Here is a 57,489-nt window from a genome sequence, read left to right as displayed (position 1 = left end):
CTCCAGCGCCTTTTGCATGCCGTCAAACGCCATGCGGTCGATCAGCGGGCCCACCAGCGTGCCCTCGGTGCGCGGGTCGCCCACCTGAACGTTGCCGTACACCTTGGCGAGCTGGGGCACCAGCTGGTCGTAAATGCTTTCGTGCACGAACAAGCGGCGCAGCGTGGTGCAGCGCTGGCCTGCCGTGCCCATGGCCGCAAAGGCGATGCCGCGCAGGGCCAGGTCCAGGTCGGCCGAGGGGGCCACGATGGCGGCGTTGTTGCCGCCCAGTTCCAGGATGCCGCGCGCAAAGCGTGCCGCCAGGCGCGGGCCCACGGCGCGGCCCATGGCGGTGGAGCCGGTGGCCGACAGCACGGGCACGCGGGCGTCATCCACCAGCACCTCGCCAATGTCGCGCTGGCCGATGAGCAGCTCCAGCAGGCCCTCGGGCGCATCGCTGCCGAAGCGTGCCAGGGCGCGCTGCGCGATGGCGTGCGTGGCCAGGGCCGTGAGGGGCGTTTTCTCCGACGGCTTCCACACCACCGAATCGCCGCACACCAGCGCCAGCGCGGCGTTCCACGACCACACGGCCACGGGGAAGTTGAAGGCGGAGATGACGCCGCACACGCCCAGCGGATGCCAAGTCTCCATCATGCGGTGGCCGGGGCGCTCGGTGGCAATCGTCAGGCCGTACAGCTGGCGCGACAGGCCCACGGCAAAGTCGCAAATGTCGATCATCTCCTGCACCTCGCCCAGGCCTTCGGACGGGATCTTGCCGGCTTCGATCGTCACCAGGCGTCCCAGGTCGGCCTTGGCGGCGCGCAGCTCTTCGCCCAGCAGGCGCACCAGCTCCCCGCGGCGCGGCGCGGGCACGTTGCGCCACGCCTGGAAGGCCGCATGCGCGCGACCGATGGCGGCCGTGGCATCGGCGGGCGACGCCTGCGCCACCGCGCCGATCGCCTCGCCCGTGATGGGCGAGCGCACCGGCAGACTGCCGCCCGAGTAGGCCGCGCGGGGCACGCCCAGGCGTTGCAGCAGTTGATCGACTTCGCTCACCAAAGAGGTGGCAGGGGAGGCGGCGCTGGGAATGGCGGACATGGCGGAAACCCGTGAAGAGGAGAGGAGAAACCGAAGGAACAGGGCCGGGACGCACCCCGGCAAAACGCCACTATCGGTGAATCCGCCCCGCCCTGCATAGCAAAAAAACGGAACGACTTGATCGCAATTTGGATTGAACCAACGGCACAATGGCATAGCAGCCAGCGCTTGCTCCAAAAGCGCTAGCAGCCCAAAACATCCCAAACTTCCGCCCCGCCATCATTCCCCCACTGCATAACCTGGCATGACCCTGCTGCGCCGAGCCTTCCTGCCGTCCACCGCCGACCTGCTCGCCTTCGAGGCGGCGGCGCGCCACCAGAGCATCTCGCGCGCGGCGGGCGAGTTGCACCTGACGCAAAGCGCCGTGTCGCGCCAGATTCGCCAGCTGGAGGAGCAGCTGGGCACCGCCCTCTTCCACCGCGTGCGCCAGCGTGTGGTGCTGACGGATGCCGGCCGCGTCTACGCCGCCGACGTGCAGGCCGTGCTGCAGCAGCTGTCGGCCTGCACGCAAAAGGCCATGGCGTTTGCCAGCACGGACGGCCTGCTCAACCTGGCCGTGCTGCCCACGCTGGGCACGCGCTGGCTCATCCCGCGCCTGGGCCGCTTCATGGCACTGCACCCGCAGGTCATGGTGAACCTGTCGTCGCGCACCGAGCCGTTCGATTTCACCGGCACGCCGTTTGACGCCGCCATCCACTTCGGCGCCCCGCACTGGGCCGGCGCCGTGTGCGAATACCTCATGCACGAGGAGACCGTGCCCGTGTGCAGCCCCGCCTACCGCGACCGCCACGGCATCCGCACCCCGCAGGACCTGGCGCGCGTGGTGCTGCTGCAGCAAAGCACCCGCCCCACGCAATGGGCCGAATGGTTCGAGCGGGTCGGTGCCCCCACGGCACTGGCGCTGCGCGGCCCCCAGTCCGAACACTTCGCCATGATCGCCCAGGCCGCCGTCTCGCACCTGGGCGCGGCGCTGCTGCCACGCTTCCTGATCGAGCAGGAACTGGAGGCCGGCAGCCTGGTGGAGCTGTCCGACCAGGTGCTGACCAGCACCGACGCGTATTACCTGGTGTACCCGGAGTCGCGGGCGCAGACACCGTTGGTGAAGGCGTTCCGGGACTGGGTGGTTGCCGAGTGCGCGGAGCCCCGGCCCGTGACGGCCCGCAAAAGCAGTCGCTGACGCAGGGGTGCCCGTCGCTGGCCCGCGGCAAGGGCACGCAGCCGCTGGAGCCCACTTCCGGGGCGTGCGCCGTGCGCCGCCCCTGGCACCCTCGTTCCGAAAGCACGGGTGCGGCGGCGCTTGCGCCCCACTCACTGCAGAAGCCCTCGCGGCCGGAATCCGTGCGCCACCCGGCCCGCACCGCCCCTCTTTTAAGCGCCTATTAAGTGGCGCGCACCACACTGGTTGCAGATTCTTGCCGCACCAACGTTCCATGAGCCTGCCATCCGCCAGCTCCCGCCTGCTTTCGCCCGCAGGCGCCTTCGGGGCTTGCAGCCCTCCCGCGCGCCGCCTTGCGAGGGCGCTCTGGCAATTTTCCCGCGCCAACCCGGCCACAGGGGCAGCCGGCGCGGCGGGACACGGCAAAGCCCGTCGTCTGCGTTGCGTCGCTCACCCCACGCGCGGCCATGGCGCCAGAGGTGCTTCGTCTTGAGCCCCGCGATCCGATGGCCCCGCAGTGCGGCGAGCACGGCAGCGGTGGCGCTCCTGTGGCTGGCGCTGCTGGCCTGGGCCCGGCCCCTCATGCTTCCGGACGAAGGGCGCTACGTAGGTGTCGCCTGGGAGATGATGCGCAGCGGGGACTGGCTGACGCCGACGCTGAACGGCCTGCCCTACTTCCACAAGCCGCCCCTGTTCTACTGGATTACCGCTGCGTCGATGTCCCTCTTCGGCGTCGGAGAACTGCCCGCCCGGGCGGCGCCCCTGCTGGGCGCATGGGCAGGTGCGATGGCCGTCTTCCTGTTCCTGCGGCGCTGGTGGGGGACCTCTGCGGCGCAGCTCGCACTGGCGGTGCTGCTGGCCCAGCCCCTTTTCTACATTGGCGGGCAGTTTGCCAACCTCGACATGCTCGTCGCGGGCTGCATCACCGTCACCATTCTGCTGCTGGCGCATGCAGCCTTGGCGTATGAGCGGCAAGAGTCCTTCCGGTGGCCCTTGGCGGCCGGGTATGCGGCGGCCGCCGTGGGGGTGCTGGCCAAAGGGCTGATCGGCTTTGTGCTGCCCGCACTCGTGGTGGGCGCCTGGCTGCTGGTGCGCCGCCGCTGGCGCACGGTGGTTGCGCTGGTCTCCCCGGCCGGGGCCGCGGTTTTTCTGGCCATCACGGCCCCCTGGTTCGTGGCCATGCAAAGCCGTTTCGCCGGCTTCCTGGACTACTTCTTCGTGGTGCAGCATTTTCGGCGCTTCGCCGCCGGGGGATTCAACAACGTGCAGCCGTTGTGGTTCTACCCCGCGGTGGTGGTGGCACTGACCCTGCCCTGGCTGCCCTGGCTCAGGCCGCAACTCGATCGCGCACGCCTGTCCGACCCGCTGCGCGGCGACGTGCGGTGGTTGATGGTGCTGTGGTTCGTGCTGGTGGTTGCCTTTTTCTCGATACCCGCGTCCAAGCTGGTGGGCTACGTGCTGCCCGCGGTGGCACCTCTGGCGGTGCTGCTGGCCGACGGCGTGGAGAGCTGGCGCCAGCGCGACGCACGCACCGGGCGGCTGTGGCGCGTGAGCGCCGCCCTCACGGTGGCATTCAGCACCGGGGTGATCGGCTTCCTGGCCACGCACACCGGCCACTCGGACAAGCCGTTGGGCCTGGCCTTGCGCCACCTCCGCACGGGGGACGAGCCGGTCTACATGCTGGGCAACTACTACTTTGATCTACCCGTCTACGCGGGCCTGCGCGAGCCCGCCTACGTGGTGTTGAACTGGTCAGACCCGGCCATCCAGCAACGCGACAACTGGCGCAAGGAGCTGGCCGATGCCGCAGCCTTTGCCCCCGCAGCGGACGCCCGGCGGCTGATCGACCCGGAGGCGCTCAGCCCGTCGCTGTGCGCATCGCCGGTCAGCTGGTGGGTGGGGCCCAGCGATGCGGGCGCGCAGTTCCCGCTGCTGGGCAACGCATCCGCAGACGCCTCTGTCGTGGCCAGCGCCAACCACACGAACGTGTGGCGCCTGGACCGCAGCCAGGCCATCGTCAGCGGGGCACTGACCTGCCCCGGAATACCCAGTAACGGCTCAGCACCCACGTCATGACGGCCACCAGCAGCAGCACGCCAGCAAGAAGCGCCTGGTATCTGAAGCGCCCCCAGCTCAGTGCCGCGGCGTACAGGGCCTCGTTGACGGCAAAGCCGCTGGCGGACACCAAGGCAAAGCGCGGAGCAGACCGCCCCAGCGGCACCCCATGCCCTCGAAAGGTCAGAAGATGATGGCCGGCAAACGAAACGCCCAAAGCAACCAACCATCCCCCAATGTTGGCCAGCAAGGGACGCAACCCCAGGGCTTCCACCAGCACCACCACCGTCAGCCAGTGCACCCCAGTGGCCATGCAACCTACCGCAATGAACCACAACGGGCGAACAGATCGAGCGGACATGAAGTTTCCCTGTTGAATCAATCGCATCCATCGCACCAGGGTGCGCGGGTATGCCTGTGTGCGGACGATTTTGGCCTGAACGAGGGCATCAATGACGCGGTGCTTCGCCTCATTTCCCTGGGGCGCGTACATGCCACCAGCGCCCTGGTGGGTGCCCCGGCCTGGACATCCGGCGCCCAGCGGCTGCGCAGCCTGGGCGCCGCCGGGGTGGACGCAGGGTTGCATCTGGATTTCACGGAATGTTCTCTGACCATGGCGCCGCGCGGATTGTCGCAGCTGATCCTGCAGAGCTGCATGCACCGCCAAGACCGGCGCGCCATCCGCCAGGAGATTCGCGCACAGCTGAATGCGTTCGAGCAGGCCGTGGGAGCCGCGCCCAGCTTTGTGGATGGGCACCAGCATGTGCACCAGTTCTCCGTGATCCGCGAGGAGTTGCTGGAGGAGCTCGATGAACGGTACAGCGGCCGATCCCCCTGGGTGCGCAACACCCACTGGCGCGCCATTCCTGGCGCCAGCACCGGCTTGTTGGGGTGGCTCAAGGCGGTCACGATCTCGGCCCTCGGAGGCGCCGACATGACCGATGCGGCGCGCCACCATGGCTATCTGCAGAACACGGCACTGCTGGGGATCTATGACTTCCGTGCCAGCGAAGCGCGCTACCTGCAGCTCTTGCAGGCCTGGCTGGCGTCGGCGCAGGACGGTGATTTGCTGATGTGCCACCCGGGACAGGAACCCGCCAGCCACGCCGGCATGGCGCAAGCCCGCAAGACGGAGTACCAGGTGCTGGTGGGCCAACGCTTCGGCCAGCTGATCCAGGAACTGGGCCTGAACCTCGGGCCGATGAGCGGCATTCTGGCCAACATCGCGGCGGCACCACGCGCTGCAGTGGGCGCCCCCTGAAGCCCAGCCCCGTGCGCCGGTACGGCACAACCCCGCTGCCGCCTGCCGCTACCGGCCGCGCTGCGGCGTGTTGAACCCGGAGGCACCGGCGCGCCCGTACCTCAAGGCGCGGCCGGGCCAGCCGCCGCGGGAAACGCCCCTGCGTCCAACTGCGCCGCGGCCTTGAACGCGGGCCTGGCAAAAAGGTAGCCCTGCATCAGCCGGATGCCGCAGCCGTGCACAAAGTCGCGCTCGGCCGCCGTCTCGATGCCTTCGGCAACCAGGGTGATGCCCATGTCTTCACACAGACGCGCCAGGTTGCGCACGATGGCCTGGCGCGGACGGCTCTTGTCGATGTTGCGCACCAGGTCCATGTCGATCTTGATGATGTCGGGCTGGAAGTCCGACAGCAGCTTCAGGCCCGCAAAGCCGGCGCCAAAGTCGTCGATGGCAGTGCGAAAGCCGCAGCGCTGGTACTCGCGCAGGATCTGCGCAAACCAGGGCCCATCTTCCACGCGCTCACCTTCGGTCACCTCGAAGATGATCTGATCGAGCGGGAAGCCATGCACCCGCGCCGCCTCCAGCGTGGTGCGGATGCACAGCTCGGGCTTGTAGATGGCGTTGGGCAAAAAATTGATGGAGACGCTGCCTTCAACGCCCAGCTCCCGCGCGTGTTTGAGCGCCTTCACACGGCAGGCCTGGTCAAAGCGGTAGCGGTTGTGCTCGTTGACCTGCGCGAGCACGCTGTACGCACTTTCGCCGGCCGGGCCGCGCACCAGCGCTTCGTGGGCAAAGATGGCGCGCGTCTCCACATCCACGATGGGCTGGTAGGCAAAGTCAAAGGCAAAGCCCACGCGCTCGGCATTGCCACAGGCGTCGCAGTCATGCCGCGTGCCGGCCAGGGGCACAAAGCCTGCGGGAAACGATGGGTTGACGGGCACGGCAATGGTCATGGGATACCTGCGATCAGATGAGATCAGACGAGACGGGCCGGCGAAAGGCGCCAGCGCCGGGAGTTCGGTCGTGGGGCAGCGCCTGCACGCTACAGCCCGACAACCCGCGCGCGCACCACCGCACTGGCATTCTGCACGGGCGCGGGCGCAACCCCAAGGCGCCGGCCGTGGGCGAAGGTGCCGCGCAGGTCGCGCAGATCACGCAGTGGATGAAAAACGCCGTGACGCTGGACTGGGACAGCGTGAACGCCAACCGCCCGGCCTGGAACGCGCGCTGGAACAAGACCATCGAGCGCTGAGCCCGGCGCGCCGCGCGATGCCGGCGGGCCGTTTGTGACAAATGTCACCGGCGCCGCAACACCCTGCTGCGGCAGGGTGCCGCGAGAACCCTCTTCGAATCCAGAATTCGCCGCACTGGAATACCACCGAAGAAGAGGGACCCACCATGAAACGCTGGATCAAATGGACCACGGGCGGCACGCTGCTGCTGGGCGTGCTCGTTGCCGCCACGGCCGCCAGCGGCCTGTACCTGGCCGAACAGAAGCGCAACCGCACCATCGAGATCAAGCCCCGGCCCGTGGCCTACACCACCGACACGCAGACCGTCGAGCGCGGGCGCTACCTGTACACGTCGCGCGGCTGCACGGACTGCCACGGCGCGCAGGGCACGGGGCGCGAATTCGTCAACGACGGCAAGGGCACGCGCATCGTGGGCCCCAACATCACGCCCGCCGGGGTGGTGGCGCGCTACCAGCCCGAGGACTGGAACAGCGTGATCCGCCATGGCGTCAAGCCCAACGGCCGGCCGGTGCTGGTGATGCCCAGCGAAGACTACAACCGCTTCACCAACGACGACCTCAACGCGCTGGTGTCGTACATCCGCCAGCTGCCGCCCAAGGAGGGCGCCACGGCCGTCGTGGACCTGCCCCATCCGGCCTGGGTGCTGTACGGGCTGGGAGCCATCCAGGATGCGGCCGCGCGCATCGACCACCAGCTGGCGCCGTCGCGCCCTGTGCCCGCCGCAGTGAGCGTGGCCAACGGCCAGTACGTGGCCAACATGTGCATCGGCTGCCATGGCGCGGACCTGTCGGGCGGCAAGATTCCCGGCGGCCCGCCCGACTGGCCGGCGGCTGCGGACATCCGCCCCGGCGGCGCCAGCGCCATGGCCCGCTACCCCACGGCGGCCAGCTTCGTGGCCATGCTGCGCACGGGCAAGCGGCCGGACGGCACCCCCATCCAGGTCATGCCGTTCGAGTCGCTGGGCCAGCTCAGCGATGTGGATGCGCAGGCGCTCTACCTGTTCCTGAACAGTGCCGCCGCCACGGCCAAGCTCAGCCAGTCCGCACCCGCCAGCGGACTGGGCGGCACGGTGCCGCAAAGCGGCAGCGGCGGCAACAGCCGCACCAGCAGTGCCAGCCCTGCGCTGTCGGGCCCTGGCGGCCTGAAGCTGCCCGGCTGACCCGCCCGCGCTGCGATCAGATCGCTCAGGTCGGTCCGGCGATCAGGTCGGGTAGGTGCCCGGCAGGAGGATGGACCGGTCCACGTTGTCGATGTGGGTGTGGCCGCAGAAGGCCATGGTGATGTCCAGTTCTTTCTGGATGATCTGCAGCGCGCGGGCCACGCCCGCCTCGCCGAAGGCGCCCAGGCCGTAGAGGAAGCTGCGGCCGATGAGGGTGCCCCGCGCGCCCAGGGCGCGGGCCTTGAGCACGTCTTGCCCGCTGCGGATGCCGCCGTCCATCCAGACTTCGATGTCGCGGCCCACCGCCTCGGCAATGGCGGGCAGCGCGGCAATGGAGGATGGCGCGCCGTCCAGCTGGCGCCCGCCGTGGTTGCTGACGATGAGGGCGTCCGCACCGCTGTTCACCGCCAGGCGCGCGTCCTCGGCGTCCATGATGCCCTTCAAGATCAGCTTGCCGCCCCAGCGCTTCTTGATCCACTCCACGTCGCCCCAGTTGAGCTGCGGGTCAAACTGCTCGGCCGTCCAGGACGAGAGCGAGGACAGGTCGCCCACGCCCTTCGCGTGGCCCACGATGTTGCCGAAGGTGCGGCGGCGGGTGCCCAGCATGCCCAGGCACCAGTGGGGCTTGGTGGCCAGGTTGATGAGGTTGGCCAGGGTGGGCCTGGGCGGGGTGGACAGGCCGTTCTTGATGTCCTTGTGCCGCTGCCCCAGGATCTGCAGGTCCAGCGTGAGCTGCAGCGCCGAGCAGTTGGCCGCCTTGGCCCGGTCGATCAGGCGCTCGATGAAGTCGCGGTCGCGCATCACGTACAGCTGGAACCAGAACGGGTGGCGGCCGGTGTGCTCGGCCACGTCCTCCAGGGAGCAAATGCTCATGGTGGAGAGGGTGAACGGGATGCCGAAGGCCTTGGCAGCCCGCGCGCCCAGGATTTCGCCGTCGGCATGCTGCATGCCGGTGAGCCCTGTGGGTGCAATGGCCACGGGCATGGCCACCTCCTGCCCCACCAGGGTGGTGCGGGTGCTGCGGCCTTCCATGTTCACGGCCACGCGCTGGCGCAGCTTGATGGACTGGAAGTCCTGGGTGTTGGCGCGGTAGGTCCCCTCGGTGTACGAGCCCGAATCGGCGTAGTCGTAGAACATGCGCGGCACGCGCCGCTTGGCAATGACACGCAGGTCTTCAATGCAGGTGATTTTGGAAAGGTCGGGCACGCGCAGGCTCCAGGCTCGGGGGGTGGGTCACAAAGAACAACAGCGCTGCATGGTAGGTGCAAGCGCGCACGCCGGCCATCAAAAAAATTTTGCGGACCTGCAACAAATTTCCAGCCCCCGGGGCGGCGCGCTTCCACGCAGACACAGGCAGCGCGTGCATCCGCCGGTGGATTTGAGTAAAAAATGCCTCCAGCGCTTATGCAGCAAGCGCGAGCAGCTATTCTTTATATAGCAACCTCGACACCGGGCTCCGCCGCCGCATCCGGCAGCACCGGCACCGGCTCCGCCCCCTCCCCCGCATACAGCATGAAGCGCCGGCGCCCGCTGTGCTTGGCGGCGTACATGGCGCTGTCGGCGTGGCGCGAGAGGGCGTCCAGCGTGTCGCCGTGCTCGGGGTAGAGGGCGATGCCGCCGCTGAGCCCCACACGCACCCACTCACCCGCCAGCTCGAACGGTGCATCGCAGGCCGCAAGAATCTTGCGCGCCACGTTGCAGGCGGGCGCGGAGCCGTCCAGTCCGGGCAGCAGCACCACGAACTCGTCGCCGCCCTGGCGGCACACCGTGTCGGTGGCGCGCACCGCGGCCTTCAGGCGCTGGGCGAACTGGGCCAGCAGGTGGTCACCCACGTCGTGCCCCAGGCTGTCGTTGACGGCCTTGAAGCCATCCAGGTCCAGGTACATGACGGCCAGGCTTTTGCCGTCGCGGCGGGCCTGCGCGATCGCCAGCTGTGCGCGGTCCTGCAGCAGCACGCGGTTGGGCAGGTCGGTCAGGGCGTCGTACTGCGCCAGGTGCGCCATGCGCTCGGCCATGGCCACGGATTCGGTCACGTCGCGCAGCACGGCCACGGCGCCAGTCACCGCGCCGTGGCGGTCGGTGATGGGGCTGGAGGTTTCCTCCACCAGGAACCGCTGCCCGCTGGTGCGGTGCACGACCACGCCGCGCACCGCCTCCACGGCCGCGCCCTGCTCCATGGCCTGGCGCAGTGGGCTGATGTGGCGCGACTCGTCCTCGGGGCTGCGCAGGTGCACGACTTCGTCAACGTTGTGGCCGGCGGCATCGAACGCCTGCCAGCCCGTCAGCCGCTCGGCCACGGGGTTCAGGTAGGTGACCTGCCCGCGCGCGTCGGCGCTGACCACCGCGTCGCCGATGGACTGCAGCGTGAGGCGCATGCGCTCCTTTTCATTGAACTGCTCGTCCTCCAGCCGCTTCCGGTCGGAGATGTCCGTCACCTGCACGAACACGCCCCGCACCTTGCCGGTTTCGTCCGGGTCTGGCAGGTACGACGCCATGGCGTGGCGGGCCACGCCGTGCACGTCGGAAAAGGTGCATTCGAAGACCTGGGGCTCGCCTTGCAGCGCGCGGTCGAGAAAGGGCTTGTTGTGGGCAAACAGGTCGGCGCCCAGCAGGTCGCTCAGGTGCATGCCGGGCATCTTTTCGGCCTGCACGCCAAACCACTCGAAATATGCCTTGTTGGCAAAGCGGTTGCGCAGCCCGTCGTCCCAGTAGCCGATCATGGAAGGCATGTTGTCCAGGATGGTGCGCGTGTTGTGCTCGGCCTCGCGCAGGCGGGCCGAGACCTGCTGGCGCAAGGTCAGTTCGCGCACGAACAGCGCCGCCAGCCCCACGCAGCTGGCCATGAGCAGCAGCGCGAAGGCGCCCAGCCCCCAGGCACTGCGGTACCAGCGGGCCAGAATGCTGTCCGTGGACTGCGACACGTTGAGGATGAGCGGGTAGTTGCCCACGTGCCGGAAGGTGTACAGCCGCTCCGCGCCGTCAACGGCGGCGTTGGCGACCAACATGCCGGAGCCTTCCTGCTGAAAGCGGCGGATGTTGGGCGAATCCGCCAGGCTGCGCCCCACGTCCAGGTCGCCATAGGGGAACCGGCTGATCACCACGCCGTCGCTGCGCAGCAGGTTGATGCCGTGGTAGGGCCCCAGGTCCAGGGCGCCGAAAATTTCGTTGAAGTAGCTCAGCCGGATGGCCGCCACCACCACCCCTGCAAAAGAGCCATCCGGGTGGTAGTAGCCCCGGGCCAGCGGCAGGATGTTGAGGCCGGTGGCCCGCGAAGGCACGGGCTGGCCGATGAACAGGCCCTGGTGGCCGCCCGACTGGAACGCTCGAAAATAGTCGCGGTCGCCCAGGTTGAGCTTGCGCGGCACCGTCGCGGCGGAGTCCAGCACCACGTCGCCCTGGCTGTCCAAAACGAGCACGTCGCCCGCCCCGCGCGCCTGGAAGGAGTTGTCGAACACCACCCGCGCCCGCAGTTCGGCGGGCAGCCCCCAGACTTCGGGCCGGCCGACTTCGCGCGCCACGCCCTCCAGCGACTTGTCCAGCGTGTCCAGCATCCAGCCCAGGCCCTGGTCCAGGGACCGCACCAGCTGGGTATTGGACTGCGCCGCGTAGTTCCACTCGTCGCTGCGAATGGTCCAGATCGAGCGGGCAAACAGCGCGCCAATGCCCAGGGAGACCAGCAAGGCCAGCCAGAACAGGCGGTGGGAGAAAAATTGGCGCACGGGAAGCATGGAAATATCTTGTAACGATTTTAGTGCCCCGGTGGCCTGCTGCGCCGTGCAAGCCTAGGGAGCGCCATCCAACCCCTTTTGCCGGGCGCGGCGCGCGGCCCCGCCGACGGGATAGCAGCCCCCGCCAGGGCGGGAGCGCCCTACCGGGGCGCTGCGGCCGGCGCCGGGCCGGTGGCGCCCGCGCCCCGCACCTCCAGCCGGATCTCGTCCAGCACGCGGCCCCGGGCGTCGGTCAGCTCCACCCGGTGCCGCCCGGGCCAGGGCAGCCAGGCCACGTGCGCGCCACGGCCCAGGAGCTTGCCGTCCATGCGCCAGACTCCGCCATCGCCCGTGGCCGTGAAGTGCAGGCGCTGGCGGGCGGGGGGAATGTCCGGGTCCAGCGCCACGATGGTGCCGGCCGCGGGCGCCGTGATGCGCGCCGCCACCGGCTCTGCCAACTCCCCGCCAGGAGCAGAGCGCTGGCCTGGGCGTGGAGAACGCGGGTCTTTTTTGCCGCCAGCGCCCGTCGGCAAAGCGCTGGAAGCTATTGAATCCATAGCAAACAGGGGCTGCTGCGTGCCCGCCAGAAACCACTCCTGCCGCGCCGCCTCCAGCGGCATCGCCGCGCCCACGCCTGCCGGGCCGCTGGCGGAGGGGCCGAACCGCACCGGCGCCTGCACCAGGCCTTGCGGCGGCCGCGGCGCGCGGCTGGGCTCGCGCGCATGCAGAAAGCCCATCACCGCGGCCCAGATGGGCGCGGCGCCGCTGGTGCCGCTCACGTCGTGCATGGCCGCGCCGCTGGCGTTGCCCACCCACACGCCCACCGTGTAGCGCTCCGACCAGCCCACGGCCCAGTTGTCGCGCATGTCCTTGCTGGTGCCGGTCTTGACGGCCGACCAGAACCGCGTGGCGAGCACGCTGTCGGTGCCAAACGTGCGCGCGCGCGCATTGCCGTCCGACAGGATGTCGCCCACGATGTACGCCGCCCTGGCGTCCAGGCCCTGCGTGAAGCGCGGCGGCTGCGGCGCGTCCGCCAGCGCCACGGGGCTCGCCCGCCCGCCGTTGGCGAGCGTGCCTGCAACAGGGCCCGCCCGCCCGCCGTTGGCGAGCGTGCCTGCAACAGGGCCCGCCCGCCCGCCGTTGGCGAGCGTGCGGTAGGCATTGGTCAGGTGCAGGAGCGGCACCTCGGGGCTGCCCAGGGCCAGGCTGTAGCCAAAGTAGTCCCCGCTTTCACGCAGCGGCAGGCCCACTGCGCCCAGCTGGCGGTGGAACGCATCGGGCGTGACCATGACCAGCGTGCGCACGGCCGGCACGTTGAGCGACGCCGCCAGCGCCGTGCGCACCGACACCCAGCCCTTGAACTGCCGGTCGTAGTTCTGCGGTATGTACAGGCCGCTGGGCGTGGTGATCTGCGCGGGCGAATCCTCCACCAGCGACGCCGCCGTGAGGCGGCGCTCGGCAATGGCCTGCCCGTACAGGAAGGGCTTGAGCGTAGAGCCGGGCTGGCGCAGCGCCAGCACGCCGTCCACCTCGCCGGCCTGGCTGAGCTGGCCGGACGATCCCACCCAGGCCAGCACCGCGCCGGTGGCGTTGTCCAGCACCAGCACGGCACCGTCTTCCACGTTGCGCCCGCGCAGCTCGCGCAGGTGCTGCTGCAGGCTCTGCACCGCAAAGCGCTGCAGCGGCGCGCGCAGCGTGGTGGCCACCCGCTCGGGCACGGGCACGCCCGGGCCAAAGCGCTGGCGCAGCAGGTAGCGCGCAAAGTGCGGGGCCACGCCTTCGCTGGCGTCGAACGCCCGGCGCTGCAGCGCCGCCGTGGTGAACAGGTCCATGGCGTCGCAGTCCACGCCCGCGCGCGGGGTGGAAACCGCCGTTGCGGTGCGGGCCGGCGCAGGGGCCGCCGCCATCTCGCGCAGCACACCGCAGGCCCGCTGCGCCACCAGCGCAGGGCGGGCATTGGGTGCACGCACCAGGGCCGCTGCGACCGCCGCCTCGCGGTCGTCCAGCCCGTGGGCGGCCTTGCCGAACAAGGTGCGGCTCAGGGCGTCGATGCCCACCAGCTCGCCACGGAACGGCACCAGGTTCAAGTAGGCCTCCAGGATCTGGTCCTTGCGCCAGCGCCGGTCCAGCACCTGCGCGGCCACCGTCTGGCCGAGCTTTTGCACCACGGTGCGCCCGCCCGGCCCCTGCCGCCAGTCACCATCGAGCAGGCCCGCCAGCTGCATGGTGAGGGTGCTGGCACCGCGCGTGCGCTGGTTCCACAGATTGCCCCAGGCGGCGGCCGACGCGGCACGCCAGTCCACGCCGCTGTGCTCGTAAAAGCGCTTGTCCTCGCTCAGCACCAGCGCCGTGCGCAGCGCGGGCGACACGTCGGCCAGCGGCACCCACTGCCCGCGCCGCACGGAGGTGTCGGTGCGCAGGCGCTGCAGCACCTCGCCTTCGCGCGAGAGGATCTGGGTCTCGGACGGGCGGAAGTCCTGGCGGACCTCCTCAAAAGCCGGTATGGCCCGCGCTGGCAGAGCGCAAGCAGCTATCAAAAAGAGAGTAGCCCAGACCCTGCCCTGGCTCCACCCGCTGCAAGCCCCGGGGGCCCCACGGGTCCCGCACGCCGGCCGGTCATCCGCCACCGGGGTGCTCCTTTTCAAACCGGGCTTCGGCCTCGGCCAGGTGGCGCAACAGCACGTGCGAGAGGAGGTTCACGCCGATGCCGCCGCACACCAGGGGCAGCACGTACAGGCCGATGGACAGCTCGGAGAGGAACACGGCGTCATCCGCCAGCGATGGCGAGGTCCTGGCCAGGTTGGCCAGCGACTGCAGCAGGTACCCATCCACGCCCGCGATCAGCACCAGCGCCACGCCAAAGCCCAGCACCGCCGCGCGCGACAGGGATCGCGACACCAGCAGCACCGCGTAGATGGCCCCCGGCAAGACCAGCGAAAACACCACCAGCACCCAGAACCGCAGTTCCACAAAAACGCTCAGGCTCATGGTGCATGAGAGTGCGCGGCGCGCCGTCGGTTCACCGCGGCGCCGCGGCCGCGGCACATGGCACGCCCGGCCCTCCCTGCGGGGCGCGGGGCGGGGGGCTGCCTGATGGACGTCACGGGGTTGGGCGGGCAGTTCACAGGGATCGCCGGGCTCGCGCAGCGCGCGGCTAGCGCGCCGGGGCCTCCACCTTCACCCGCGCGTTCGGCGTCTCGCCGAACATCTCGGGCGCGTACATGGCCTCCACGCGGGTCGGGGGCAGCGCGAAGTCGCCCGCGTTGTTCAACCGCACGGTGTATTCCAGGCTGATGGTGCCCTTGGGCAGGAACTGGTAGTAGCTGCGGAAGGACTCGAAGCTGCGCTCCTCGAACGCGGGCCACCCGGCGCCGCCCGCGGGCTTCTCGCCCTGCGTGGCGATGGCGGAGTCGCGCCCCAGGCCGCTGCCCAGGATGGTGGCGCCGCCCGGGATCGGGTCGGTGATGGCCACCCAGGTCATGTCGGCGCTGGCGTTCACCTCCAGCTTCACGCGCAGCACGTCGCCGCGGGTGTACTGCCCGGCGGGCAGTGACTTGTTGGCCTGCTCTACCGGCGTCACCGTCTTGGTCAGGCGGTAGCCGGCCGCAAACGGCGCTTTCAGCTGCACCGCCGCCACCGACTGCAGCGTGAGCCAGGGCTTGCCCGCGCCCTGCTGCGTGACGGTCAGGTTCTCCTTGCCGCCCGACTTGCCCCAGGGCAGGAACATGGCGTTGTTCTTCAGGTTGCCAGGCGCTGCCGGGGCGCCGAACCAGGTGGTCTGGTGCGGGGCGCCGGCGGCGTCGCTGGCCTTCACCCGCTCCACCTTGCTCCAGTCCACGCTCGCGGTGTTGCCGGACATCGTGGCCTTGGTGGTGCCAGCCACCGGCGTGGCCTCGAACTTGGCGCTGAATTTCTCCAGCGCCAGCCCGCCCCACAGGTTGGCCGTGGTGGTGTGCCAGGCACCGGCCTGCTGGCGGCTGATGAAGCCGTTGGCCAGGCGGCCCATGTCGTCCTTCCAGGCCGGGTCGTCCATCACCGCCAGCATCAGGCGCGCCGTGTTCACGTCGCCGTTTTGCATCAGCCACCACCAGTAGTCGTCCTGCTCGGTGCTGAAAATGAGCTTGGTGCCCTGGAACGACAGGCGCGCGCGCAGGATCTGCATCGCCTCGGCCAGGCGCTTGTCGCGCTCGGGCACGTCGGCCACGCGCTTCAAGATGTTCACCCAGTCGATCACCGCGTGCGTGGGCCACTGGTTGGGCGCAATGGTGATGCTGCTGACCATGCGGCCCTGGGCCTTGCCGTAGCGCGACAGCGCCTCCAGGGCGGCGAGCTTGCGCACGTCCAGGTCCTTGCGCGGGCTCCAGAAGTCGCGCTGGATGCGGCCTTCGACAAACGCGATCAGGCCGCGCTCCATCGGCGCACGGGCCTCGTCGGGCAGGGCGAACGCCGGGTTGATGCTGGCCGCCTCGTGCGTGGCCGCCAGCACGTAGGCCGTGAGCGTGTCGCTGCCGCGGTTGGCGTCGCCGTCCCGTGGCGGGAAGTAGTTGGCCAGGCCGTCGCTGTCCAGGTAGGTGGGCAGCTGCGCCACCACGCTCTGCCAGAGCGCGCCGTCGCGCAGGCCCACGGCCTTGCTGGTCTTTTGCTCCAGGCAGGCGAACGGGTAGCGGGCCCACCAGTCGCGCACGCCGGGCAGGCCTTCGGCCAGCTTGGGCTGCAGCGACATCTTGAGGCCGCCGCGGCCCGGGCTGGCGTCCGCCGGCGGGTTCACGTCCAGGCTGAAGCTGCCATCCACCTGCACCAGCGTCGCCTGCTGCACCGTGAGGGGCACGGCCGGAATCAGCTTCTGGCTCGCCTTGAGGGCGTCGCGCGCGCCGCTGACGGTGTCCTTGGCCTCGATCTCCCACAGGATCGCCTGGGCGCGGGTCTGCGCCAGCTGGGCGGGTGCGGTGACGGTCCAGGCCACCTCGCGCGATTCGCCGGCCGGGATGTCCACGGTCTGGGGCTTCAACTCCAGCAGCGTGGCACGCGGCGCCACCTCCACCTTCATCGCCGCCTTGGTGGTGTTGCGCAGCGTGATCTGGGCGCGGAACTGGTCGTCCTCGCGCACCAGGGGCGGCAGGCCGCTGATGATCTGCAGGTCCTGCGTGGCACGGATTTGGGTAGCGCCGGTGCCGAACAGGCCCGTGGATGCGTCGGCCACGGCCACGATCTTGAAGGTGGTGAGCGCGTCATTGAGCGGCACCGTCACCTTGGCCTGGCCGTTGGCGTCGAGCTTGATCGCCGGCTCCCACAGCAGCAGCGTGTCCAGCAGCTCGCGCGTGGGCGAGCGCCCCCCGCCGCCGCCCGCGGGCACGGCCTTCTTGCCGTAGTGGCGGCGTCCGATGATCTCCATCTGCGCGGTGGAGGTCTCCACGCCCCAGCTGCGGCGCTGGAGCATGGCGTCCAGCAGGTTCCAGCTGGTGTTGGGCATCAGCTCCAGCAGCGCCTGGTCCACGGCGGCCACGGCCACCTCAGCGTGGGCGGCGGGCTTGCCGCCCGGCAGCAGGGCCGTGATGGTGACCTGCGCCTTGCCGCGCACGGGGTAGCTTTCCTTGTCGGCCGCCACCTTCACGTCGATCTGGTGGGCCTGGGTGCCCACGCGGATCTCGGCCAGGCCCAGTCGGAACGCGGGCTTGGACAAATCGACCAGCGCCGTGGGCGCCTGGTACTCGCGACCCTCGTACCAGAAGGACGTCCACCACTCGCGCGGCGACTTGAAGCCCCAGGTGAAGAAGCTGTACCACGGCACCTCGCGCAGGCGGCCGCGCAGGGCCAGCACGCTCACGTACACATTGGGTCCCCAATCGGGCTGCACCTTCAGGCTTACCGTGGGGTCCTGGCCGTTGAGCTGCACCACCTGCGTGTCGATGATGCCTTCGCGCTCCACCGCCACCAGGGCGGTGGCAAAGCGGAACGGCATGCGCACCTGGAACTTGGCCACCTCACCGGGCTGGTAGCTCTTCTTTTCGGGCAGCAGGTCGATGCGGTCGTGGTCCTCGCCGCCGAACCACAGCTCGCCCTGGCGCGTGACCCACACGGACGACGCGGCCACGCTGGTGTTGCCGTCCTTGTCCGTGGCCGTGGCCACCAGTTCCACCTCGCCCGCCTCGTCGAGCTTGGATTCGCACAGCAGCAGGCCGCGCGCGTCGCTCTTGCCGGTGCACACCGTGCCCAGGTCTTTGGTCTCGGTCTGGTTGTCGTAGCTGTAGAAGCCGCCCACCATGCGCTTGCGCGTGGTGGTGGTGATGCGCGCAATCGCCTGCACCTGGAGCGAGGTATCGGCGGCCGGCTTGCCGTCGTGGCGCAGCGCCAGGGCCTGGAAGCGGATCTTCTGGCGGGCGGACACCCAACCCTCGGTCTTGATGCCCGCCACCACGCCGGCGGGCCACAGGTTCTGGGTGCTGCGGATCGTCTGCACCTCGCCGTTGGGGTCGGCGTAGGTGGCCTCCAGCAGCAGCTCCTGCGGCTGGCGCGACGGGGGCACGTTGTCGATGGTCACCTTGCCCGCGCCATTGCGGTCCAGCGTCAGCGGCAGCTTGTCGGCGATCACGCGGGCGTCCTCGCCGGCCGTGGACTCCTCGTCGTCGCTGCTGGCGTTGCCTTGGTCGCCCTTGCGGGGCGGGTTGAAGCTGAAGCTGTCGTAGTCGTTGAACTGCAGGGTCTTGCCGCGCACCAGGGCCGACACGCGCACCGGCAGGTTGGCCGCGCCGCCACCGGCCACGTAGTTGATCTGCACGTCGGTGGGCACCGAGCGCACGCGTACCAAGGGCTTCTTGTCCGCGGGGGCGATGCGCCCTTCCAGCACCGGCAGGCGGAATTCCTCCACCCGGAACATGCCCGAGCTGAAGCTGCGGCCGCGCTCGGCTTCCCTGCGCAGCTCCACCTGGTACATGCCCAGCTTGGCGGCGGGCGGAATGGCGAAGCTGCTCAGCGCGCTCTGGCCGCCCGTGGCTGTGCCCCGCCAGGCCAGCGTCTGCGTGAACTGCTGGCCGCTGCCCACGTGGGTGATGACCAGGGTTTCCGGCAGGGCCTGGGGCAACCCGAAGCCCTGGCGGGTTTCGGTTCGCACGAAGTGCTTCATGGAGACCGTTTCGCCCGCGCGGAACAGCGTGCGGTCGAAGAGGGTGTGGGCACGCTCGTCGGGGCGCGGCTCGCTGCTGGTGGGCACGTTGAAGCGCCAGGGCTCGATGCCGCGCTGCCAGTCGCTCCAGGTGAAGGCCATGTCCTCCACGCCATCGGCGCCGCTGTGGCGCGCGCTCACAAAGTAGGCGTTGCCGCCTTCGACGTAGTAGCCGTCGTTGTTGCAGCGGGTGGGGTCGGACGACAGCCCCTCGATGCGGGCCACGCCCTGGGCATCGGTGGTGGCGTTGGCCAGTTCGTTGCCGCGGCAGTCCGACACGCGCACGGTGGCGCCCTGCACGGGCTGGCCCTTGTCCAGCGTGGTCACCCAGGCCAGCGCGTTCTCGCGGCCCAGCTTGAAGTGCACGCCCAGGTTGGTGACCAGGGCGGAGGTGCGCACGTACATGGTGCGCCCGTCGCCATGGCGTTCGTCCAGCAGCGAGGCGCCCAGCTTTTGCGAGGCGATCTCCACCACGTGGAAGCCCGGCGCCAGCGGAATGCCCACCACCTCGAACGGGCGGGGGTCTTTGCTGGCCGGCTTGGGCAGGTCCAGCGTCTTCACGCCGCTCTTGCCCGCCAGCAGGGACACCATGCGCGACTGCACGGAGCCCGCGTCCTCATCCCCCAGCACCTTGGGCAGCGGGCCGGTCACGTCCTGCCGAGCCTGCTTGCGGCCCACCAGGTAGCTGTCGTAGCGCTGGACCTTCTTGAACCAGGCAATGATCTCGGCGTCGGTGCGGGGCTTGAGCGTGCTGACCTTGCCCGGGGGCGGCGGGGCATTCATGCGCAGGGGAGCGCCCGCCTGCAGGCCCTGCACGCGCAGCTCGGCCTCGACATTGCGCAGCGTCACGGGCAGCAGGGCTGGCGGCTTGTCGGCCGCGGGGCCTTCGGCAAAGCGTTCGACGATGCCGAACGGCGCCGCCGCGAACTTGGCCAGGGGCGGCATGCCCCCGGTGGCCACCTTCAGCGGAAAGTTGTCGGCATTGCGCAGCGCGCGGCCCGAGGCGTCCTTGAAATCCTTGGGCAGCTCGATCGTGAACGCGGTGTTCTCGGCCAGTGGCGCGGCAAACTGCACGCTGTTGACCAGCGCGTCGCCCTGCTGGCCCTCGCCGGTCTCGCCGGCCTGGGGCTTGAGGGTTTCCTTGCCGGACTTGAGGCGGATGGCCTCGGCCAGCTTGCGCGGTACCGGTGCATTGAACGACAGCTGCATGGGCCGGATGGGCAGGCACGCGGCCTGCGCGTTCTCGCGCTCGCAGCTGAACTCGGCCGCAAACGCCTCGCGCACGCGAAACTCGAACCGCTTTTCCACCGCATTGGCAATGCCGCTGGGCGTGGCCACGCCCTGGCCGAACACCAGCTGCATGCGCACGCCCGAGGTCAGGCGCCGGTTGCAGGCCAAGGTCGCGTACTGCAAGGGCTCGCGCGCGGCGCTCTTGTCCAGGCCGAGGGTCTTGAGGATGTCGGTGCGCTGCGCGCCATCCACCATCCGGACGGGAATGCGCTCGCCCACGCCATCGGCCGTGCACCACACATGCGCCTGCACGCTGGCCAGGGTGGCCGGGCCGCTGAGCTGCAGCACAAAGAACTGATCTTCGTCGATGGGCTCGTAGGTATTGGGGTGCACCGACTGTACAAACGGCCCACCGCTATTGAATTGATAGCTTTTAGCGCCCGTCAGTTCTGCCCCAGCGGCCGATTTGAAGCCGGGCTTGACGGCGGCCGTGCAGCGCACGCCCGGAGGCAGGTCGCGCTCGAAGTCGAACACCCATTCGCGCTCGCCCGTCCAGCGGCCCGTGCCTTTGGTCGCGTTGGCGTCGCTGCAGCTGAGCGTGAAGGGCGCGGGCGCCTTGGGGTCGCCGAAGTTGACGGCGGCGGCATCGAACTTGGCCACCACCTGGCGCACCCGCGCCACCTCACCCTGGGGCGAAAAACTGGTGACCTGCAAGGCGTGCGCGCCCAGCGACACCATGGCCCCCGCCACCACAGCCCACCCTCTGAAAAAGAAACCCATGTTTGCCATCCCTCTGTCCAACGCGCCTGCGAGGGTAGCCGATCTGGGCTGCCGCGCCCGCAGCGAGCGCAGCGGCCGAAAGTAACAACTCGTAGCCCTTCGCCTGCGCCGGCCGGGCCGGTGCCGCCCGCCGACGACGCCGACAGGGGGCTGCGTCCTACCCGCCCCGCAGCACGCTCGACCGAAGATGCGGGCTGCGAGCCCCGGGACGCCGGCCTTCCACAGGGCCGGCCGCCGGCGCCCTCCCCCATCCCCACCTTAGGAGAACCCATGCCCAAAGTGCAATACGACAGCCACCAGCTGGACGACCTGGTGCTGCAGATGATGGAAACCGAACTGGGCGGCGAGCAGGTGTACCGCGCCGCACTGGCCTGCGCCGTGAACCCGGACCTGAAAAAGGAATGGGAAGAGTACCTGCAGGAAACGCTCACCCACCAGAACGTGGTGCGCAGCCTGTGCGATGCGCTGGGCCTGGACCCCGAACAGCAGTCCCACACGCGCCAGGTGGTCCGGCACATCGGCGAGTCGCTGGTGAAAGCCATGGAGCTGGCGCGCCAGGGCGGCAACCCGCAGGCCGCGCAACTGGTGGCCTGCGAGTGCGTGGTGCACGCCGAGACCAAGGACCACGCCAACTGGGAGCTGCTGGGCAAGGTGGCCCAGGCAGCCACCGGCGACGTGGGCCAGGCGCTCCAGGCCGCGCACCAAGCCGTGGAGAAGGACGAGGACCACCACCTCTACCACACCAAGGGCTGGTGCCGCGAGCTGGCCATCGAGGCGCTGGGCATGCCCGCCGTGCTGCCGCCACCCGAGGAAGTGAAGAACGTGGAGTCCGCCATCGGCGCCTCGCGCGCAGAGCAGCAGCGCGAATCCATGCTCTGAGCGCCCCGGCTGCAGCAGCGGCCAGCGGCGCCATGGACCCTCCATAAAAAATGCCGCGCGGGTGTGTCCTGCGCGGCACGCTCTTGGGGCGGGACGCTACGCGCCCCATCCGGGCGGGAGCAGAGCGCGCGCCTACTGCGCTACAAACCCGGTGTTCTGGATGATGCGCGTCCAGGCCGCCGTGTACGCCTGCTGGCGGGCTGCCAGCTGCTGGGGTGCCATGTAGCCCACGGTGAGGCCCATGGCCGTGAGCGGGCCGTGCACCTCGGGAAGCACCACCACCTTGGCCAGGGCGGCCGAGAAGTCGGCAATGAACTTCGCTGGCGTGCCGGCCGGCGCATAGATGCCGTAGTACGGCAGGTCCTCAAAGCCCTTGAGCCCCAGCTCGTCGAACGTGGGCACGTCGGGCATGGCGGCCTGGCGCTTGGTGCCCAGCACGGCCACCACGCGCACCTTGCCGGCCTTGTGGTTCTCGATGAAGTCGGGGATGGAGCCCACGCCCGCCGCGATCTGGTTGCCCAGCATGTCGGCCATCATCGGGGCGCTGCCGCGGTAGGGCGCGGCCACCAGGTCCAGCTGGTACTTCTGGCCCACCAGCTTTACCAAGAATTCCGGCGTGGACGCGGGCGCAGGAACGCCCACCGCGCCCTTGCCGTGGCCTTGGGCTTTGACCCAGGCCACGTAGTCGTTGAACGACTTGGCCGGATTGCTGCCCGAGACCGCAAAGGCGTTCACGAACGTGGCAAAGCCGCCCACGGGCACGAAGTCGTGCACGGGGTCAAAGCCGGGGTTCTTGATGACCTGCGGCAGGATGGAGATGGTGTGGTCGTGCGACAGGAACAGCGTGTGCCCGTCGGCCGGGGCGGCCTTGAGCGTCTGCGCTGCGATCTGGCCACCGGCGCCCGGGCGGTTGTCCACCACCACGGGCATGCCCAGCGCGTCCTTGAGCTTTTCCGACAGCAGGCGCGCAATCGCGTCCGACCCGCCACCAGGCGGAAAACCCACCAGCAGCCGGATGGGCTTGTCGGACTGGGCCGAGGCCAGGCCCATGGTGAGCGTGGCCGCCAGCGCGGCGGTGGTGCGCACAGCGCGGGACAACAGGCTGCGGCGGTGCAGGGAGGTGGTCATGTTCAGGCTCCGGGATAAGGATGGGTGGGTGCTACACGGCAGGGGTCAGGTCAGGCGCGCGCGGTGGCGCTCCAGCTGCGTTTTCACCTGCGCGGGCGCGGTGCCCCCGAGCGTGTTGCGGGCGTTCAGCGAGCCGCGCAGGCTCAGCACTTCGTACACGTCCTTGTCGATCTGCGGGTGAAAGCCCTGCAGCACCGCGAGCGGCAGCTCCGACAGGTCGCACGCGTGCGTGGTGGCGGCCTTCACGGCGTGGGCCACGGTTTCGTGCGCGTCGCGGAAGGGCAGGCCCTTTTTCACCAGGTAGTCGGCCAGGTCGGTGGCGGTGGCGTAGCCCTTGAGCGCGGCCTGCTCCATGGCCTGGGGGTTGACCGTGATGCCGCCCTCTTTCTTGCCGGTAGCGGGGTTGAGCTGGCCGCCCACCATCTCGGCAAAGATGCGCAGCGTGTCCTTGAGCGTGTCCACGGTGTCGAACAGCGGCTCCTTGTCTTCCTGGTTGTCCTTGTTGTAGGCCAGGGGCTGGCCCTTCATCAACGTGATCAGGCCCATGAGGTGGCCGACCACACGGCCGGTCTTGCCGCGCGCCAGTTCGGGCACGTCGGGGTTCTTCTTCTGCGGCATGATCGACGAGCCCGTGGTGAAGCGGTCGGCGATCTTGATGAAGCCGAAGTTCTGGCTCATCCAGAGAATGAGTTCCTCGGACAGGCGGCTCACGTGCACCATGCACAGGCTGGCGGCGGCGGTGAATTCGATGGCGAAGTCGCGGTCGCTCACGGCGTCCAGGCTGTTCTGGCAGACACCTTCCATTCCCAGCGTCTTGGCCACGCGCTCCCGGTCCAGCGGGTACGTGGTGCCGGCCAGCGCCGCCGAGCCCAGGGGCAGCACGTTGGTGCGGCGGCGCACGTCGGCCATGCGCTCGGCGTCGCGCTTGAACATTTCCACATAGGCCAGCATGTGGTGCGCAAAGCTCACGGGCTGGGCCACCTGCAGGTGGGTGAAGCCGGGCAGGATCACCTCCACGTTCTGCTCGGCCACGTCCACCAGCGAGATCTGCAGTTCCTTGAGCAGGTCGCCGATCAGGTCGATCTCGCCGCGCAGCCACAGGCGCACGTCGGTAGCCACCTGGTCGTTGCGGCTGCGGCCGGTGTGCAGGCGCTTGCCGGCGTCACCCACCAGCTGCGTGAGGCGTGCCTCGATGTTCAGGTGCACGTCTTCCAGGTCCAGCTTCCATTCAAAGGCGCCGGATTCGATCTCCGAAGTGATCTGCGCCATGCCGCGCTGGATGGAGGCGTGGTCCTCGCCGCTGATCACGCCCTGGGCGGCCAGCATCTCGGCGTGGGCCAGGCTGCCCGCGATGTCGGCCTGCCACAGGCGCTTGTCGAAGAACACGCTGGAGGTGTAGCGCTTGACCAGGTCGCTCATCGGCTCGGAGAACAGGGCCGACCAGGCCTGGGCCTTGGTGTCGAGCTGGTTGTGGGAAGGCGCGGACGGCGCAGCGCCGGTGGCTTGGGCTTTGGACATGGGAGGGCAATAATCCGGTGGTTCAGACACCCGGACTGCCCGGATGCCGCAATGCAAGACACGCAAATTTTATCGACCCCGCCCCTGCCGTCCGATTCGGCCCTGCCCCGGGCCTCTGCACGGCGCGGCCTGCCGCCCCCGCGGCGGGCGCTGGTGTTCGATGCCTGCCAGGTGGGCGTCGTGCTGCGCGCGGTGCTGTTTGTCGAGACGGTGATGGGCGTGGGCGCCATGTACGGCGCGGCCTCGCCGGCCGAATGGCTGGCCACGCTGGCCCTGCTGACGGGCGGTGCGCTGCCGGCCACGCTGGTGTGGCTGATCACGGCCTGCAGCCTCAAGACCGTGCTGCAGCGGCTGAGCACCGTGCAGCAATATGCCGCCGGGGTGCTGCTGGGCGCGCTGGCGGGGGCGTATGCCTGCGGCATGCTCACGCTGGTGGTGCCGCGCACCGCCGCGCCACCGTGGCTGGCCAGCGCGGCCACGGGGGCGCTGCTGGCGGCCATGCTGGTGTCGGCGCTGGTGCTGCGCGCGCGCGGCCGCACGCCTGCGGCCACGACGGCGCGGCTCACCGAACTGCAGTCGCGCATCCGCCCGCACTTCCTGTTCAACACGCTCAACAGCGCCATCGCGCTGGTGCGCGAGGAGCCGGCCAAGGCCGAGTCGCTGCTGGAAGACCTGTCGGACCTGTTCCGCGTGGCGCTGGTCGAGCAGGGAGAGTCGACCACGCTGGCCGAGGAGATCACGCTGGCCCGGCGCTATCTGGGCATCGAGCAGGTGCGGTTCGGCCCCCGCCTGCAGGTGCAGTGGAGCCTGGACCCCCGCACCGACGGCGCCCGGCTGCCCCCCCTGCTGCTGCAGCCCCTGGTGGAGAACGCCGTCAAGCACGGCGTGGAGCCCAGCGCGCGCGGCGGGCGGCTGCGCGTGATGACCGAGCTGCGTGGCAGCCGCGTGGTGGTGCGCATCACCAACACCCTGCCGCCCAAGGAGGGCCGCGGCGGTGCGGGCGACGAGCCTGCGCGCGGCCACGGCATTGCCCTGGCCAACGTGCGCGCCCGCCTGGCGCTGCTGCACGATGTGCAGGGCGAATTCACCGCGGGCGTCCAGGAAGGGCTGTACCAGGTGCGCATCACCCTGCCCGCCCCCACGCCCGCAGCCCGGGCGCGCGGCCGCGGCCGTCGCGCATCCGCCTCCGCCCGCCGGCCCGGCGGGCCGCGCCGCATGGCGGGCGACGCCAGCAGCGCCGCAGACCCCACCCATGACGACACCCACCACCGTTTCACGGACGCCCCATGAACATCCTGATCGTTGACGACGAGGCGCTGGCCCGCAGCCGCCTGCGCACCCTGCTGGCCGACTGCGCGCACGACCAGCCCGGCCAGCGCATGCTGGTGGCCGAGGCGGCCAGCGCGGGCGAAACGCTGGCGCAGCTCGGCCCCACCGGGGGCCGTGCGTTCGACCTGGTGCTGCTGGACATCCACATGCCTGGCCAGGACGGACTGTCGCTCGCGCACACGCTGCAGACCCTGCCGCACCCGCCCGCCGTGGTGTTCGTGACCGCCCACGCCGACCATGCGGTGAGCGCGTTCGAGCTGGACGCGGTGGACTACCTGACCAAGCCCGTGCGGCGCGAGCGGCTGCAGCAGGCGCTGACCAAGGTGCAGCGCAACAGCACCCGCGCCACCCTGCCCGCGCCGCCGCCCGGCATGCCCGAGGGCGAAACCCTGCTGATCCAGGACCGCGGCCGCACTGAACGCGTGCCGCTGGCCGAGGTGCTGTACTTCAAGGCCGAGCAGAAATACGTGACGGTGCGCACCACTACGCGCAGCTACGTCATGGACGGTGCGCTGAGCGAGCTGGAGGCCAAGTACGCGCCGCGCTTCCTGCGCATCCACCGCAACGCCCTGGTGGCGCGCCGCGCGGTGCGTGCGCTGGAAAAGCACTACGACCCCGAAGAGGGCGAAGGCTGGGCCGTGCGGCTGCAGGGCTCCACCGAGCTGCTGGCCGTCTCGCGCCGGCAGATGGCGGCCGTGCGCGAAGAGCTGGCGCGGTGAACTGGGGCGCCAGTTTTTTAGAGTTTTTAGCCTCTAGCCCTTTTCCAGTAAGCGCTGGCAGCTCCAAAAATCATAGCAACCAGCGGCCTCGCGCGACCCCCACCGCGCGGGCCTCGGGGGGGGGTTGGGCGCCGCGCTCAATGCGCGTGTGCCAGCCCGCTCACCAGCGTGACGATGGCCATGCCCGCCACCAGCCAGACGATCTGCAGCACCGTCTCGCGCGCGGTCAGGCGCTTTTGCAGCTGGGGGATCAGGTCCGCCAGCGCCACATACACAAAGCTGCTGGAGGCCACCGCCAGGAAGTACGGAAGAAAGTCGTGCAGCTGCTCCACCAGGAAATAGCCCACCACGCCCCCCAGCGCCGTCACGGCGCCGGCCAGCGACACCTTGACCAGCGCCATGCGCCGGTTGGGGCTGGTCTGGCGCAGCACGACCAGGTCGCCCATGTGGTGCGGCACCTCGTGGGCCAGCACCGACAGCGCCGCGATCACGCCCAGCCGCATGTCCGCCATGAAGGCCGACGCGATCAGGATGCCGTCGCCAAAGCAATGCACGCTGTCGCCGGTCAGCACGGCCCAGCCTCCGGCACGGGGCGCGTGGTGGTGATGATGGTGATGGTCGCCATGTGCATGCGCGTGGCCGGCATGCGCGGCCTCGGGATGGCTGTGCTCGTGCCCGTGGTGCCACAGTTCGGCCTTGTCCAGCAGGAAGAAGAACACCACGCCGACCAGCAGGGTGGCAAAGAGGTCGTGCGCGCCCGCCTGGCTTTCAAACGCCTCTGGCAGCAGGTGCATGAACGCCGTGGCCAGCAGGGCGCCCGCCGCCAGGCTGAGCAGGTGCTGCGGCCCCACCCCCTCGGCACGCCCGCCCAGCCCGGCCCGCATCAGCAGGGCCGCGACCCACACGCTGCCGATGCCCGCGGCCAGAGTGGCCAATATGATTGCTACTAAATTCATAGCTTCTTGCGCTCGCCAGATAAGCCCGAGAGGCCGTTTTTATATCAAACGGCAGCTCCCGCGGCATGAAAAAAGCCGCCCCCGGCGGGGGGCGGCTGCGGGCGGAATCGCGGTGCCGGCGGAGCGGGCCCAGGCCTCACACCACCCCGTGGGCCTTGAACCAGGCCAGGGCCCGCTTCCAGCCGTCCTCGGCCGCTTCCTTGCGGTAGCTGGCGCGGTAGTCGGCGTGGAAGGCATGGGGCGCATCGGGGTACACCACAAATTCCGATGCCTTGGCCTGCGGCGAGCCGGCGGCCAGGGCGGTTTTCATCTTATCAATCGTGTCAAGGGGGATGCCGGTATCTTTTTCGCCATACAGCCCCAGCACGGGCGCCTTGAGCACCGGGGCCAGGTCCACCGGGTGCTTGGGCGTGAGGTCGCTGGCCTGGCCCACCAGCCGGCCGTACCAGGCCACGCCGGCCTTGACGGGCCCATGGGCCGCGTAGAGCCAGGTGATGCGCCCGCCCCAGCAAAAGCCGGTGATGCCCACGCGCGCAGCGTCGCCGCCGTTGGCCGTGGCCCACTGCACGGCACCGTCCAGGTCGGCCATCACCTGCGCATCGGGCACCTTGGCCACCACCTCGGCCATGAGCTTGGCGATCTCGGTGTACTGCGACGGATCGCCCTGCCGCGCATACAGCTGCGGCGCAATGGCCAGGTAGCCGGCCTTGGCAAAGCGGCGGCAGGTGTCGGCGATGTACTCGTGCACGCCGAAGATCTCCTGCACCACCAGCACCACCGGCAGCCCGGTCTTGCCCACCGGCGCGGCGCGGTAGGCCGGCACCTTGAAGCCATTGACCGTGAAGGCCACTTCCCCGGTGGTCAGGCCGTCGCTGGGCGTGGCAATGGCCGTCTGGGCCATGACGGGTGCGGCAGCGGCCGCGTAGCCCAGGCCCAGCGCCGCCTGCAGCGCCGTGCGGCGCGTGGTGCCGGCACCGGTGGCGCGGCCCGGCAGCAGGGCCCGGGCATCGGAATCGAGGTCTTCAGTGAACATCGGTTTCTCCTGAATAGAAAAGAGAGGGACGGACAAGGACAACGGGACGGACGGACCCGCAGTCTAGGGCAACGCGGAGCAAGCCGCAGCGATACGGCCGGCGCCCTGGGAAGCCCGCAGCCCGGGGGCGCCGGGCTTGCCTTGCGTGCTATCGCAAACAGAACAGCGCTGCTAGACTTTCCGCGAACCCGCCCCCTCCCCACGATGCCGCCCGCCCCACCGCGCGAAGACCCCCTGGCCCTGCTGGTGGCGGCCGCCTGCGGCGCGGCAGGTCTGGGCGCCCTGGGCCTGGCGGCTGCCTGGTGGCATGCGGAGCGGGCAGCCCCCGCCCTGCTGGCAGCCGGGCTTGCGCTGCTGGCCGTGGCCGGGCTGCACTGGCGGCTGGCCCGCCGTGCCCGGCAATGGGCCGGCGAGGCGCAAGCGGCCCGGCAGGCCGCCCAGCAGGCCCGCGCCCAGCTGGCCGCCACGCTCGACATCCTGCCCGACGGCCTGGCCATCTACGACGCCGACGACCGCCTGGTGCTGTGCAACGCCAGCTACCGCGCGGTGGCGCCAGGCGTCACGCTGCCGCTGGAGTACGGCCTGCGGTTTGAGGAGGTGCTGCGCCGCATTGCCGCCTCCGGCGAATTGACCGGGCTGCGGCCCGAGGATGTCGAGCCCTGGCTCGCGCAGCGCCTGGCCTCGCACCGCACCTTCGGCGACCCGGCGGTGCAGGAAGTGTGCGGCGACCGGTGGATGCAGCTGTCGGAGCGCCGCCTGGACGACGGCGGCGTGGTGGTGCTGCGCACCGACATCACCGACACCGTGCACAAGGAGCGCGCGCTGCAGCAAGCCCTGCAGGATGCCGAGAACGCGCAGCGCAGCCTGCGCGAGGCGGTGGACGCGATGCCCGCCGGGCTGGAGATCTATGACGCGCAGGACCGGCTGGTGCTGTGCAACGAGCACATGGAGCGGCTGCGCCCCCAGTTGCCGGTGCAGACATCGCTGGGCAAGACCTACGAGGAGCTGCTGCGCGAGGGCCTGCGCCAGGGTGTGCCCGAGGAGGCCAGCGGCCAGGAAGAGCTGTGGCTGGCGCACGAACTGGCCCTGCGCGGCCACCGCCAGGGGCCCGAGGTGCGCCGCTGTCCCGGCGGCGCCTGGGTGCACCGGCACGAGTGCCGCACGCCCTCGGGCATGACCGTGTGCGTGAGCCTGGACATCACCGACCTCATCGAACAGCGGCACAAGGCGGAAGCCGCCCGGCAGGAAAGCCAGCGCACGCGGCAGCTGCTGGAGCGCGCCGTGGAGGCCCTGCCGGTGAGCATCGAGATCTTCGACGAGCAGGACCGGCTGGTGCTCTTCAACCAGCAGCTCTCGCGCATGTACCCGCACATGAACTATGCGCAGTACCTCGGCCGGCGCTTTGCCGACATCCTGCGCCACTCGGTGGAGACCGAGAAAATCCCTTCCGCCCAGGGGCGCGAGGAAGCCTGGATCGCCGAGCGGCTGTCCGAGCACGGCAGCCGCGCCTCCAACCTGGTGCAGCGGCTGGCCGACGGCCGCTGGATCAACGTTTACGAGACCCGCACCCCCGAGAACTACGTGGTGGCCGTGCGCCTGGACATCACCAACCTGATCGAGCAGCGCCAGGCCCTGGAAGCCGCCCAGGAGGCGGCCCAGGCGGCGCAGCAGCTGTTGCGCGACGCGGTGGAATCGCTGCCCGAGGGGTTTGCGCTCTTTGATGCCGAAGACCGCCTGGTGGTGTGCAACGCGCAATACCGCCGCATCTACCCCATCTCGGCCCCGATGATCGCGCCCGGCAACACCTTCGAGCAGATCGCGCGCTACGGCGCGGAGCGCGGCCAGTACCCCGACGCCATCGGCCGGGTGGAGACTTGGCTGGCCCAGTGCGTGGCCAACCACCGGGCCGCCCGGCACGCGGTGCTGCAGCGCCTGCCTGAAGGCCGCTGGGTGCAGGCCGACGAACGGCGCACGCCCCAGGGCGGCATTGCCGGCGTGCGCACCGACGTGACCCAGCTGGTGCGCAAGGAGCAGGAGCTGGCCGCCGCCAACGCCAAGCTGGCCCTGCTATCCACCACCGACGGCGTCACCGGCATCGGCAACCGGCGCCGGTTTGACGAGCGGCTGGCGGTGGAATGGCTGCGCTGCGGCCGCCAGCGGCTGCCCCTGGCCGTGGTGCTGATCGACATCGACCACTTCAAGCTCTACAACGACCACTACGGGCACCTGGCCGGCGACGAATGCCTGCGGCGCGTGGCCCAGCTGCTGCAGGCCACCATCCGCCGCGCGGACGAGGTGGCCGCCCGCTACGGCGGCGAGGAGTTCGTGCTGCTGCTGCCCGACACGCCGCTGCCCGCGGCCGTGACCGTGGCGCAGCGCTGCATGGACAGCCTGCGCACCGCCGCCCTGCCCCACCCGCGCTCGCCCACCGCACCCGTCATCACCTTCAGCGTGGGCATTGCCAGCGTGGTGCCGCAGGCCGACGCCCACTCTGACACACTGGTGCAGGCAGCCGATGCCGCGCTGTACCGCGCCAAGTACGGCGGACGCAACCGCATGGAGACCTTCGACCCCGGGCCCGCCGTCCAGGCGCCCACGGCAGTCGCCCGCGAATGAGCGCGCCGACGGCGCTTCCCGTGCTTTCCTAGTTTTCCCCGTTCTTTTCTTGAGGCACAGCGAATGCACATCCTGCTGACCGGCTCCACCGGGTTCATCGGCCGCAGCGTGGCCGCCGCCCTCGCCCGCGCGGGGCACACGGTGCACGGCGGCGTGTCGGGTCGGCGCCCCGCCAGCGGGGCGCTGGACGTCCCCATGGATTTCGCTCGCGACACCACCCCTGCCGCGTGGCTGCCGCGGCTGGCAGGCATCGATGCCGTGGTCAACGCCGTGGGCGTGCTGCGCGACACGCCCGCGCGCCCCATTGATGCCATCCACCACCGGGCGCCCGCGGCCTTGTTCGACGCCTGCGCGGAAGCGGGCGTGCGGCGCGTCGTGCACATTTCGGCACTGGGCATCGAGGCCAACGACACCCGCTACGCCCGCACCAAGCGCGCCGCCGACGCGCACCTGCTGGAGCTGGCCGCACAGGGCCGGCTGCGTGCCGCCATCCTGCGGCCCAGCATCGTGTTCGGCCGCGGCGGGGACAGCAGCAGCCTGTTCATGAATCTGGCGCGGCTGCCCGTGGCGCTGCTGCCCGGCCCCCTGTTCACCGCCCGCGTGCAGCCCGTGGCCGTGCACGAGGTGGCCGAGGTGGTGGCGGCCCTGCTGGGCCCGGCATCAGAAACCGAGGGCATCGTCGAATGCGCCGGCCCCGAAGCCGTGACCCTGGCCGGCCTGGTGGCCAGCCTGCGCCAGCAACAGGGCCGCCGCCCTGCCCGCCTGCTGCGCCTGCCCGACGTGCTGACGCAGCTCAGCGCACGCCTGGGCGACGCCGTACCCAGCGCGCCCTGGTGCACCGAAACCCTGCGGATGCTGGGCAGCGACAACGTGGGCAACCCGGCGGTGTTCGCGCAATTGCTGGGCCGCCCGGGGGTGCACTACCGCGAGCTGGTGGCCGCGGCCTGGCGGTGATCCCCGCGGCCGCACGGCTGTGCTGCGGCGTCGCCGGCTGGCCCGTAGGCGTGCCAGGCCAGGGCGGACGCCAGCACCCCCGAAGGGTTCACCAGGGCCATGCCGGGCAGCCCCGGGTGCTCTGACAAGGCCAGCGGAATCTCGGTGCACCCCATGACCAGAGTGGACACGCCATGGCGCTGCTGCAGGGCCAGGGCCACTGCCTCAAACCGTTCGCGCGCCAGCGCATAGTTGCCGGCTTTCACCCCGCTGTAGATACCCTGCATCAGTTGCTCGCGCTGCGCCTCATCGGGCAGGTGGCAAGCAATGCCTGCACACTCCAGCGCGTCCTGGTACAGCCCGGCGTCGTAGGCGCCACGCGTGGCCAGCAGGCCCACGCCCGGCACTCCGCGCGCGGACAGCTCGGCGGCCACTTCCCGCACACCGTGCAGCACCACAAGGTGCGGAAACCGCTGCTGCAGAACCCCGTGCCATGCATGGGCGGTGTTGCACGCAATCGCCACCACCCGCACGCCCAGCGCGGCCAGCCGCCCCGTGGCCTGCAGCAAGGGATCCTCGGGCTGGTGGGCACCGGGGCGCCGGTCGCGCAGCGCCGCCGTGCGGTCCGGAATCGGCACCTGGGCCAGCCAGTGCTCCGGGTACGCCTGGTCCTGCACCGGAATGCCCAGCGCCTCCATGCGCGCCGTGCAGGCCTGCACGAACAGCCGCACAAAATCCGCCCCGGCGGCGGGCCCCATGCCGCCCAGGATCCCCACCACCTGCGGCGCGTGGACGGGGGCGGCGCTCGCAGACAAGACGGCAGAAGACATGCGCACGGCCGCCGGCTACTGGGCAGGCTTGTCGCTCTGCGCCACCAGGTTGTCGCGCAGCTCCTTGCTCATGGGCAGATTCAGGTTCTGGTTGCGCGGCGGCACGGGGGACATGAACCACTTGGTATAGAGCTTTTCAAATTCGCCGGACTTCATCAGCGAAACGATCACCCCGTTGACCAGCGCCTGGAACTGCGGGTCGTCCTTGCGCAGCATGCAGGCATAGGGCTCCACCTGCAGCGAATCCCCCACCACCGTCCACTCGGCCGGGTTGCGCGCATTGCCCATCAGCCCGAAGAGCAGGATGTCGTCCATGGCAAAAGCCTCGGCCCGCCCGGTGTCCACCAGCAGCATGGAGTCGTCGTGGTCCTTGCCCAGCACGATGTCCATGTCCAGGTTGTTGTCGCGGCTGTACTTGCGGATCACCTGGGCGTTGGTGGTGCCCGACGTGCTGGCCACCTTCTTGCGGGCCAGGTCGGCATAGTTCCTGACGCCCGAGGTCTTCTTGGTCAGCATCCGCGTGCCCGTGTAGAAATAGTTGACCGCGAACTGCACGTCCTTGCCCCGCACCGTGTTGTTGGTGGTGGACCCGCATTCCAGGTCGATGGTCCCGTTGGTCAGCAACGGTATGCGGTTTTGCGACGTCACCGCCTGCAGTTCCACCTTGAGCGCCGGGTTGTTCACCTGCTTCTTCACGGCCTCGACCACGGCATTGGAGATGTCCACCGCAAAGCCCACCGGCGCACCGGGGCCCGACAGGTAGCTGAACGGCACGGACGATTCCCGGTAAGCCAGCGTGATCTTGCCCGACTCGGCAATTTTCTTGAGCGTGTCGGCACTGGCCGACGGACCGGCCAGCAGGCCGGCGGCCGCGACGGCAACGAAGGTAACGGCGGAGAGCTTCATGGAATCCCTTTGCATCAAAAAAGGCGGACAGGTGGATGGACAAAAAGCGGAACGCAGTCGCACTGTAAGAAGCCGCAGCGCGGTTGAACAATTCCTTTGCGCGGGTGGGCCATGACCAAAAGTTATGCCGCGCCGTGGTGCGTGCCGCTGCACCACGACAGTGCCGTCTTCGGGGACGCGCCTGCCCGACGGACCGCATAACTTCCCGGCATGGGCTCGCATGGCATTGGCATTGGTCACCGCGCCGCGGGGCGCCTACATTGGCTTTTCCGTCAACCACCCCTGGGAACGCGTCCACGCTCCCGGAACAAGCAAGATGCACGTATGTGTCCTTGGCGCGGGCATCGTGGGCCTGGCCACCGCGTATGAACTCCACCAGCGCGGACTGCGGGTAACCGTGATCGACCAGGCCCAGCCTGGCGCCGGAGCCAGCGGCGGCAACGGCGCGCAACTGAGCTACAGCTACGTCCAGCCCCTGGCCGATGCCGGCATCTGGCGCCAGCTGCCCCAGCTGCTGCTGTCGCCGCGCTCGCCCCTCAAGCTGCGCCCGCAATGGGACCGCGAACAATGGCGCTGGTGCGTGGACTTCCTGCGCGCCTGCAACCGCAGCACCTCCGCGCGCAGCACGCAGCGCCTGCTGGCCCTGGCCGCACTCAGCCGCCAGGGCTTTGAAGCGATGCTGCAGGCCGAGCAGTTGGACTGCGACTTCTCGCGCACCGGCAAGCTGGTGCTGTACGACAGCCCCGCGGGCCTGGCGGCGGCCCGCCGCCAGATGGAACTGCAGCGCCCCTGGAGCAGCCCGCAGGAGGCCGTGTCGGCCCAGCGGTGCGTGGACATAGAACCCACGCTGGCGCACCACCAGCGCCACATCGCCGGCGCCATCTACACGCCCAGCGAATGCGCGGCCGACTGCCTGGCTGTCTGCCGTGGCCTGCACCGGGTGCTGAGCGCGCGCGGTGTGCGCTTTGTACTGGGCGCGCGGGTGCAGGGCTTCGTGCACGCTGCGGGGCGCATCGCCGCAGTCCGGACGGACGGCGGTACCGTCGAGGCGCAGCAGTTCGTGCTGGCCCTGGGCAGCGCCAGCCACCGGGCAGCGCAGGAGCTGGGCTTTCGCCTGCCCGTCTACCCGCTCAAGGGCTACAGCATCACGCTGGACACCGCGCACGCCCCGGGTGCGGCGCCGCGCGTCAACGTGACCGACGCGGCGCGCAAGGTGGTGTTTGCACGCATCGGCCAGCGCCTGCGCGTGGCCGGCATGGCCGAGCTGGTGGGGCATGACGACCGCATCCCGCCCGGCCGCATCCAGAGCCTGCGCGAAGCCGCCGGAGCGCTGTTTCCCGGTTGCAGCGACTTCCGCGACCTGCATCCCTGGACCGGCCTGCGCCCCGCCACGCCCACCGGCGTGCCCCTGGCGGGGCGGCACCCCCGGGCGCCGCACAACCTGCTGCTGAACACGGGCCACGGCGCGCTGGGCTTTACGCTGGCGTTTGGCACGGCGGCCCAGGTGGCCGAACTGGTGGCGCCCGCAGCGGGCCGGGCGGTCGCCGGCGCAGGCGAATAGCCCCCGTCGGATCTACGCCTCCCGCAGGCCCACGGATTCCAGCGTTTCGGCCACCGCCCGGCGCATGCACTGGGTCATGGCACTGGCCAGCAGCGAGCCCGGGCGGTTGACCGTGCGCAGCGATTTGATCGGCACGGCAATGTGGGGGGCCAGGGCCAGCACATCCACCTTGCGGTCGTCGGCAGACGCCGCCGTGCACTGGTCCACCACCGCAACGGCATGGCCGTGGTGCGCCAGGGCCAGCGCGGCGTGGTAGGTCTGCACGGTGATCGCCGTCTGCAGCCCCACCCCGGCCTCGCGGCAGGCATGGCTGACGAGGGTGCCGATCGGGTCGCGCACGTCCAGCCGCACCACCGGCGTGCCCGACAGATCCGCCAGGTGCACCACGCCGGACGCGACCAAGGCCGCGTCCAGCATGCCCTTGGGGGCCACGCACACCATGCGGCCGTCGGCCAGGTGCTCTTGCGCGAGCGCCGGGTGCGCCACCGCGCTGAATACAAAGCCCACGTCCGCCTCCTGCAGCACCAGGGCCGACACGATCTGCGGCGAATGCAGCGCGTCGATGGTCACCTTCACGTCCGGGTGCTTTTGCCGAAAGAACCGCAGCGCGCGCGGCAGCACCTCGTAGCTCAGTGCCAGCACGCTCAGGATGTGCAGCTCCCCCTCGCGCTGGTCGCCCTTGAGGCTGTTGGCCAGGCGCTGCACGTCGTCCAGCTGGTTGAACAGGCGCTCGATGTGCGGGTACAGGGTCTGCGCCTCGCTGGTGGGCACGAGCTTGCCCTTGAGCCGGTGGAACAGCGGGAACCCGAGCTGCAGCTCCGCATGGGCCAGGATGCGGCTGACCGCGGGCTGCGTGACGTTGATGAGGCGGGCCGCCGCGCTCACGCTGCCGGTGAGCATGACGGCGTTGAAGACTTCGATATGGCGCAGGCGCATGGGGCCACGATGCAAGGAACGCGCCGGGCCGGCAATCCTTGAATCCCCCAATGCAGCCCGCCGCCGGCTACAGCGCCATGGACGGCCGCTGTGCCATGGCCGCGCGCCAGCGCAGCAGGTGCGGGTGCTGATCGCCCGGCTTTTGCTTCACCACGCGCGCAAAGTCCACGGCCACCACGGCCGTGATGTCGGCCACGCTGAAGCGGCCGGCGGCGATGTAGTCGCGGTCCGCCAGACGGTCGTTGAGCAATGCGAAGAAATTCGCCACCCGCGCCAGCCCCCGCTCGGCCAGGGCCGGAATCTGCGGGTAGTCCACCGCGCCGGGCAGCGCGCGGTTGGCCATGGCGGGCGAGCTGTTGCGCAGCGCCTCGGCAATGGCCAGCAAGCCTTCGAACTCCGCGCGCCAGTTCCAGCTGGCGATCTCGGCCTTCTCGGCCGGTGTGGCGCCCAGCAGCGGAGGCTCGGGGTAGCGCGCCTCCACATACGCGGTGATCGCCGCGTTGTCGGCCAGCAGCAGGCCTTCTTCGGTGCGCAGCGCGGGCACGGTGCACTGCGGGTTGATGCGGCGGTAGGCCTCGCCCATCTGCTCGCCGCTTTTCAGGTCCACCTGCACGGTGTCGTGGGCCACGCCCTTTTCTGCGAGCAGGATGCGCGCGCGGCGCGGGCTGGGCGCCGTGGCGCAGTCGTAGAGGGTGATCATGGCGGCGTCCTGCAAAGGGCTCAGGGCGCGGGCGAAGAGGAAGCCGCTGCCGCTTCGATCTTGTCCTGCGTCTTGGTGTCAAAGTCGCTGGCGTCGTGCCGCTCGCGCAGCTGGTTGGCCGGGTCGCCCGTCACGCGGTTCACCTTGCGCCCGCGCTGCACCGCGGGGCGCTGCGCCACCTGCTCGGCCCAGCGCACCACGTGCGTGTATTCGTGCACCTGCAAAAACTCGCCCGCGTCATACGCCTGGCCCTTCACCAGCAAGCCATACCAGGGCCAGATGGCAATGTCCGCCACCGTGTACTCGCTGCCCGCCACGTACTCGTGCTCGGCCAGGCGCCGGTTCAGCACATCGAGCTGGCGCTTGGCCTCCATCGCATAGCGGTCAATCGCGTACTCGATCTTCACCGGCGCATACGCATAGAAATGCCCGAACCCGCCGCCCACGAACGGCGCGCTGCCCATCTGCCAGAACAGCCACGACAGGCACTCCGCCCGCGCCGCGCCGTCCTTGGGCAAAAACGCGCTACCGAACTTCTCAGCCAGGTACATCAGGATGGCGCCGGATTCGAACACCCGCACCGGGTGGGCCGGATCGGTGCGGTCCAGCAGCGCGGGGATCTTGGAGTTGGGATTCACCGCCACAAACCCGCTGCCAAACTGCTCCCCCTGGTTGATGCGAATCAGCCACGCGTCGTACTCCGCACCGGCGTGGCCCAGGGCCAGCAGCTCTTCCAGCATCACCGTCACCTTCACGCCATTGGGCGTGCCCAGCGAATACAGCTGCAGCGGGTGCTTGCCCACGGGCAGTTCCTTGTCGTGCGTGGCCCCGGCAATGGGGCGGTTGATGCTGGCGAACTGGCCGCCGTTTTCCTTGTTCCATTGCCAGATGGCGGGCGGGGTGTAGGGGGTGAGATCAGACATGCGGGCTCCAAACAAAGAGTTGGTGGAAGCAAGCGGGATCGCTAGCGGTGACGAATGAGTCTAGCGACGCGATCGATTCGCCGCTGGGCTGGAGCGAATGCCCTGCAGACAGGCTTGCCTCCATCGTTGGGATCGCTGCCTGCGCCTAAAAGACGGGCACCCCAGCCCCAAAAAAAGGCGCACGGACGACCGTTTCCGCCCGCTCTTGCAACTCAGTGCGCCTTATCCCAGTTCGGCCCCACCCCCACCTCCGCCAATAACGGCACCTTCAGCGCCGCCACTTCCGCCATCAGTCGCGGGATATGGCTCTTGAGCCAGTCCACCTCGCCCTCGGGCAGCTCGAACACCAGTTCATCGTGCACCTGCAGCACCATCTTGATGTCGGGCTTGTGCGCATCCAGCTCCTTTTGCACGGCCACCATGGCCATCTTGATGAGGTCGGCGGCGGTGCCCTGCATGGGCGCATTGATGGCCGCACGTTCGGCGCCGGCGCGGCGGGGGCCGTTGGGGGAGTTGATTTCGGGCAGGTACAGGCGGCGGCCGAACACGGTCTCGACATAGCCCATGGACTTGGCGGAGGCCTTGGTGTCGTCCATGTACTGCTTCACGCCGGGGTAGCGCTGGAAGTAGCGGTCGATGTAGGCGGCGGCGGCTTTCGTTTCAATGCCCAGGTTCTTGGCCAGGCCGAAGCTGCTCATGCCGTAGATGAGGCCGAAGTTGATGACCTTGGCGTAGCGGCGCTGTTCGCTGGTGACCTGGTCCACCTCCACGCCAAACACTTCGGCAGCGGTGGCGCGGTGCACGTCCAGGCCGGCGTGGAAGGCGTGCAGCAGCGAGTGGTCACCGCTCAGGTGGGCCATGATGCGCAGCTCAATCTGCGAGTAGTCGGCGCTGGCGATGACGCGGCCGGGCGGCGCGATGAAGGCTTCGCGCACGCGGCGGCCTTCCGGCGTGCGGATGGGGATGTTCTGCAGGTTGGGGTCGTTGCTGGACAGGCGCCCGGTGACGGCCACGGCCTGCGCGTAGTGCGTGTGCACGCGGCCGGTGCGCGGCAGGGCCAGCTGGGCCAGCTTGTCGGTGTAGGTGCCCTTGAGCTTGCACAGGCTGCGGTGCTCCAGCAGCTTGGCGGGCAGGGGGTAGTCCTCGGCCAGCTTCTCCAGCACTTCTTCGTCGGTGCTGCGCGCGCCGGTGGCGGTTTTCTTCACCACGGGCATGCCCAGTTTGTCGAAGAAGATTTCGCCCAGCTGCTTGGGGCTGCTCAGGTTGAAGGGCTGCCCGGCGATTTCGTAGGCCTCGGTTTCCAGCTGCAGGATGCGCTGGCCCAGCTCGTGGCTCTGGGCGGCCAGCGTGGCGGCGTCGATGAGCACGCCGTTGCGTTCGATGCGGTACAGCGCCTCGCTGCTGGCGATCTCCAGCGCGTAGATGAAGCGCAGTTTCTCGTCGGCCTCCAGCAGCGGCCACAGGGCCTGGTGCACGTCCAGCGTCTGGTCGGAGTCTTCGCACGAGTAGGCGGCGGCCTTGTCCACGGGCACCTGGGCAAAGGGGATCTGGTGCGCGCCCTTGCCGCAGAGGTCTTCGTAGCTGATGCCTTTGCGGCCGGTGTGGCGCTCGGCCAGGCTGGCCAGGCCATGGGGCTTGTGCACTTCCAGCACGTAGCTTTGCAGCATCGTGTCGTGCACGTAGCCCTGCACCTCGATGCCGTGGTTGGCGAACACGTGGCGGTCGTACTTGATGTGCTGGCCCAGCTTGGCATGCCGGGCATCCTCCAGCCAGGGTTTGAGGCGCTCGAGCACCTCGTCGCGCGGCAGCTGCACGGGTGCGTCGGGGCCCACATGCGCCAGCGGGACGTAGGCGGCCTCGCCGGGCTGCACGCTGAAGGAGACACCCACGATCTGCGCGCGCATCTCGTCCAGCGAATCGGTTTCGGTGTCCAGCGCCACCAGCGGGGCTTTTTGCAGGCGCTCCAGCCACTGGTCGAAGTCGGCCCAGTTGAGAATGGTGTCGTACACCACCGTGCGGTGCTGGGCCTGCTCGGCCACGTTGCTGGCCGAGTGGTCGGCAAACAGGTCGCCGCTCTGGCCGGGCATGGCCACCGGGGGCGCTGCGCCGGCGGCTGCCGCGTCTCCCCCGCCCAGCGTGCGGGCCAGGCCCTTGAAGCCATATTTCTCGTAGAAGGCGCGCAGCGGCTCGGTCTGGGGCTCGCCCAGGGCCACGGCGTCCAGTGCGGGCAGGCCGAGCACGTGCTCGGTCAGGTCGCAGTCGGTCTTGATGGTGACCAGCTGACGCCCGGTGGGCAGCCAGCCCAGCGCGCCGCGCAGGTTTTCGCCGGCCACGCCCTTGATCTCGCCCGCGCGGGCCAGCAGCGCGTCCAGCGATCCGTATTCCTGCAGCCACTTGGCGGCCGTCTTGGGGCCGACCTTGGGCACACCGGGAACGTTGTCCACGGTGTCGCCCACCAGGGTCTGGTAGTCGACCATCAGGTGCGGGGGCACGCCAAACTCGGACGTCACGCCGGCAATGTCGCGCTTCTTGCCGCTCATGGTGTCGATGATGGTGATGTGCTCGTTGACCAGCTGGCTCAGGTCCTTGTCGCCGCTGGAGACCACCACCTCGATGCCCTGGGCGGCGGCGGTGACGGCCAGCGTGCCGATCACGTCGTCAGCCTCCACCCCGGGGATGGCCAGCACGGTCCAGCCCAGCAGGCGCACCACCTCGTGGATGGGGTCGATCTGCGTGCGCAGGTCGTCGGGCATGGGGGCGCGCTGGGCCTTGTATTCGGGGTAGAGCGCGTCGCGAAAGGTCGGGCCGGAGGCGTCAAACACGCAGGCGGCGTAGTCTGCCCGCACTTCCTTGCGCAGGGCCTGCATCATGTTGATCATGCCCCGGATGGCGCCGGTGGCCGGGCTGGTGCGGTCGCCGGGCACCGCCCGCAGGTCGGGCATGGCATGGAAGGCGCGGTACAGGTAGCTGGATCCATCCACCAGCACCAGGGTCTTTTTGCCGCCCGGCTGCTGCGGCGCGGAGGGCGGTTCCCCCACGGAGACGGGGGCGGCGTTGGGGGGCAGGGATTCGTCGTTCATGCACGGATTGTGCACGGCTGCCGGGCGCTGGCCGCGCCCGCGGGTGCGCCCTCTACAATGCAAGCATGCGCGCTGTTCACCTATTTTTGCTGCTGGGCGTGGCCTGCGGCACCGCCCTGGCCCAAAATACCACCCAAAATGCACCCCAGGGCGCACCAGATCAGCGCGAGGCGCTCTCAAATCCAGAGCAACTGACGGGCCGCGCCAACCAGCGCACGGAGCGCATCCACATCGAGGATGCCGGCAGCCGGGTGGACGAGCTGCGCGTGGGCGGGCAAACCCAGAGCATCTCGGTGCAGCCCAAGACCGGCAACCTCCCCGGCTACATGGTGCAATCCCCCGACGGCGCCCGCAGCCGCGCCGGCAGCCACAACGGCGCCGAAACCACGACCGCCCCGCGCGTCTGGAACGTCATGAAGTTCTGAGCGCCGGCGCATCCCGCCGGCCCCGGCCGGCTGGGGTACCACGCGCCCGGCCCCCTGGCACCGCCCTGCCTTGCGCACCCTTTTGCTTTCACCAGTCGTTTTTCTTCCCCTGTCCTGAGCGATGGCCGTCTTTACCGAAGTCTCCAATGAAGAGGCGCGCGAACTGCTGCGCCGTTTGCAACTGGGCGAGCTGGTGGCGCTGCGCGGCATCGAAGGGGGCATCGAGAACACCAACTACTTCCTCACCAGCGAACAGGGCGAGTTCGTGCTCACCCTGTTCGAGCGCCTCACGGCCGAGCAGCTGCCCTTCTACCTGTTCCTGATGAAGCACCTGGCGCACGGCGGCATTCCCGTGCCCGACCCGCGCGCCGACAAGAACGGCGACATCCTGCACACCGTGTGCGGCAAGCCCGCCGCCGTGGTGAACAAGCTGCGCGGCAAAAGCCAGCTGGCCCCGCAGGGCGCGCACTGCGCCGCCGTGGGCGGCATGTTGGCCCGCATGCACCTGGTGGGCCGAAGCTTTGACCGCCAGCAGCCCAATCTGCGGGGCCTGCCGTGGTGGAACGAAACCGTGCCCGTGGTGCTGCCCCACATCGGCGAATCCGCCTCGGCGCTGCTGCGCTCGGAACTGGCCTACCAGAACCATGTGGCGGCCGGCGCTGCCTACGCGGCCCTGCCCCGGGGCCCGGTGCATGCCGACCTGTTCCGTGACAACGTGATGTTCGAGGGCGAGGAGCTGACCGGGTTCTTCGACTTCTATTTCGCGGGCGTGGACACCTGGCTGTTCGACCTGGCGGTGTGCCTGAACGACTGGTGCATCGACCTGTCCACCGGCGCACACGATGCCGAGCGTGCCACGCGCATGCTGGAGGCCTACCAGGCCGTGCGCCCGCTCACCGCGCCCGAGCGGGAGCTGCTGCCGGCCATGCTGCGTGCCGGCGCCCTGCGTTTCTGGATTTCGCGCCTGTGGGACTTCTACCTGCCCCGCGAGGCCTCGATGCTCAAGCCCCACGACCCCACGCATTTCGAACGCGTGCTGCGCAGCCGCATCGCGCAGCCGGTGCATGCCTGAACCGCAACGGCAGTGCCGCCCGCGGCCGGACGGCCTGCCGCGATCCCCTGCCCGGCGCTGCGGTTTGGACGGCTGGAGTAAATTCCTGGCCCATCAGCCGCCGCCACGTGCCGCTGCTTCCTTCTCTTCTGCCCTAACGCAATGAAACTCCGCATCGTCTCCGCCCGCACGGGCCTGGACTGGGTCACGCTTGGCATCCGGACGTTCTGGCGGCAGCCCATGGCGCTGGCGGCGCTGTTCTTCATGACCATGGCGATCATGTCGCTGGCCACGCTGATCCCGCTGATCGGCCCGGCCGTTGCGCTGGTGCTGCTGCCTACGTCCACGCTGGTGATGATGGTGGCTGCCGCCCAGGCGTCCCAGGGGCGCTTTCCCACGCCGGCGTTGCTGCTGGTGGCGTTTCGCACCGGCCAGCAGCGCCTGCGCGACATGATGGTGCTGGGGGGACTGTATGCCGCGTGCTTCCTGGGCGTAATGGGGCTGTCCGCCCTGCTGGACGGCGGGCAGTTCGCCAGCGTGTACCTGGGCGGCGCCAAGATGACGCAGGAGATCGCCGAAGACCCGGCCTTCCAGCGCGCCATGTGGCTTTCCATGACGCTGTACCTCCCGTTGTCGCTGCTGTTCTGGCATGCCCCCGGGCTCGTGCACTGGCACGGCGTGCCGCCGGTCAAGGCGCTGTTCTTCAGCATCGTGGCCTGCGTGCGCAATTTCGGGGCGTTTCTGGTCTACGGCCTGGGCTGGATGGGCGTGTTCCTGCTGGGCGGGCTGGTGGTGGCCACCGTCGCCACCCTCCTGGCGCTGGCCGGGCTGGCCAACACGGCCGCCGGGGGCATCATGGTGGGCGCGGCCATGATGCTGGCGGCCATGTTCTTCACCTCGGTCGTGTTCACGTTCCGCGACTGCTTTGACGCCCCCGGCAGCGACGCTGCCGACGCAGCCCAGCCGCCGGCACCCGCGGCCTGAGCGGCCCCCACCCGCCCGCCCGCCCCACCGGCCAACGGCCTGCGGAAGGCCGCCGCTGCGGCGCCCGCAGCGCCGCTGCCCCACCCGAAAAACGACACCCGGCCCGGCGAGGGCACAGGCGGCCTGAATGCGGCCTGAATGCGGCCTGCATGCGGCCTGCGTGCGTGCGCGCAGGCCCGAGCGCAGCCGCCGGCCGCCAGCGTGACTGGCGTCGCCGCCGGCATTCACGCCACTGTCACACAGCGTTCTTAGCATCCGCAGCCGGACAACCCGCTTGCTCCGGCCCCGGCCTGCGCGGCGGTCCCTGCCTCTTTGTTCTCCTCAATCCACAACGATCCACCATGTCCCACACGACCACGCCCACCCGCCGCAAGGCCCTGCAACTTCTGGCCGGCATTCCCATGCTGCCCATCGGTACCTCGGCGGCCGCTTCGCTGCTGGCCACCGGGTGCGGCGGCGGCAGCGATGAGGCGACCTTTGCCTCCGCATCGTTCACGTCGATGGCCGCCCCCACGCTGGCCAGCGCCGCCGCCATGGCCACCACCTCGGTGGGCTCCTCGTTGAACGTGAAGCTCAGCGACGGCAGCACGCAGTCGTATGCCCTGGCCTACCAGCCCTTCTTCATCACCGGCGACCTGGTGCCGGACGGCAAGGGCGGCAAGGTGCTGGCTGGCGGCTACTACGACATCAACAACAAGGCCATCATCGACACCTCCGTGCCCGGCGCGGAACGCCAGTTCTTCTCGGATTCGCCCGACGGCACCTCGCTGCTCACCGTGCCCAACGCCAAGGTGGACGGGGTCAAGGGCAACCCCGTGTTCGCCGTGGTGCAGTTTGAATACACCACCTGGGCGCAAGACGGCAAGACCGACATGTACGGCAAGCTGCCCTCGCCCATCGCCGTGCTCACGCTGGACCAGGACCCCAACACCGGCAAGCTCAGCCTGGTGAAGTACCACAACGTGGACACCTCCAAGGTGCACGGCCTGTGGATCACCTGCGGCGCCAGCCTGTCGCCCTGGGGCACGCACCTGTCCAGCGAAGAGTACGAGCCCGATGCCTTCAACAGCAGCAACGCCCAGCTCAAGGCCTACAGCAAGAACCTGTTTGGCGACGAGACCAAGGCCAACCCCTATCACTACGGCCACATGCCCGAAGTGACGGTGAACCCCGATGGCACCGCGTCCATCAAAAAGCACTTCTGCATGGGCCGCATCTCGCACGAACTGGTGCAGGTGATGCCCGACCAGCGCACCGCGCTGATGGGCGACGACGCCACCAACAGCGCCTACTTCGTGTTCGTGGCCGACAAGGAAAAGGACCTGTCCTCGGGCACGCTGTACGCCGCCAAGGTGGGCGCCGGCTTCTCCATCGACCCTGCGGCCGCCAACGGTGCTCCGCTCACCTGGATCAAGCTGGGCTCGGCCACTAGCGCCGAGATCGAGCAGCTGGCCAACACGCTCAAGCCTACGGACATCATGAGCGTGGCCAGCAAGGACCCTGGCGACGCCAGCTACACCAAGATCGTGGCCAACGGCAAGACCGAGTGGATCAAGATCAACCCCGGCATGGAAAAGGCCGCCGCCTTCCTGGAAACCCACCGCTACGCAGCCTTCAAGGGCGCCAGCATGGGCTTCACCAAGATGGAAGGCACCACCGTCAACGCCAAGGACAAGATCGCGTACTCGGCCCTGCAGAACTGCGAAAAGTCGATGGTGGCGGGCGACGCCGCCAACGTGCCGGGCAATGGCATTTCCATCCCTAAGACCCTGAAGGCTGGTGTGGTGATGGCCCTGAACCTGCGCGGCGGCCAGAAGGACACCGCTGGTGGCGCCATCAACAGCGAGTGGATGCCTGTCGACACCAAGGCCCTGCTGGCCGGCGAGGACATCGCCGCCGACGCCCTGGGCAACACCGGCAACCCCAACAAGGTCTGCAACCCCGACAACCTCAAGTTCTCGGAAAAGATGCGCACCCTGTTCATCGGCGAGGACAGCAGCCAGCACGTGAACAACTTCCTGTGGGCCTACAACGTGGACACCAAGGAGCTGTCGCGCCTCATGTCCATCCCCGCGGGCGGCGAATCCACCGGCCTGCACGCCGTGGACGAGATCAACGGCTGGACCTACATCATGAGCAACTTCCAGCACCCCGGCGACTGGGGCGGCATCCACAGCGTGGTCAAGGGCACGCTGGATCCCCTCATCAACGCCAATTACAAGAACAAGGCGGGCGCTGGCGTGGGCTACCTCACCGGCACCGCCAAGCAGCCCGCGCTGCGCCAGCGTTAAGCGGCTATGCGGCCCGCGTGCGTGCTGCACGCTCGGGCCGCCACGAAAGAACCGGGCCTTCGGGCCCTTTTCTTTTTTTGGCGGCGGCCACTGCGCGGCACCGCGTCCCCAAGAGACCCTCACGCCTGCCGCGCATAGCGCCCTGGCGGCAGGCCCACATGCCGGCTGAAGGCCGTGCTGAAGGTGCTGGCCGAGCTGTAGCCCACACGCTCGGCCACTTCGGCCACCCCCAGTTCGCCGCCGTTGAGCAACCTTTTGGCCAGGGCCATGCGCCAGGCCAAAAGGTATTCCATGGGCGGCTGGCCCACGGCGCGCGAAAACCGCTCGAAAAACGTGGAGCGCGACAGCGCCGCCTCGCGCGCCAGCGCATCCACCGTCCAGGAATGCCCGGGGGCGCTGTGCATCAGCCGCAGCCCGACGGCCACCCGCGCATCGGCCAGCCCGCGCAGCAAGCCCGGCGGGGCGCCGTCGTGGTGGCCGCTGCGCAGTGCCTCGATCAGCAGCACCTCCACCAGCCGCCCCAGCACCAGATCGCGCCCTGGCAGCGTGGCCAGGCATTCCTGCCGCACCAGTTGCACCAGCGTGGGCAGCGCGGCCGTTTCGCGCACCAGGAGCAGCGCGGGCAACAGGGCCACCAGCAACGCCGCGTCCGGCGAGTCGAATTCAAAATAACCGCCCAGCATGCGCATGTCCGCAGGCCCATCGGGCGTGCCGTGCCGCAGCCCCTGCTCGCCCTCGGGCACGGGCGGCTTGTTGCGGGGGTCCCGGAGTACGGGCGCGGCGGCCCCCGCCTCCACCGCGGACAGCGTGAAGCCCGGCGTGGCCGGCATCAAGATGAAATCACCGGACCGCAGCATCACCGGCTCCTGCCCCTCCACCGCCAGCACGCATTCCCCTTCCAGCACGGCGCAGAAGCTGGGCTGGCCGAATTCAGCGTACCGCACGGCCCAAGCCCCCGCACCGCTGACGACCTTGGAGAACACGGCGCGCGGCCGCAGCAGCGCAATTACCTCGGCCAAAGGATCGACCAAACCGGACTCCTGCAAAAGAAAACACGACCATTGATTGTAGATAATTCTGCTTCAGGCCGGTATCGTTGCCCTACTGATTTCGCAGTGCAACCCATCCTTCTCCAGGAGTCCAACCATGAAAACCATCCTCATCACCGGCTGCTCATCCGGCTACGGCCTGGCCACCGCCCGCCACTTTCTGGCCCAGGGCTGGAACGTCATCGCCACCATGCGCACGCCCCGCACCGATGTGCTGCCCACGTCGGAACGTCTGCGGGTGCTGCCGCTGGACGTGACCCAGCCCGCCAGCATTGCCCAGGCGCTGAGCGACGCGGGCCCCATCGACGTGCTGGTCAACAATGCGGGCGTGGGCCTCTTCGGCGCCTTCGAGGCCACCCCCATGGCCACCGTGCGCGACATCTTCGAGACGAACACCTTCGGCACCATGGCCCTGACCCAGGCCGTGCTGCCGCAAATGCGCGCACGCGCAGCGGGCCTGGTGATCAACGTCACCTCCAGCGCCACCCTTGCGCCCATGCCCCTGGTGGCGGCCTACACGGCCAGCAAGGCCGCCATTGAGGGGTTCACCGCCTCGCTCGCGTTCGAGCTTCAGACCTTTGGCGTGCGGGTAAAGCTCGTCCAGCCCGGCTACGGCCCCACCACGCAGTTCACCGCCAACAGCACCGAGCGCCTGCAGGGCCTGATCCCGCCCGCTTACGCGCCCTATGCGCAATCGGTGTTTGCGGCCTACAGCCAGCCCGCCGCGCTGACCACCGAACAGGACGTGGCCGAGGTGGTGTGGACAGCGGCCACCGATACGACGCCGCGCCTGCGCTATGCCGCAGGCGCGGACGCAGTGGCCCTGGCCAGTGCGGTACAAGCGACGCGACCGGCGCACGCCCTTGCCGAGTGATGCCAGGCCCGCGGCGGCGTCAGCGTGCGCCGGTGAACAGGAAGTACGCCAGCACGCACACCGCCAGCGCCACGATCAGCCGGGCGATCCAGGGCGTGACCAGCCACGCGCCCAACACCATGGCGAGGCGGCCCCACAGGTGCGGCGACTGCAGCGCGCCCTGGGGCCCCGGCGCGGGGGACGGGCGCTCTTGCAGCGGGTAGCCGCACCCCGGGCAGGCCGGCGCCTGCGATGACACTTCACGCCCACATTCCGGGCAACGGACCAGGGCCATGCTGTTCTACCTGCCTTCCTTGGGCTGCGTGCCCGGCACGCCGATGAGGATTTGCACCCGCCGGTTGAGCTGGCGCCCCTGCGGGTCGTCGCGGCCGTCCGGCGTGGTGTTGGGCGCCACGGGCTCGCGCTTGCCCAGGCCTTCCACCCGCGCGGGGCGGCCCGTGCGCTGGCGCAGCGCGGCAGAAACCGTCTCGGCACGGCGCAGCGACAGGCTGTCGTTGTACGCGTCCGTGCCCTTGCCATCGGTATGGCCGCGCACGGTCAGGGGCGCCGCAGCGTAGCTCTTGATGAGTTCGGCCGCCTTGTCCAGCGACGGGGCCGCGTCCGGCCGCAGATCGGCCTTGTCGAAGTCGAACAGCACGTCGGCCGGCAGGTCAATGGAAATGGCCTGCTCCGGCGTGGGGCGCGCCTTGAGCTCGGCCCACAGGGCACGCGTCTGCGCCAGCCGCTCGCGCGGGACCTCGGCCTCGCGCAGCACCGTCTGCGGGCCGGCGCTGCGCTGCAACGTGGACTCCTGCGTGCGGGCCGCGAGGCCGCCCGCCGGCTGCGGCGGACGCAGCACCGTGGCCGGCGCTTCAGAGGCTGGCACCAGCCGCGTCGGCACATCGGCCAGCGCACGCTGGCTGCGCACCACCTCCCACGCCCGCGCAGGCACGCCGGCCAAGGCCAGCACTGCCGCCATCCCCGCAGGGACCAGGGTGCGCAACGCGCGCACGCCAGCAGCCGTCCATCCGGCGCGCATCAGCCGCCCTGCAGCGGCAGGTCGATGACCAGCCCCGGCGCCACGATGTTGTCGCCCTGGTTGCCGTCGTTGAACACCAGCTTGAGCTTGCGGGCCGAGGGCGCCACCGCCCCCAGGAACACCAGTTGCCCGTCCAGCGTTTCGCCCTCGCGGAGGGTGATGTCGCGGTTGTTGTCGGGCCGCTTGATGTGCAGGCGGGCGCCGCTTTCATCCTGCAGGTACGTGTCCGCCAGCGCCAGCATGGTGGTGTCGGTGATGCGGTTGGCAAACGAGATGCTCACGTCGAGCACCGTGGCGTCGGCCCCCATTTCCACGCCCTTCACGCGCACCGTGACGCCGGCCGGAGCCACGCCCTGGATGGCCAGGGTCTGCTTGCGCGGGGCGGCCGCAGCAGCAGGCGCTGCAGGCGCGGGCTGCGCCGCAGGAGCCGCAGCGGGTGCGGGGGCTGGTGGCGCGGCCGCGGGCGCCGGGGCAGGCTCCGCAGCCGCGGACACCTTGGGTTGCGGTGCGGCCGGCTCCTTGCACGCGGCCAACAGCAGGGCAGCGGCGGCCATCGCGGCGGCGGCCGCACGCGGCCAGGGAGTGGGTGGGAACGAACGGGGGTTGGGTGCTGGGTAGGTCATGGGTTCGGTAGAAAAGCGCTTCACTGCACTGCGCGGCTCAGCGGATGCGGATGCTGTGGGTCTGCTCCTGCCGCGGACGCGCCGGCGACTGCGGACAGTCCTCGGTGCGTACCTGGTTGGCGTTGCGGCCCTGCACGATGACCGTGCGGCCTTCCAGGCGCGCGCCGGACACGTCGACACTGTTGACGGAGGCGTGGCCCGGGCCAGCGCAACGGGTGCCCGACGCGGTATTGCCCGACACCTCGATGCGGTTGCCCTCCGCGGCCGCGGCGGCGGGCTGCACCGAAGACGCAGGTGCCGCCGGTGCGGAGGCCGTGCTGCGGGCGCTGCGCTGCGGCACCACGGGCCGGTCGGCGGCGGCAGGGCCCAACGGTCCGGTGGGGCCGATGGTCCCCTGCGGCCCCACCGGGCCCGCCGTTGCGGCGCAGGGCAGCAGCAGCGCCAGCAGCCAGGCCCGCGAACGGCGGGGGGACACGGGGCAGCGTTGTTCCATGGCGGTCACCTTCTGTGTATCCATCGCCGTCAAGGCGGCGCCTTGCCAGGGGTTCCCGGCAAGGTACTGCCAGGCAGCGGCGCGGCGGGTGCGGCCGTGGCCGGCACCGGCAGCGAACGCGGAACGGCCGACATGCCGGGGAGCCCCGAGCCCGGCCGCACCGCACCCGCCGGGGCCGGCGGCACGTCCACCGGCTTGCCGCCGACGTCCGCCGTGGCCTGGCGCTGGATGCGGGCCTCCAGTTCGGACGCAAACCGCTCGGCCAGCGCCACCTCTTCCACGGCCATCTCGGCACCCAACTCGTTGATGAGCGACAGCACGTTGCGCTGGGTGCCGGTGTCGGGCTGCGCCAGGCGCTCCAGCAGCCGGGCATAGCCCAGCGCCTTCACGTTGTCGCGGGGCACGCCCTGGCCTTTGCGGTTCATCTCGGCCAGGCGCTGCATCGCCCGAGGGTCGCCGCGCACAGCCGCCAGCAGGTACCAGCGGTAGGCCTGCCCCATGTCGCCGATGCCGGCGCGCGGGTTGCGATAGGCATCGCCCACGAACGAGAGCAGTTGGGGGTTCTGCGTGGCCAGGGCCTCGCGCTGCAGGCGCTCCAGTTCGTTGCGGTAGATCGGCCCCTGGCACCCGAGTTCGGCCACGCCGCGCTCCAGTGCCTCATTGCAGGCCTCCAGAAACCGCGCCCCCGCCGTGGCGGCAGCGGGGGGCGTGGCCGGCTGGGCGGGGGCCTGAGCTCCGGCGGGCGGAACGGCCTGCGCGGGGGCCTGCTGCGCCAGGGCCGGCCCGAGCAGGCCACCCCCCCACACAACCCCACACACCAGCCCCCTCCAGACGGGCCGCAACGGGGTGCGCACGCCCGGCCTCATGTGCCCGCCTTCGCAGCAGCCGCGGGCGCGCCGGCGCCGGCCACGGGCGCGGTGGCGGCCGTCTCCCAAGCCATGGGCACGCCAAAGAACAGGGGTTCAAAGCCCTGCCAGGTCATCACGTCCACCGGCCCCAGCGCGGCATACCGCTCGGCGTACACCTTTTCCAGGGCCTGCTGGGTCTCTGCGTCGTACTTCTGCGTGACCTGTACGGGCTCGCCGTACTTGCGCAGAGTCACCTGGATCAGGCCGAGCTTGAGTTCGGGCGACAGCGCGTTGTACGCGGCGCGCATGTTCTCAACCACCACCGGATCGGGCTTGCCATTGGGAATGCAGCGCCAATACGGGGTGTTGGTGGCCTTGCCGACCAGTTCCAGCACGCTCAGGTCCACCAGGGTGCGGATGGCCGAGTGGCGGCCCTGCAGGTACTTGCCCTCCAGCTTGAAGCCGAAGGCATCGCCGTAGAAGCCCAGGCTGGCGTTGTCCTCGGAGCTGAAGTTGAGCACCTTCACCACGTTGGAGGCCTGGATCTGCGGCACCATCTGCTGGGTGGAAAAGCTCACCAGGTTCAGGTCCAGCGCCAGGGCGGAATAGATGGCCGTGCGCTTGACGTCCCCGCCCAGCGTGACCTTGCCGTCCCCCTTGCCGAACTCGATGCCTGCGGAGTTCACCCGCCCCGCCCCCGCGATGGCGCGGTCGAATTCCGTGAGCGCGCCGGTGATCAGGAAGTCGGGCATGGTCACCCCGAACTTGGCCCCCAGCTGGGCCTGGGACACCAGGTAGTCCGGGTGGTACGGCACATACACCACCCGGGCGCCAATGCGGTTCACGGCAGTGCGCACCATTTCCGTGATGTCGCCCGGGATCTCGGCGCCCACCAGAGGGCTGGAGAGGTTGGTGGCGTCCAGGATGCTGCGGGTCTGCAGATAGATGACGGGGTCGCCTTCCTTGTAGATGTCCAGCATGCGCCCGAAGCGGCCCAGGGCCAGCGCATAGGGGCTGAGATTGGTCACGGGCAGCAGCTTGTCGGCCTCGCGCTCTTCCATCAGGGTCTTGGCGTCCTTGAGGGCGTTTTCGGTGGAGGCGCATCCGCCCAGGGCAGCGACGGCGAGCGCCAGCGCGCCCCATCGCAAAGTTCTTTGGATCATGGTGGTCTTCTTGGTGTAGTGGGTATCCACGGCCCCGCTCTCTCGGGACCTTGCGGCCCAGGCCCGCGGCCTGGGCCGCAGTGCGTCAGCGGCCTGAATTGAGGACAGTGATGTTTTCCACCCCCTTGCCTTCGACATACAGCGTCACGTTGCCGGTGACATTGCCCTGGATGACGGGGCTGGCAATGCGCAGCGTGCCGTCGGCGCCCCGCTGCACGTCGGAATAGGTGGAGCGGATCACGATGTTCTTTTGCCCCTCGGGCAGCTTGAGGGTGCCGTCGGGCTGCACCAGCGCACTCTGGTCCACCAGCGTGTTCTGCGAGATGGCCCGGTTCACGCGGGCCTTGGCACTCACCGACGGGTACACGCCGTCATTGAGCCGCACGCCGCTGCTGGCCATGTCCTTGTAGGCGCCCAGCTGCTCGCCGTAGTTCACCAGCTGCGCCTGCGCGCCGGTGCCCAGCAGGGCCAGTGCTCCTGCACCGCAGCACAGGCCCAGCGCCCGCCGTGCGCGCGCTGGGAGATCGGGGTTTCGTGTTGTCATCGCCACTCCTTCGTCCATTTCAAATGGGAAACGCCAAAGCCGTCTTCGCACCGAAACGGCCTGCGGCTACATGTTCAGAACATTGAACGCCGGCAGCACCGTGACCGACTGGTTCACCACCCCCATGGACGGAAGGGTGTAGGTGTAGCCCGGGTTGGCCGCAAACGCCGCGTTGCCCGCCACGCCCACCGCGCCGGTGACGGCCCCGCCCAGGTTGCGCACACTGCCCGAGGTCATGCCCACCCCCGCCACCGTGTTGTTGCCCACCACGGTGACCACGCCGGTGATGAGGCCCTGGTTGATGACCGAGTTGGACACGCCCCCCACGGCGGCGCGGCCCTGGTTGCCCGCAATCACCACGGTGCCCGTGACCACGCCGCGGTTCACCAGCGAGTTGACCGTGCCGCCCAGCGTGGTGCTGCCCCGGTTGCCCGCGATGATCACGCGGCCCGACAACTGGCCGCGGTTGTCCACGCTGTTCACCGTGCCGCCGCCGGTGGCGTCGCCCTGGTTGCCCGTAATCACCACTTGCGCTCCGCTCATGCTGCCGCGGTTGTGCAGGCCGTTGACCAGGCCGCCCCCGCTGGCGCGGCCGGTGTTGCCCGCGATCAGGACCTGGCTGCCCTTCATGGAGCCCGAGCCCGTGACGCTGTTGACCTTGCTGCCGCTGCCTTGCACGCTCGCCTGGTTGCCCAGGATGGTGATGCTGGACGCGGTGATGCTGCCGTCCGCGCGCACGCTGTTGGCCAAGCCGCCGCTGGCCGACCCTGCATTGCCGATGACGGTGATCTGGCTGCCGGTGATGCGCCCGCTGCCCGCCACGCTGTTGATGGCGCCGCCATCGCGGGCCGAGCCCTGGTTGCCCAGGATGGTGATGCTGCCGCCCTGCAGCGTGCCCGCCACGTCCACGCTGTTGGCCACACCCTCCTGGCCCGATCCCTGGTTGGCGGTCACCGTGACGTTGGAGCCGGCAATGCGGCCGCGGCTTTGCGCCCGCACGCTGTTGGCCAGCCCGTCGCGGGCGGCCGCGCGGGCGCTGCCCTGGTTGGCCATCACCTGCACCGTGCTGCCCTGTAGCGTGCCGTCGGCCTGCACGCTGTTGGCCAGGGCCGTGCTGCCCTGTTCGGCCTGCGTGGACACGGCCGTGTTGGCGGCCACCAGCGCCTGCACCCCTTCCACCCGGCCACCCGCGCCCTGGGAGAAGCTGTTGGCCGCGGCCAACCCCTCGGTGGCCACCACGCGCCCCGCCTGGTTGGCGATGAGCTGCAGGCTGGCAGCCCGCATCTCGCCCAGCACCTGCACGGCATTGGCATTGGCTTGCCCAATGCCCTTGCCGAAGGCTGCAAAGCCCGCCACGGTGCCTTCACGGCCCTCGCTGCGCACGTCGGCGGCCGTGTTGGCGGCCACGGTGATGCTGCTGCCCTGCACGCGGCCCTGGGCATTGAGCGACAGCGCATTGGTATTGATGCGGCCGCCATCGGCGTTCAGCTGCCGGGCGGTGTTGCCCGCCACCAGCAGGCTGCTCTGCGCCAGGGCCGTCGCGCCCGCGCCATCCATGTACAGGCCGTTGGCCGCCAGCACGCCATTGGATTTGCTGCCCACCCCCAGCGCCTGCGCGCCGCTGCCTGCGGCGCGGATGCCCTGGCCGGTGTTGCCCGCGATGACGACCGGGCTGCCCTGCACGGAGGCCCCACGGTAGGCCGCCAGCGCATTGACCAGCGCCGTGCCGCCGGTGGCGTGTACGCCACGCGCACTGTTGCCAGCCACCAGCCACGACGACGACGCATCCACCTGCGCGCCATCGTGCAGCACCAGCGCGTTGGCGGCTGCGCGGGCGCGGCTTTCGCGGCTGGCCAGCCCCCCGGCGCCGGAGACGGAGTCGGCCGTGGTGCTCATGTCGCTGGCCGTGTTGCCGCTCAGCGCGCCGTCGGCCGACAGCCGCGAGGGCGCGCCCGCGCCGTTTTCGACCGCGATGCTATTGGCCTGCAAGGCGCCGCCCCGGGCCGACAGGCGCGAGGCCGTGTTGCCGGCCACCGTCAGCGTGGCCGCATCCAGCTGCGAGCCCGTGACCGACAGCGTGTTGGCCAGCGCGGCCGACTGCTGGCTGGCCGAAAACAGCAGCCCGCCGCCCGCCTGCGCCGCGTAGCCGGTGGACTGCACGCCGTCGGCACGGTTGCCCGCCAGCGTGACGGTCGTGTTCTGCACGCGCCCTTCCGTCACCATCACGCTGTTGGCCGCGGCCAGGCCACCCGCGCCGGTCACGGACGCGCCGCGATTGCCCGTGACGGTGACGGCTGCGCGCTCCAGCGTGGCCTGGTGGTCGGCCACCACGGTATTGGCCAGCGCGCGGCCGTTGCGCTCCAGCGCGCCCACGGCACCCGCGCCGATGCTGCCGCTGCCCCCGGCCGTGCGCACCCGGTCGGCCGTGTTGCCCGCCAGCAGCACGCTGCCGCCGCGCACGGCGGCGTTGTCCAGCCACAGACTGTTGCCCGCGGCACCGCCACCGGTCGCCACCACATCGCGGGCCTCGTTGGCGGCCAGCTGGTGCACCGGCCTTTCGGCCAGTTCGCCGCGGGTCACCGAAATAGTGTTGGCAAGGGCGGTGGCGGCCACGCGCACGTCGGCCAGCGCGCCGCCCAGGATGGAACCTTCGCCGCCCCAGGCCTGCACGTTGCGCGCGGTATTGCCGGTCACGCCCGCCTGGTAGCCAGCAGAACCGGCGAGCTGGTGGTCGGTCAGGCTGATGCTGTTGGCCAGGGCGCTGCCGCCCGTGGCAATGACCTGGGCGGCCTCGTTGCGGGACAGCACCAGCTGCGCCCCCCGCAACTGGCTGGAGGCCAGCGTGACAGCGTTGGCGGCGGCCACGCCGGTCAGGTTGACCTGCGCGATCGTGCCGCGCCCCACCCCGCCGCCGCCCCCGCCGGCGCGTACATCCTCCGCGCGGTTGGCGGTCTGCAAAATTCGTGTGTCCACCAGAGTGGACCGTGCCGCCGTGAGCGCATTGGCCAGCGCCGAGCCGCCGATGGAGGTGATGCGCCGTGCGTCGTTGCCCACCACGGCCAGTTCGGAGTTGCGCACGTCCGTGGCGTCCAGCAGCACGCTGTTGGCGCTGGCGCGCCCCGGCATCTGCAGGGAGCCGGTGCCCAGCAGCACCTCCGTCTTGGCACCAAAGGCGGCCACCTCGGCCGCGCGGTTGCCCTGCACCAGCAGCCGGCTGGCGGTGAGCTGCTTGGTGCCTTCCGCGCTGGCGGCCAGCACCATGTTGACGGTGGCGGCCCCGCCCAGTGCATGGATGAAGCCGGTCACCTGGTTGCCCAGCACCTGCACCTGGGACTGCCGCACGTCCATGGCGGCCAGGCCGATGCCGTTCGCCTGCGCGGTGCCGGCCAGGTCCACGCGCATCCCGGCGTTGGCCAGGGCCGATCCCTTGCCGCCGGTGGAAACCACCGGCCCGGTGGAGCGGTTGTCCAGCACCTGGATCTGGCTGTTGGCGTCCACCTGCGTGCCGGCGCTGTTCTTGTGCCACCCCAGGCCGGCCAGCATGGATTCCTGCGCGCCCGCACGCCCGCAGGCCAGGGCCAGGGAAAGGCCAAGCAACCCTAGCGCGGCGGCAGATTCACGCCGGTGCGTCTTGCGCGGTGTGGACACTCAGAAGCCCCTTGTGGTGGTGATGGTCGTGGTGATGGTCGTGGTGGCTGCCGTGGGGGTGCGCCCGGCCCTTGGCCGGTCGGCGGCTGGCCGGCTCCCGCCGGCCCCCACAGCGCGGTACGGTCTTAGTTGATGTTCACGCTGTTGACGTTGGCGGTGCCGCCAATGGCTTTGATGTCGGTGGCTTCGTTGCCGCTGACCGTGATTTCCGAGTTGCGGATCTTGGAGCCGGTGATGTTGATGCTGTTGACGTTGGCCACGCCTTCCATGGACACCTCCGCCACCTTGATGCCGGCCTTGCCGCCGCCCGCGATGACATTGGTGGCCTTGTTGCCAGTCACGGAGATCTTGCTGTTGGTGACTTCCGACCCCGCAGACCCTTTGCCAGACAGCAGGCCGGGGATGGTGACGTTGCCGCTCTGGGCAAATGCAGCGCCGCAGGACAGGGCCAAGGTGGCGGCGGCGGTAATGGCAAAGGTACGCATTTCAATAATCCTTCCAAGGGTTGAAATTAATCGACGGGCAGCCTTGTGCGGCCTGCGGGCGAATTCTTGAAGGGGGCCTGCAACGCGACAGTTAACAAATGTAGACAGCGCAGATGGGCCGGCCGGCCCAACTTATCCACAGCCGCCGGGCACGACGATCACCTGGGCAAAGCCGGCAGTTTGCGCGTTGTAGGACAGGCAATGACTTCGCGCCAGGAAACATTCCCACACGAACGGCCCGCGCGCCATGCCCCGGCAGGGGGCCAAAATCCATACAAGTTTTCACACTTCAAATCCGTCTGATACCTGGAGGAACATTCGGACATTGATAATTCCGCTGGATTTTCCAGAGCGTTGTCATCAATATGAAATTTATTATCTTGCGTGGCTTTTTGTATTTGGCGGCCGGCGCGGGCCTGGTGGCCTGTACCCCGCAGGCGGCGCCGTCCTTCCCCTCGGACGCGCAGATCTCGGCGGCGCTGGAGGCGCAGTTCGCTGCAGACCCGCACAGCGCGGCGGCCCGCGAACTGGTGCGCACGCTGGGGGGTGAGAAAGGCCGGCTGCGCTACCAGATCCACCAGGTCATCTACCGCCAGGGGGCCTACGAGGCGCGCTACGACGCGGTGCTGGTGATGGGGCAGCCGGGCACACAAAGCCTGCAGAACCTGTTCGCCGGCATGATCCCCGAGGCGGAGCGGGCCAAGCTGCCGCAGCCCAGCCTGGAGGCGTACGAAGGCTGGCTGCGCCAGCACGCGCAGTCGCTGGAGAAAACTTCACCGCCGCAGGCGCAGGCGCTGGTGCAGACGCTGGATCTGCTGGGCAAGTGCTACCGCGACCGGCAGCCGGGTGCCGAAGTCACGGTGATGCAAGGCCTGGGCGCGCTGATCTCGCCCGAGCGCAACGGGCTCTTTGCCGAAAAGCTGGCGTTGCCCGACACCACGGTGCAGTGCCTGCCGGCCTGAGAACGTGTTGACGTTCTAACAGCCCTTGGGATGCTCTGCACGAATTGAGCGGTAAGTGGGCGCTGCGGATCGGGAGGGGCTGCAAGGCGCAAAACGCAGCAATAGCCGCAGCTATTGCGAGGATTTGCAACGCAGCAGACTGCCCGAGGCCGCAGATGCACGCGGCGC

At 69.7% G+C, this 57,489-nt stretch carries 44 protein-coding genes and 1 pseudogene (1 of these 45 only partly in view); 17 read left to right on the top strand and 28 right to left on the bottom strand.

Features of this window, described 5'->3' with window-relative positions:
• Window positions 1-1,077: the 5' portion of an aldehyde dehydrogenase family protein gene (locus tag LWW96_RS10050; RefSeq protein WP_291486543.1), read on the bottom strand. 471 nt of this gene lie to the left of the window's left edge; only the first 1,077 of its 1,548 coding nucleotides appear in the window; the start codon lies at window positions 1,075-1,077; its stop codon lies beyond the left edge, outside the window.
• A gap of 244 nt (window positions 1,078-1,321) precedes the next feature.
• Here LWW96_RS10050 and LWW96_RS10045 point away from each other — a divergent pair, with 244 nt between their 5' ends.
• Together LWW96_RS10045 and LWW96_RS10040 are read left to right on the top strand one after the other, a co-directional pair.
• A complete protein-coding gene (locus LWW96_RS10045; protein ID WP_291486540.1) occupies window positions 1,322-2,254 on the top strand; it encodes a LysR family transcriptional regulator in 933 nt (310 codons plus the stop codon).
• 468 nt (window positions 2,255-2,722) lie between these two features.
• On the top strand, window positions 2,723-4,309 hold the full coding sequence (locus LWW96_RS10040) for a glycosyltransferase family 39 protein (protein ID WP_291486538.1): 1,587 nt from the start codon (window positions 2,723-2,725) through the stop codon (window positions 4,307-4,309).
• Here the strand turns inward: LWW96_RS10040 and LWW96_RS10035 are convergent.
• A complete protein-coding gene (locus LWW96_RS10035) occupies window positions 4,251-4,649 on the bottom strand; it encodes a GtrA family protein (protein WP_291486536.1) in 399 nt (132 codons plus the stop codon). The two genes, LWW96_RS10040 and LWW96_RS10035, sit on opposite strands and share 59 nt — an antisense overlap.
• Before the next feature lie 12 nt (window positions 4,650-4,661).
• Here LWW96_RS10035 and LWW96_RS10030 point away from each other — a divergent pair, with 12 nt between their 5' ends.
• On the top strand, window positions 4,662-5,549 hold the full coding sequence (locus LWW96_RS10030) for a ChbG/HpnK family deacetylase (RefSeq protein ID WP_291486534.1): 888 nt from the start codon (window positions 4,662-4,664) through the stop codon (window positions 5,547-5,549).
• A 101-nt stretch (window positions 5,550-5,650) separates the two neighbouring features.
• Here LWW96_RS10030 and LWW96_RS10025 read toward each other — a convergent pair whose 3' ends face one another.
• Window positions 5,651-6,481 carry an EAL domain-containing protein gene (locus LWW96_RS10025; protein ID WP_291486533.1) on the bottom strand — a complete coding sequence of 277 codons (831 nt, stop codon included), beginning with the start codon at window positions 6,479-6,481 and terminating at the stop codon, window positions 5,651-5,653.
• Window positions 6,482-6,630: 149 nt separating this feature from the next.
• On the opposite strand from LWW96_RS10025, the pseudogene LWW96_RS10020 reads away from it, so the two are divergent.
• Together LWW96_RS10020 and LWW96_RS10015 are read left to right on the top strand one after the other, a co-directional pair.
• Window positions 6,631-6,780: pseudogene (locus tag LWW96_RS10020) on the top strand (ABC transporter substrate-binding protein); the annotation flags it as partial.
• Window positions 6,781-6,926: 146 nt separating this feature from the next.
• Window positions 6,927-7,940: a c-type cytochrome gene (locus LWW96_RS10015; protein ID WP_291486531.1), complete on the top strand. Its 1,014-nt coding sequence runs from the start codon at window positions 6,927-6,929 to the stop codon at window positions 7,938-7,940.
• Window positions 7,941-7,982: 42 nt separating this feature from the next.
• On the opposite strand, the gene LWW96_RS10010 is transcribed toward LWW96_RS10015, so the two are convergent.
• The 5 genes from LWW96_RS10010 to LWW96_RS09990 form a co-directional block, all read right to left on the bottom strand.
• A complete protein-coding gene (locus LWW96_RS10010; RefSeq protein WP_291486529.1) occupies window positions 7,983-9,146 on the bottom strand; it encodes an alpha-hydroxy acid oxidase in 1,164 nt (387 codons plus the stop codon).
• Window positions 9,147-9,370: 224 nt separating this feature from the next.
• Window positions 9,371-11,668 (bottom strand): diguanylate cyclase, encoded by a 2,298-nt coding sequence (locus tag LWW96_RS10005; protein ID WP_291486528.1) that lies wholly within the window; start codon window positions 11,666-11,668, stop codon window positions 9,371-9,373.
• A gap of 140 nt (window positions 11,669-11,808) precedes the next feature.
• Window positions 11,809-14,184 (bottom strand): transglycosylase domain-containing protein, encoded by a 2,376-nt coding sequence (locus LWW96_RS10000; protein WP_291486527.1) that lies wholly within the window; start codon window positions 14,182-14,184, stop codon window positions 11,809-11,811.
• Window positions 14,185-14,263: 79 nt separating this feature from the next.
• Window positions 14,264-14,635, bottom strand: a complete 372-nt coding sequence (locus LWW96_RS09995) for a hypothetical protein (RefSeq protein WP_291486526.1) — start codon at window positions 14,633-14,635, stop codon at window positions 14,264-14,266.
• A gap of 166 nt (window positions 14,636-14,801) precedes the next feature.
• Complete coding sequence (locus tag LWW96_RS09990) at window positions 14,802-20,816, bottom strand: MG2 domain-containing protein (RefSeq protein WP_291486524.1); 6,015 nt, start codon at window positions 20,814-20,816, stop codon at window positions 14,802-14,804.
• Window positions 20,817-21,086: 270 nt separating this feature from the next.
• Here LWW96_RS09990 and LWW96_RS09985 point away from each other — a divergent pair, with 270 nt between their 5' ends.
• Window positions 21,087-21,695, top strand: coding sequence for a hypothetical protein (locus LWW96_RS09985; RefSeq protein WP_291486522.1), 609 nt, complete (start codon window positions 21,087-21,089; stop codon window positions 21,693-21,695).
• Between the two features lie 132 nt (window positions 21,696-21,827).
• Here the strand turns inward: LWW96_RS09985 and LWW96_RS09980 are convergent, their stop codons facing one another.
• Both LWW96_RS09980 and argH read right to left on the bottom strand, forming a co-directional pair.
• Window positions 21,828-22,823, bottom strand: a complete 996-nt coding sequence (locus tag LWW96_RS09980; RefSeq protein WP_291486520.1) for a Bug family tripartite tricarboxylate transporter substrate binding protein — start codon at window positions 22,821-22,823, stop codon at window positions 21,828-21,830.
• Between the two features lie 45 nt (window positions 22,824-22,868).
• Window positions 22,869-24,341: an argininosuccinate lyase gene (argH, locus tag LWW96_RS09975; RefSeq protein WP_291486518.1), complete on the bottom strand. Its 1,473-nt coding sequence runs from the start codon at window positions 24,339-24,341 to the stop codon at window positions 22,869-22,871.
• A 51-nt stretch (window positions 24,342-24,392) separates the two neighbouring features.
• On the opposite strand from argH, the gene LWW96_RS09970 reads away from it, so the two are divergent.
• Window positions 24,393-25,631: a histidine kinase gene (locus tag LWW96_RS09970; protein ID WP_291486516.1), complete on the top strand. Its 1,239-nt coding sequence runs from the start codon at window positions 24,393-24,395 to the stop codon at window positions 25,629-25,631.
• Window positions 25,628-26,389: a LytTR family DNA-binding domain-containing protein gene (locus LWW96_RS09965; RefSeq protein ID WP_291486514.1), complete on the top strand. Its 762-nt coding sequence runs from the start codon at window positions 25,628-25,630 to the stop codon at window positions 26,387-26,389. Before LWW96_RS09970 ends, LWW96_RS09965 begins: the two co-directional genes overlap by 4 nt.
• Before the next feature lie 137 nt (window positions 26,390-26,526).
• Here the strand turns inward: LWW96_RS09965 and LWW96_RS09960 are convergent, their stop codons facing one another.
• Window positions 26,527-27,345, bottom strand: a complete 819-nt coding sequence (locus LWW96_RS09960; RefSeq protein ID WP_291486512.1) for a ZIP family metal transporter — start codon at window positions 27,343-27,345, stop codon at window positions 26,527-26,529.
• 136 nt (window positions 27,346-27,481) lie between these two features.
• Window positions 27,482-28,378, bottom strand: coding sequence for a dienelactone hydrolase family protein (locus LWW96_RS09955; RefSeq protein ID WP_291486510.1), 897 nt, complete (start codon window positions 28,376-28,378; stop codon window positions 27,482-27,484).
• A 204-nt stretch (window positions 28,379-28,582) separates the two neighbouring features.
• Here LWW96_RS09955 and LWW96_RS09950 point away from each other — a divergent pair, with 204 nt between their 5' ends.
• A complete protein-coding gene (locus LWW96_RS09950) occupies window positions 28,583-30,994 on the top strand; it encodes a GGDEF domain-containing protein (protein ID WP_291486508.1) in 2,412 nt (803 codons plus the stop codon).
• 63 nt (window positions 30,995-31,057) lie between these two features.
• On the top strand, window positions 31,058-31,948 hold the full coding sequence (locus LWW96_RS09945) for an NAD-dependent epimerase/dehydratase family protein (RefSeq protein WP_291486487.1): 891 nt from the start codon (window positions 31,058-31,060) through the stop codon (window positions 31,946-31,948).
• Here the strand turns inward: LWW96_RS09945 and LWW96_RS09940 are convergent.
• Both LWW96_RS09940 and LWW96_RS09935 read right to left on the bottom strand, forming a co-directional pair.
• Window positions 31,915-32,757, bottom strand: a complete 843-nt coding sequence (locus LWW96_RS09940; protein ID WP_291486485.1) for an amino acid racemase — start codon at window positions 32,755-32,757, stop codon at window positions 31,915-31,917. The two genes, LWW96_RS09945 and LWW96_RS09940, sit on opposite strands and share 34 nt — an antisense overlap.
• Before the next feature lie 15 nt (window positions 32,758-32,772).
• On the bottom strand, window positions 32,773-33,663 hold the full coding sequence (locus LWW96_RS09935; protein ID WP_291486483.1) for an amino acid ABC transporter substrate-binding protein: 891 nt from the start codon (window positions 33,661-33,663) through the stop codon (window positions 32,773-32,775).
• A gap of 316 nt (window positions 33,664-33,979) precedes the next feature.
• Here LWW96_RS09935 and LWW96_RS09930 point away from each other — a divergent pair, with 316 nt between their 5' ends.
• Complete coding sequence (locus LWW96_RS09930; RefSeq protein WP_291486481.1) at window positions 33,980-35,224, top strand: D-amino acid dehydrogenase; 1,245 nt, start codon at window positions 33,980-33,982, stop codon at window positions 35,222-35,224.
• 12 nt (window positions 35,225-35,236) lie between these two features.
• On the opposite strand, the gene LWW96_RS09925 is transcribed toward LWW96_RS09930, so the two are convergent.
• From LWW96_RS09925 to polA, 4 genes are all read right to left on the bottom strand, one after another.
• Window positions 35,237-36,160, bottom strand: a complete 924-nt coding sequence (locus LWW96_RS09925; protein WP_291486479.1) for a LysR substrate-binding domain-containing protein — start codon at window positions 36,158-36,160, stop codon at window positions 35,237-35,239.
• Between the two features lie 67 nt (window positions 36,161-36,227).
• The gene (locus LWW96_RS09920; protein WP_291486477.1) at window positions 36,228-36,860 is read right to left on the bottom strand and encodes a glutathione S-transferase; all 633 of its coding nucleotides are present in this window, start codon (window positions 36,858-36,860) and stop codon (window positions 36,228-36,230) included.
• A 20-nt stretch (window positions 36,861-36,880) separates the two neighbouring features.
• The gene (gene yghU, locus LWW96_RS09915) at window positions 36,881-37,783 is read right to left on the bottom strand and encodes a glutathione-dependent disulfide-bond oxidoreductase (protein WP_291486474.1); all 903 of its coding nucleotides are present in this window, start codon (window positions 37,781-37,783) and stop codon (window positions 36,881-36,883) included.
• Between the two features lie 212 nt (window positions 37,784-37,995).
• Window positions 37,996-40,863 (bottom strand): DNA polymerase I, encoded by a 2,868-nt coding sequence (gene polA, locus LWW96_RS09910; protein WP_291486473.1) that lies wholly within the window; start codon window positions 40,861-40,863, stop codon window positions 37,996-37,998.
• 65 nt (window positions 40,864-40,928) lie between these two features.
• Between polA and LWW96_RS09905 the strand changes: the two genes are divergently transcribed.
• From LWW96_RS09905 to LWW96_RS09890, 4 genes are all read left to right on the top strand, one after another.
• Entirely contained in the window at window positions 40,929-41,288 is a 360-nt protein-coding gene (locus tag LWW96_RS09905) for a hypothetical protein (protein ID WP_291486472.1), read from the top strand.
• A 121-nt stretch (window positions 41,289-41,409) separates the two neighbouring features.
• Complete coding sequence (locus tag LWW96_RS09900) at window positions 41,410-42,360, top strand: homoserine kinase (protein WP_291486469.1); 951 nt, start codon at window positions 41,410-41,412, stop codon at window positions 42,358-42,360.
• 141 nt (window positions 42,361-42,501) lie between these two features.
• On the top strand, window positions 42,502-43,323 hold the full coding sequence (locus LWW96_RS09895; RefSeq protein WP_291486467.1) for a BPSS1780 family membrane protein: 822 nt from the start codon (window positions 42,502-42,504) through the stop codon (window positions 43,321-43,323).
• Window positions 43,324-43,664: 341 nt separating this feature from the next.
• Window positions 43,665-45,614, top strand: coding sequence for an alkaline phosphatase PhoX (locus LWW96_RS09890; protein WP_291486465.1), 1,950 nt, complete (start codon window positions 43,665-43,667; stop codon window positions 45,612-45,614).
• A gap of 119 nt (window positions 45,615-45,733) precedes the next feature.
• Here the strand turns inward: LWW96_RS09890 and LWW96_RS09885 are convergent, their stop codons facing one another.
• Complete coding sequence (locus tag LWW96_RS09885) at window positions 45,734-46,645, bottom strand: AraC family transcriptional regulator (protein ID WP_291486463.1); 912 nt, start codon at window positions 46,643-46,645, stop codon at window positions 45,734-45,736.
• Between the two features lie 115 nt (window positions 46,646-46,760).
• Here LWW96_RS09885 and LWW96_RS09880 point away from each other — a divergent pair, with 115 nt between their 5' ends.
• The gene (locus LWW96_RS09880) at window positions 46,761-47,537 is read left to right on the top strand and encodes an SDR family oxidoreductase (RefSeq protein WP_291486461.1); all 777 of its coding nucleotides are present in this window, start codon (window positions 46,761-46,763) and stop codon (window positions 47,535-47,537) included.
• A 19-nt stretch (window positions 47,538-47,556) separates the two neighbouring features.
• Here the strand turns inward: LWW96_RS09880 and LWW96_RS09875 are convergent, their stop codons facing one another.
• From LWW96_RS09875 to LWW96_RS09835, 9 genes are all read right to left on the bottom strand, one after another.
• The gene (locus LWW96_RS09875) at window positions 47,557-47,811 is read right to left on the bottom strand and encodes a zinc ribbon domain-containing protein (protein ID WP_291486459.1); all 255 of its coding nucleotides are present in this window, start codon (window positions 47,809-47,811) and stop codon (window positions 47,557-47,559) included.
• A 6-nt stretch (window positions 47,812-47,817) separates the two neighbouring features.
• Complete coding sequence (locus LWW96_RS09870; RefSeq protein ID WP_291486457.1) at window positions 47,818-48,555, bottom strand: OmpA family protein; 738 nt, start codon at window positions 48,553-48,555, stop codon at window positions 47,818-47,820.
• Window positions 48,555-49,178 carry a hypothetical protein gene (locus LWW96_RS09865; protein ID WP_291486456.1) on the bottom strand — a complete coding sequence of 208 codons (624 nt, stop codon included), beginning with the start codon at window positions 49,176-49,178 and terminating at the stop codon, window positions 48,555-48,557. The genes LWW96_RS09870 and LWW96_RS09865 overlap by 1 nt, the downstream gene beginning before the upstream one ends.
• Window positions 49,179-49,215: 37 nt before the next feature.
• Window positions 49,216-49,671, bottom strand: a complete 456-nt coding sequence (locus LWW96_RS09860) for a hypothetical protein (protein ID WP_291486454.1) — start codon at window positions 49,669-49,671, stop codon at window positions 49,216-49,218.
• A gap of 29 nt (window positions 49,672-49,700) precedes the next feature.
• Window positions 49,701-50,489: a sel1 repeat family protein gene (locus LWW96_RS09855; RefSeq protein ID WP_291486452.1), complete on the bottom strand. Its 789-nt coding sequence runs from the start codon at window positions 50,487-50,489 to the stop codon at window positions 49,701-49,703.
• Window positions 50,490-50,533: 44 nt separating this feature from the next.
• Window positions 50,534-51,682 carry a hypothetical protein gene (locus LWW96_RS09850; protein ID WP_291486450.1) on the bottom strand — a complete coding sequence of 383 codons (1,149 nt, stop codon included), beginning with the start codon at window positions 51,680-51,682 and terminating at the stop codon, window positions 50,534-50,536.
• A gap of 85 nt (window positions 51,683-51,767) precedes the next feature.
• Window positions 51,768-52,226: a hypothetical protein gene (locus LWW96_RS09845; RefSeq protein WP_291486448.1), complete on the bottom strand. Its 459-nt coding sequence runs from the start codon at window positions 52,224-52,226 to the stop codon at window positions 51,768-51,770.
• A 66-nt stretch (window positions 52,227-52,292) separates the two neighbouring features.
• On the bottom strand, window positions 52,293-55,874 hold the full coding sequence (locus LWW96_RS09840; RefSeq protein ID WP_291486446.1) for a hypothetical protein: 3,582 nt from the start codon (window positions 55,872-55,874) through the stop codon (window positions 52,293-52,295).
• A gap of 125 nt (window positions 55,875-55,999) precedes the next feature.
• Window positions 56,000-56,359, bottom strand: coding sequence for a hypothetical protein (locus LWW96_RS09835; RefSeq protein WP_291486444.1), 360 nt, complete (start codon window positions 56,357-56,359; stop codon window positions 56,000-56,002).
• A 365-nt stretch (window positions 56,360-56,724) separates the two neighbouring features.
• Here LWW96_RS09835 and LWW96_RS09830 point away from each other — a divergent pair, with 365 nt between their 5' ends.
• Window positions 56,725-57,321, top strand: a complete 597-nt coding sequence (locus LWW96_RS09830; RefSeq protein WP_291486443.1) for a hypothetical protein — start codon at window positions 56,725-56,727, stop codon at window positions 57,319-57,321.
• The last annotated feature ends 168 nt before the right edge of the window (window positions 57,322-57,489 follow it).

This window comes from Acidovorax sp. (assembly GCF_021287135.1).
In the GTDB taxonomy this organism is placed as follows: domain Bacteria; phylum Pseudomonadota; class Gammaproteobacteria; order Burkholderiales; family Burkholderiaceae_C; genus Acidovorax.
Note: the sequence above shows the minus strand (reverse complement) of the source record. Positions and strands in the feature narration are given on the sequence as shown.

What these genes read in the sequence shown, in the direction of transcription:
- LWW96_RS10045 (WP_291486540.1), top strand. Translation starts at nt 1,322, where the DNA reads ATGACCCTGCTGCGCCGAGCCTTCCTGCCGTCCACCGCCGACCTGCTC.
- LWW96_RS10035 (WP_291486536.1), bottom strand. Translation starts at nt 4,649, where the DNA reads ATGTCCGCTCGATCTGTTCGCCCGTTGTGGTTCATTGCGGTAGGTTGC.
- LWW96_RS10025 (WP_291486533.1), bottom strand. Translation starts at nt 6,481, where the DNA reads ATGACCATTGCCGTGCCCGTCAACCCATCGTTTCCCGCAGGCTTTGTG.
- LWW96_RS10015 (WP_291486531.1), top strand. Translation starts at nt 6,927, where the DNA reads ATGAAACGCTGGATCAAATGGACCACGGGCGGCACGCTGCTGCTGGGC.
- LWW96_RS10005 (WP_291486528.1), bottom strand. Translation starts at nt 11,668, where the DNA reads ATGCTTCCCGTGCGCCAATTTTTCTCCCACCGCCTGTTCTGGCTGGCC.
- LWW96_RS09995 (WP_291486526.1), bottom strand. Translation starts at nt 14,635, where the DNA reads ATGAGCCTGAGCGTTTTTGTGGAACTGCGGTTCTGGGTGCTGGTGGTG.
- LWW96_RS09990 (WP_291486524.1), bottom strand. Translation starts at nt 20,816, where the DNA reads ATGGGTTTCTTTTTCAGAGGGTGGGCTGTGGTGGCGGGGGCCATGGTG.
- LWW96_RS09985 (WP_291486522.1), top strand. Translation starts at nt 21,087, where the DNA reads ATGCCCAAAGTGCAATACGACAGCCACCAGCTGGACGACCTGGTGCTG.
- LWW96_RS09980 (WP_291486520.1), bottom strand. Translation starts at nt 22,823, where the DNA reads ATGACCACCTCCCTGCACCGCCGCAGCCTGTTGTCCCGCGCTGTGCGC.
- argH (WP_291486518.1), bottom strand. Translation starts at nt 24,341, where the DNA reads ATGTCCAAAGCCCAAGCCACCGGCGCTGCGCCGTCCGCGCCTTCCCAC.
- LWW96_RS09970 (WP_291486516.1), top strand. Translation starts at nt 24,393, where the DNA reads ATGCAAGACACGCAAATTTTATCGACCCCGCCCCTGCCGTCCGATTCG.
- LWW96_RS09965 (WP_291486514.1), top strand. Translation starts at nt 25,628, where the DNA reads ATGAACATCCTGATCGTTGACGACGAGGCGCTGGCCCGCAGCCGCCTG.
- LWW96_RS09960 (WP_291486512.1), bottom strand. Translation starts at nt 27,345, where the DNA reads ATGAATTTAGTAGCAATCATATTGGCCACTCTGGCCGCGGGCATCGGC.
- LWW96_RS09955 (WP_291486510.1), bottom strand. Translation starts at nt 28,378, where the DNA reads ATGTTCACTGAAGACCTCGATTCCGATGCCCGGGCCCTGCTGCCGGGC.
- LWW96_RS09950 (WP_291486508.1), top strand. Translation starts at nt 28,583, where the DNA reads ATGCCGCCCGCCCCACCGCGCGAAGACCCCCTGGCCCTGCTGGTGGCG.
- LWW96_RS09945 (WP_291486487.1), top strand. Translation starts at nt 31,058, where the DNA reads ATGCACATCCTGCTGACCGGCTCCACCGGGTTCATCGGCCGCAGCGTG.
- LWW96_RS09940 (WP_291486485.1), bottom strand. Translation starts at nt 32,757, where the DNA reads ATGTCTTCTGCCGTCTTGTCTGCGAGCGCCGCCCCCGTCCACGCGCCG.
- LWW96_RS09935 (WP_291486483.1), bottom strand. Translation starts at nt 33,663, where the DNA reads ATGAAGCTCTCCGCCGTTACCTTCGTTGCCGTCGCGGCCGCCGGCCTG.
- LWW96_RS09930 (WP_291486481.1), top strand. Translation starts at nt 33,980, where the DNA reads ATGCACGTATGTGTCCTTGGCGCGGGCATCGTGGGCCTGGCCACCGCG.
- LWW96_RS09925 (WP_291486479.1), bottom strand. Translation starts at nt 36,160, where the DNA reads ATGCGCCTGCGCCATATCGAAGTCTTCAACGCCGTCATGCTCACCGGC.
- LWW96_RS09920 (WP_291486477.1), bottom strand. Translation starts at nt 36,860, where the DNA reads ATGATCACCCTCTACGACTGCGCCACGGCGCCCAGCCCGCGCCGCGCG.
- yghU (WP_291486474.1), bottom strand. Translation starts at nt 37,783, where the DNA reads ATGTCTGATCTCACCCCCTACACCCCGCCCGCCATCTGGCAATGGAAC.
- polA (WP_291486473.1), bottom strand. Translation starts at nt 40,863, where the DNA reads ATGAACGACGAATCCCTGCCCCCCAACGCCGCCCCCGTCTCCGTGGGG.
- LWW96_RS09905 (WP_291486472.1), top strand. Translation starts at nt 40,929, where the DNA reads ATGCGCGCTGTTCACCTATTTTTGCTGCTGGGCGTGGCCTGCGGCACC.
- LWW96_RS09900 (WP_291486469.1), top strand. Translation starts at nt 41,410, where the DNA reads ATGGCCGTCTTTACCGAAGTCTCCAATGAAGAGGCGCGCGAACTGCTG.
- LWW96_RS09895 (WP_291486467.1), top strand. Translation starts at nt 42,502, where the DNA reads ATGAAACTCCGCATCGTCTCCGCCCGCACGGGCCTGGACTGGGTCACG.
- LWW96_RS09890 (WP_291486465.1), top strand. Translation starts at nt 43,665, where the DNA reads ATGTCCCACACGACCACGCCCACCCGCCGCAAGGCCCTGCAACTTCTG.
- LWW96_RS09880 (WP_291486461.1), top strand. Translation starts at nt 46,761, where the DNA reads ATGAAAACCATCCTCATCACCGGCTGCTCATCCGGCTACGGCCTGGCC.
- LWW96_RS09875 (WP_291486459.1), bottom strand. Translation starts at nt 47,811, where the DNA reads ATGGCCCTGGTCCGTTGCCCGGAATGTGGGCGTGAAGTGTCATCGCAG.
- LWW96_RS09870 (WP_291486457.1), bottom strand. Translation starts at nt 48,555, where the DNA reads ATGCGCGCCGGATGGACGGCTGCTGGCGTGCGCGCGTTGCGCACCCTG.
- LWW96_RS09865 (WP_291486456.1), bottom strand. Translation starts at nt 49,178, where the DNA reads ATGACCTACCCAGCACCCAACCCCCGTTCGTTCCCACCCACTCCCTGG.
- LWW96_RS09860 (WP_291486454.1), bottom strand. Translation starts at nt 49,671, where the DNA reads ATGGAACAACGCTGCCCCGTGTCCCCCCGCCGTTCGCGGGCCTGGCTG.
- LWW96_RS09850 (WP_291486450.1), bottom strand. Translation starts at nt 51,682, where the DNA reads ATGATCCAAAGAACTTTGCGATGGGGCGCGCTGGCGCTCGCCGTCGCT.
- LWW96_RS09845 (WP_291486448.1), bottom strand. Translation starts at nt 52,226, where the DNA reads ATGACAACACGAAACCCCGATCTCCCAGCGCGCGCACGGCGGGCGCTG.
- LWW96_RS09835 (WP_291486444.1), bottom strand. Translation starts at nt 56,359, where the DNA reads ATGCGTACCTTTGCCATTACCGCCGCCGCCACCTTGGCCCTGTCCTGC.
- LWW96_RS09830 (WP_291486443.1), top strand. Translation starts at nt 56,725, where the DNA reads ATGAAATTTATTATCTTGCGTGGCTTTTTGTATTTGGCGGCCGGCGCG.